60 protein-coding genes, 1 tRNA gene and 1 pseudogene (2 of these 62 cut by a window edge) are annotated in these 54,067 nt (G+C 63.2%); 13 read left to right on the forward strand and 49 right to left on the reverse strand.

From position 1 onward, the window contains the following. From V5F78_RS10500 to V5F78_RS10520, 5 genes are all read right to left on the reverse strand, one after another. Nucleotides 1-224 carry the 5' end (the start) of an SDR family oxidoreductase gene (locus tag V5F78_RS10500; RefSeq protein WP_394068299.1) on the reverse strand. It extends 526 nt beyond the left edge of the window, so the window shows 224 of its 750 coding nt (coding positions 1-224); its start codon is at nt 222-224; its stop codon lies beyond the left edge, outside the window. 157 nt (nt 225-381) lie between these two features. Continuing rightward, complete coding sequence (locus tag V5F78_RS10505) at nt 382-1,305, reverse strand: helix-turn-helix domain-containing protein (protein ID WP_394068298.1); 924 nt, start codon at nt 1,303-1,305, stop codon at nt 382-384. Nucleotides 1,306-1,840: 535 nt separating this feature from the next. Beyond that, nucleotides 1,841-3,049, reverse strand: coding sequence for an MFS transporter (locus V5F78_RS10510; protein WP_394068296.1), 1,209 nt, complete (start codon nt 3,047-3,049; stop codon nt 1,841-1,843). Between the two features lie 309 nt (nt 3,050-3,358). Continuing rightward, nucleotides 3,359-4,084, reverse strand: coding sequence for a siderophore-interacting protein (locus V5F78_RS10515; RefSeq protein WP_394068294.1), 726 nt, complete (start codon nt 4,082-4,084; stop codon nt 3,359-3,361). 3 nt (nt 4,085-4,087) lie between these two features. Next, complete coding sequence (locus V5F78_RS10520; protein ID WP_394068292.1) at nt 4,088-4,744, reverse strand: O-methyltransferase; 657 nt, start codon at nt 4,742-4,744, stop codon at nt 4,088-4,090. Nucleotides 4,745-4,835: 91 nt separating this feature from the next. On the opposite strand from V5F78_RS10520, the gene V5F78_RS10525 reads away from it, so the two are divergent. After that, on the forward strand, nt 4,836-5,495 hold the full coding sequence (locus V5F78_RS10525; RefSeq protein ID WP_394068290.1) for a TetR/AcrR family transcriptional regulator: 660 nt from the start codon (nt 4,836-4,838) through the stop codon (nt 5,493-5,495). Nucleotides 5,496-6,070: 575 nt separating this feature from the next. Continuing rightward, a complete protein-coding gene (locus tag V5F78_RS10530) occupies nt 6,071-6,904 on the forward strand; it encodes an EamA family transporter (protein ID WP_394068288.1) in 834 nt (277 codons plus the stop codon). Between the two features lie 343 nt (nt 6,905-7,247). Here V5F78_RS10530 and V5F78_RS10535 read toward each other — a convergent pair whose 3' ends face one another. Continuing rightward, nucleotides 7,248-7,859, reverse strand: coding sequence for a GNAT family N-acetyltransferase (locus V5F78_RS10535; protein ID WP_394068286.1), 612 nt, complete (start codon nt 7,857-7,859; stop codon nt 7,248-7,250). 23 nt (nt 7,860-7,882) lie between these two features. Continuing rightward, nucleotides 7,883-9,352, reverse strand: a complete 1,470-nt coding sequence (locus V5F78_RS10540) for an MFS transporter (protein ID WP_394068284.1) — start codon at nt 9,350-9,352, stop codon at nt 7,883-7,885. A gap of 151 nt (nt 9,353-9,503) precedes the next feature. Here V5F78_RS10540 and V5F78_RS10545 point away from each other — a divergent pair, with 151 nt between their 5' ends. Further along, a complete protein-coding gene (locus V5F78_RS10545) occupies nt 9,504-10,031 on the forward strand; it encodes a TetR/AcrR family transcriptional regulator (protein WP_394068283.1) in 528 nt (175 codons plus the stop codon). Nucleotides 10,032-10,460: 429 nt separating this feature from the next. Then, on the forward strand, nt 10,461-10,916 hold the full coding sequence (locus V5F78_RS10550; RefSeq protein ID WP_394068281.1) for a DUF3788 domain-containing protein: 456 nt from the start codon (nt 10,461-10,463) through the stop codon (nt 10,914-10,916). 164 nt (nt 10,917-11,080) lie between these two features. On the opposite strand, the gene V5F78_RS10555 is transcribed toward V5F78_RS10550, so the two are convergent. After that, entirely contained in the window at nt 11,081-11,689 is a 609-nt protein-coding gene (locus tag V5F78_RS10555) for an NIPSNAP family protein (RefSeq protein ID WP_394068279.1), read from the reverse strand. A gap of 3 nt (nt 11,690-11,692) precedes the next feature. Continuing rightward, a complete protein-coding gene (locus tag V5F78_RS10560) occupies nt 11,693-12,028 on the reverse strand; it encodes a YciI family protein (protein ID WP_394068277.1) in 336 nt (111 codons plus the stop codon). A 108-nt stretch (nt 12,029-12,136) separates the two neighbouring features. Here V5F78_RS10560 and V5F78_RS10565 point away from each other — a divergent pair, with 108 nt between their 5' ends. After that, nucleotides 12,137-13,048, forward strand: coding sequence for a LysR family transcriptional regulator (locus V5F78_RS10565; protein WP_394068276.1), 912 nt, complete (start codon nt 12,137-12,139; stop codon nt 13,046-13,048). Nucleotides 13,049-13,248: 200 nt separating this feature from the next. Here V5F78_RS10565 and V5F78_RS10570 read toward each other — a convergent pair whose 3' ends face one another. The 3 genes from V5F78_RS10570 to V5F78_RS10580 form a co-directional block, all read right to left on the reverse strand. Then, nucleotides 13,249-14,367 (reverse strand): FAD-dependent monooxygenase, encoded by a 1,119-nt coding sequence (locus V5F78_RS10570; protein ID WP_394068275.1) that lies wholly within the window; start codon nt 14,365-14,367, stop codon nt 13,249-13,251. A 425-nt stretch (nt 14,368-14,792) separates the two neighbouring features. Continuing rightward, nucleotides 14,793-15,728 carry an alpha/beta fold hydrolase gene (locus tag V5F78_RS10575; protein ID WP_394068273.1) on the reverse strand — a complete coding sequence of 312 codons (936 nt, stop codon included), beginning with the start codon at nt 15,726-15,728 and terminating at the stop codon, nt 14,793-14,795. 47 nt (nt 15,729-15,775) lie between these two features. Further along, complete coding sequence (locus V5F78_RS10580) at nt 15,776-16,414, reverse strand: TetR/AcrR family transcriptional regulator (RefSeq protein ID WP_394068520.1); 639 nt, start codon at nt 16,412-16,414, stop codon at nt 15,776-15,778. A gap of 153 nt (nt 16,415-16,567) precedes the next feature. Here V5F78_RS10580 and V5F78_RS10585 point away from each other — a divergent pair, with 153 nt between their 5' ends. Together V5F78_RS10585 and V5F78_RS10590 are read left to right on the forward strand one after the other, a co-directional pair. Further along, nucleotides 16,568-17,479 carry a formylglycine-generating enzyme family protein gene (locus tag V5F78_RS10585; protein ID WP_394068271.1) on the forward strand — a complete coding sequence of 304 codons (912 nt, stop codon included), beginning with the start codon at nt 16,568-16,570 and terminating at the stop codon, nt 17,477-17,479. A 26-nt stretch (nt 17,480-17,505) separates the two neighbouring features. Beyond that, a complete protein-coding gene (locus V5F78_RS10590) occupies nt 17,506-18,423 on the forward strand; it encodes a LysR family transcriptional regulator (RefSeq protein WP_394068269.1) in 918 nt (305 codons plus the stop codon). Here V5F78_RS10590 and V5F78_RS10595 read toward each other — a convergent pair. The 26 genes from V5F78_RS10595 to V5F78_RS10720 form a co-directional block, all read right to left on the reverse strand. Continuing rightward, nucleotides 18,387-18,641, reverse strand: a complete 255-nt coding sequence (locus V5F78_RS10595; protein WP_394068267.1) for a DUF2274 domain-containing protein — start codon at nt 18,639-18,641, stop codon at nt 18,387-18,389. The genes V5F78_RS10590 and V5F78_RS10595 overlap by 37 nt on opposite strands. After that, nucleotides 18,638-19,840, reverse strand: coding sequence for a TraB/TrbI/VirB10 family type IV secretion system protein (locus V5F78_RS10600; RefSeq protein WP_394068265.1), 1,203 nt, complete (start codon nt 19,838-19,840; stop codon nt 18,638-18,640). Before V5F78_RS10600 ends, V5F78_RS10595 begins: the two co-directional genes overlap by 4 nt. Further along, nucleotides 19,837-20,910, reverse strand: a complete 1,074-nt coding sequence (gene trbG / locus V5F78_RS10605; protein WP_394068263.1) for a P-type conjugative transfer protein TrbG — start codon at nt 20,908-20,910, stop codon at nt 19,837-19,839. The genes V5F78_RS10600 and trbG overlap by 4 nt, the downstream gene beginning before the upstream one ends. Continuing rightward, nucleotides 20,907-21,596 (reverse strand): conjugal transfer protein TrbF, encoded by a 690-nt coding sequence (gene trbF, locus V5F78_RS10610; RefSeq protein ID WP_394068261.1) that lies wholly within the window; start codon nt 21,594-21,596, stop codon nt 20,907-20,909. Before trbF ends, trbG begins: the two co-directional genes overlap by 4 nt. A 3-nt stretch (nt 21,597-21,599) precedes the next feature. Then, nucleotides 21,600-22,961, reverse strand: a complete 1,362-nt coding sequence (trbL, locus tag V5F78_RS10615) for a P-type conjugative transfer protein TrbL (protein WP_394068259.1) — start codon at nt 22,959-22,961, stop codon at nt 21,600-21,602. Next, complete coding sequence (gene trbK-alt, locus V5F78_RS10620) at nt 22,958-23,287, reverse strand: putative entry exclusion protein TrbK-alt (protein ID WP_394068257.1); 330 nt, start codon at nt 23,285-23,287, stop codon at nt 22,958-22,960. The genes trbL and trbK-alt overlap by 4 nt, the downstream gene beginning before the upstream one ends. 9 nt (nt 23,288-23,296) lie before the next feature. Further along, nucleotides 23,297-24,034 carry a P-type conjugative transfer protein TrbJ gene (gene trbJ, locus V5F78_RS10625; RefSeq protein WP_394068255.1) on the reverse strand — a complete coding sequence of 246 codons (738 nt, stop codon included), beginning with the start codon at nt 24,032-24,034 and terminating at the stop codon, nt 23,297-23,299. Continuing rightward, entirely contained in the window at nt 24,031-26,469 is a 2,439-nt protein-coding gene (trbE, locus tag V5F78_RS10630; RefSeq protein WP_394068254.1) for a conjugal transfer protein TrbE, read from the reverse strand. The genes trbJ and trbE overlap by 4 nt, the downstream gene beginning before the upstream one ends. A 7-nt stretch (nt 26,470-26,476) precedes the next feature. Beyond that, nucleotides 26,477-26,752, reverse strand: coding sequence for a VirB3 family type IV secretion system protein (locus V5F78_RS10635; RefSeq protein ID WP_067732665.1), 276 nt, complete (start codon nt 26,750-26,752; stop codon nt 26,477-26,479). Beyond that, nucleotides 26,752-27,093 carry a TrbC/VirB2 family type IV secretion system protein gene (locus V5F78_RS10640; RefSeq protein WP_085772625.1) on the reverse strand — a complete coding sequence of 114 codons (342 nt, stop codon included), beginning with the start codon at nt 27,091-27,093 and terminating at the stop codon, nt 26,752-26,754. Before V5F78_RS10640 ends, V5F78_RS10635 begins: the two co-directional genes overlap by 1 nt. Then, nucleotides 27,090-28,103: a P-type conjugative transfer ATPase TrbB gene (trbB, locus tag V5F78_RS10645; protein ID WP_445322280.1), complete on the reverse strand. Its 1,014-nt coding sequence runs from the start codon at nt 28,101-28,103 to the stop codon at nt 27,090-27,092. Before trbB ends, V5F78_RS10640 begins: the two co-directional genes overlap by 4 nt. Before the next feature lie 188 nt (nt 28,104-28,291). Next, nucleotides 28,292-28,738 (reverse strand): CopG family transcriptional regulator, encoded by a 447-nt coding sequence (locus V5F78_RS10650; RefSeq protein ID WP_394068251.1) that lies wholly within the window; start codon nt 28,736-28,738, stop codon nt 28,292-28,294. 7 nt (nt 28,739-28,745) lie between these two features. Next, on the reverse strand, nt 28,746-30,734 hold the full coding sequence (locus V5F78_RS10655; protein ID WP_394068249.1) for a conjugal transfer protein TraG: 1,989 nt from the start codon (nt 30,732-30,734) through the stop codon (nt 28,746-28,748). 41 nt (nt 30,735-30,775) lie between these two features. Further along, a complete protein-coding gene (locus tag V5F78_RS10660; protein ID WP_394068247.1) occupies nt 30,776-32,515 on the reverse strand; it encodes a relaxase/mobilization nuclease domain-containing protein in 1,740 nt (579 codons plus the stop codon). After that, nucleotides 32,505-32,873, reverse strand: a complete 369-nt coding sequence (locus tag V5F78_RS10665; protein ID WP_394068245.1) for a hypothetical protein — start codon at nt 32,871-32,873, stop codon at nt 32,505-32,507. Before V5F78_RS10665 ends, V5F78_RS10660 begins: the two co-directional genes overlap by 11 nt. Beyond that, nucleotides 32,870-33,802: a transglycosylase SLT domain-containing protein gene (locus V5F78_RS10670; protein WP_509276781.1), complete on the reverse strand. Its 933-nt coding sequence runs from the start codon at nt 33,800-33,802 to the stop codon at nt 32,870-32,872. The genes V5F78_RS10665 and V5F78_RS10670 overlap by 4 nt, the downstream gene beginning before the upstream one ends. Before the next feature lie 4 nt (nt 33,803-33,806). After that, nucleotides 33,807-34,142 carry a DUF736 domain-containing protein gene (locus V5F78_RS10675; RefSeq protein WP_394068241.1) on the reverse strand — a complete coding sequence of 112 codons (336 nt, stop codon included), beginning with the start codon at nt 34,140-34,142 and terminating at the stop codon, nt 33,807-33,809. Nucleotides 34,143-34,211: 69 nt separating this feature from the next. Then, on the reverse strand, nt 34,212-34,757 hold the full coding sequence (locus tag V5F78_RS10680; RefSeq protein WP_394068240.1) for a S26 family signal peptidase: 546 nt from the start codon (nt 34,755-34,757) through the stop codon (nt 34,212-34,214). Beyond that, on the reverse strand, nt 34,754-35,275 hold the full coding sequence (locus V5F78_RS10685; RefSeq protein WP_394068239.1) for a DUF2840 domain-containing protein: 522 nt from the start codon (nt 35,273-35,275) through the stop codon (nt 34,754-34,756). Before V5F78_RS10685 ends, V5F78_RS10680 begins: the two co-directional genes overlap by 4 nt. Then, nucleotides 35,272-35,514, reverse strand: a complete 243-nt coding sequence (locus V5F78_RS10690) for a hypothetical protein (RefSeq protein WP_394068237.1) — start codon at nt 35,512-35,514, stop codon at nt 35,272-35,274. Before V5F78_RS10690 ends, V5F78_RS10685 begins: the two co-directional genes overlap by 4 nt. Beyond that, entirely contained in the window at nt 35,511-36,149 is a 639-nt protein-coding gene (gene parA / locus V5F78_RS10695; RefSeq protein WP_394068235.1) for a ParA family partition ATPase, read from the reverse strand. The genes V5F78_RS10690 and parA overlap by 4 nt, the downstream gene beginning before the upstream one ends. Continuing rightward, nucleotides 36,146-37,270, reverse strand: a complete 1,125-nt coding sequence (locus tag V5F78_RS10700) for a replication initiator protein A (protein WP_394068233.1) — start codon at nt 37,268-37,270, stop codon at nt 36,146-36,148. Before V5F78_RS10700 ends, parA begins: the two co-directional genes overlap by 4 nt. A gap of 14 nt (nt 37,271-37,284) precedes the next feature. After that, nucleotides 37,285-37,566, reverse strand: a complete 282-nt coding sequence (locus V5F78_RS10705; protein WP_394068231.1) for a helix-turn-helix transcriptional regulator — start codon at nt 37,564-37,566, stop codon at nt 37,285-37,287. Between the two features lie 212 nt (nt 37,567-37,778). Beyond that, nucleotides 37,779-38,294 (reverse strand): DNA -binding domain-containing protein, encoded by a 516-nt coding sequence (locus V5F78_RS10710; RefSeq protein ID WP_509276810.1) that lies wholly within the window; start codon nt 38,292-38,294, stop codon nt 37,779-37,781. A gap of 55 nt (nt 38,295-38,349) precedes the next feature. Then, entirely contained in the window at nt 38,350-38,565 is a 216-nt protein-coding gene (locus tag V5F78_RS10715) for a transcriptional regulator domain-containing protein (protein ID WP_394068229.1), read from the reverse strand. 157 nt (nt 38,566-38,722) lie between these two features. Beyond that, on the reverse strand, nt 38,723-38,986 hold the full coding sequence (locus tag V5F78_RS10720; RefSeq protein WP_394068227.1) for a DUF2285 domain-containing protein: 264 nt from the start codon (nt 38,984-38,986) through the stop codon (nt 38,723-38,725). 215 nt (nt 38,987-39,201) lie between these two features. Here V5F78_RS10720 and V5F78_RS10725 point away from each other — a divergent pair, with 215 nt between their 5' ends. Beyond that, nucleotides 39,202-39,438 carry a helix-turn-helix domain-containing protein gene (locus tag V5F78_RS10725; RefSeq protein WP_394068225.1) on the forward strand — a complete coding sequence of 79 codons (237 nt, stop codon included), beginning with the start codon at nt 39,202-39,204 and terminating at the stop codon, nt 39,436-39,438. Nucleotides 39,439-39,613: 175 nt separating this feature from the next. On the opposite strand, the gene V5F78_RS10730 is transcribed toward V5F78_RS10725, so the two are convergent. Together V5F78_RS10730 and V5F78_RS10735 are read right to left on the reverse strand one after the other, a co-directional pair. After that, entirely contained in the window at nt 39,614-40,804 is a 1,191-nt protein-coding gene (locus tag V5F78_RS10730) for a DUF932 domain-containing protein (protein WP_394068223.1), read from the reverse strand. Between the two features lie 377 nt (nt 40,805-41,181). Further along, nucleotides 41,182-41,502: a DUF736 domain-containing protein gene (locus tag V5F78_RS10735; protein WP_394068221.1), complete on the reverse strand. Its 321-nt coding sequence runs from the start codon at nt 41,500-41,502 to the stop codon at nt 41,182-41,184. 816 nt (nt 41,503-42,318) lie between these two features. Here V5F78_RS10735 and V5F78_RS10740 point away from each other — a divergent pair. The 4 genes from V5F78_RS10740 to V5F78_RS10755 are packed head-to-tail and all read left to right on the forward strand — an operon-like array spanning nt 42,319 to nt 44,343. Then, the gene (locus V5F78_RS10740; protein ID WP_394068516.1) at nt 42,319-42,627 is read left to right on the forward strand and encodes a type II toxin-antitoxin system TacA family antitoxin; all 309 of its coding nucleotides are present in this window, start codon (nt 42,319-42,321) and stop codon (nt 42,625-42,627) included. Beyond that, nucleotides 42,615-43,145 carry a GNAT family N-acetyltransferase gene (locus V5F78_RS10745; protein ID WP_394068219.1) on the forward strand — a complete coding sequence of 177 codons (531 nt, stop codon included), beginning with the start codon at nt 42,615-42,617 and terminating at the stop codon, nt 43,143-43,145. Before V5F78_RS10740 ends, V5F78_RS10745 begins: the two co-directional genes overlap by 13 nt. A gap of 17 nt (nt 43,146-43,162) precedes the next feature. Next, nucleotides 43,163-44,122, forward strand: a complete 960-nt coding sequence (locus V5F78_RS10750; protein ID WP_394068217.1) for a hypothetical protein — start codon at nt 43,163-43,165, stop codon at nt 44,120-44,122. After that, a complete protein-coding gene (locus V5F78_RS10755; RefSeq protein WP_394068216.1) occupies nt 44,119-44,343 on the forward strand; it encodes a hypothetical protein in 225 nt (74 codons plus the stop codon). The genes V5F78_RS10750 and V5F78_RS10755 overlap by 4 nt, the downstream gene beginning before the upstream one ends. 19 nt (nt 44,344-44,362) lie before the next feature. On the opposite strand, the gene V5F78_RS10760 is transcribed toward V5F78_RS10755, so the two are convergent. The 6 genes from V5F78_RS10760 to V5F78_RS10785 all read right to left on the reverse strand — a co-directional run bounded on the left by V5F78_RS10760 (nt 44,363) and on the right by V5F78_RS10785 (nt 51,480). Continuing rightward, nucleotides 44,363-44,779, reverse strand: coding sequence for a hypothetical protein (locus V5F78_RS10760; RefSeq protein ID WP_394068215.1), 417 nt, complete (start codon nt 44,777-44,779; stop codon nt 44,363-44,365). 145 nt (nt 44,780-44,924) lie between these two features. Further along, entirely contained in the window at nt 44,925-46,964 is a 2,040-nt protein-coding gene (locus V5F78_RS10765; protein ID WP_394068213.1) for a ParB/RepB/Spo0J family partition protein, read from the reverse strand. Between the two features lie 353 nt (nt 46,965-47,317). Further along, the gene (locus V5F78_RS10770) at nt 47,318-49,348 is read right to left on the reverse strand and encodes an ATP-binding protein (protein WP_394068211.1); all 2,031 of its coding nucleotides are present in this window, start codon (nt 49,346-49,348) and stop codon (nt 47,318-47,320) included. A 1-nt stretch (nt 49,349) separates the two neighbouring features. Continuing rightward, nucleotides 49,350-50,741, reverse strand: coding sequence for an SIR2 family protein (locus V5F78_RS10775; protein ID WP_394068209.1), 1,392 nt, complete (start codon nt 50,739-50,741; stop codon nt 49,350-49,352). Continuing rightward, nucleotides 50,738-51,181, reverse strand: coding sequence for a type II toxin-antitoxin system VapC family toxin (locus V5F78_RS10780; protein ID WP_394068207.1), 444 nt, complete (start codon nt 51,179-51,181; stop codon nt 50,738-50,740). The genes V5F78_RS10775 and V5F78_RS10780 overlap by 4 nt, the downstream gene beginning before the upstream one ends. After that, nucleotides 51,178-51,480, reverse strand: coding sequence for a hypothetical protein (locus tag V5F78_RS10785; RefSeq protein WP_184805674.1), 303 nt, complete (start codon nt 51,478-51,480; stop codon nt 51,178-51,180). The genes V5F78_RS10780 and V5F78_RS10785 overlap by 4 nt, the downstream gene beginning before the upstream one ends. Before the next feature lie 556 nt (nt 51,481-52,036). Here V5F78_RS10785 and V5F78_RS10790 point away from each other — a divergent pair. Beyond that, nucleotides 52,037-53,062: pseudogene (locus V5F78_RS10790) on the forward strand (recombinase family protein); the annotation flags it as partial. 42 nt (nt 53,063-53,104) lie between these two features. Here V5F78_RS10790 and V5F78_RS10795 read toward each other — a convergent pair. The 3 genes from V5F78_RS10795 to V5F78_RS10805 form a co-directional block, all read right to left on the reverse strand. Further along, nucleotides 53,105-53,395: a hypothetical protein gene (locus tag V5F78_RS10795; RefSeq protein ID WP_394068205.1), complete on the reverse strand. Its 291-nt coding sequence runs from the start codon at nt 53,393-53,395 to the stop codon at nt 53,105-53,107. A gap of 256 nt (nt 53,396-53,651) precedes the next feature. After that, nucleotides 53,652-53,728: transfer RNA gene (locus tag V5F78_RS10800), tRNA-Met, on the reverse strand. A 100-nt stretch (nt 53,729-53,828) separates the two neighbouring features. Next, nucleotides 53,829-54,067 carry the 3' portion of an RNA methyltransferase gene (locus tag V5F78_RS10805; RefSeq protein ID WP_394068204.1) on the reverse strand. Its footprint extends 646 nt past the window's final position, so 239 of the gene's 885 nt are visible here — the last part of the coding sequence; its start codon lies off the right edge, out of view; its stop codon occupies nt 53,829-53,831.

Genomic DNA, 54,067 nt, shown 5'->3' on the forward strand with positions numbered 1-54,067 from the left:
TTGGCTCCCGCTTCGACACTGGCCGGATCGACCACGTCCATTTCGATCACGAGAGCGTCGCCGCCCGCTTTTATGATCTCGGCCTTCAGTGCGTCGAGGCGATCAATACGCCGGGCCGCGATGCCGACCTTGACGCCTCTGGCAGCCAGCTTGAGAGCCGTCGCTGCGCCGATACCGCTCGATGCGCCGGTAATCAGCGCGGCTTTTCCATTGATATTCGTCACGGCTCGTCTCCTTGTTGCTTGCGAACCCGTCCAAGAGTGGAAAGGCGTTCGCGTTCGACAGGGAGAACTCTATGAAACCCCGGCTTTTTTATCTCTCGGCGCATTGCCGAGGCTGTCGGGATATTGCTCAATTCGCAATCGGCAAGCTCGATTTACCTCAGCCTCGGCGATAGTCGGTGGGCGAGAGACCCGCCTCACGGCGGAAGACCTGCGCAAAATGGCTGGGGCTGGAGTAGCCGACGGTCATTCCGATTTCGATGATGCTGGTGTCGGTTTCCTGCAGCAATTGCTGCGCTTTAGCGACGCGCTGCCGAATGAAATACCGCGAGGGTGCCATCCCGGTCGATTTCTTGAAGAGCCGACTGAAATGGAACGGGCTCATTCCCACCTCATGCGCCAGGCTGTTGAGATCAAAGGGCTGATCAAGCCGGGCAACCATGAAGGCAATAGCCCGCCGCAGTTTCGAGCCGGGTAAGGCATTTGGGGCACGCGCTTCCGTATCTTTAATTGCATAGTGGCGCACGAGATGCACGGCCAAGCTCTGTGCCAGTCCTTCGACGAACAGCACGCTGCCGCCATTTTCGGCGGCCAGTTCCCCATAGAGAAGGCTCAGGATATGCGAGAGCGCCGTGTCGCGAGCACCGGAGACATCCTTCAAGGTGACATTGCCGCCGACCTTGCCCAGCAGTTCTCGTACTATCTTTTCGAACAGCGGGATGGAGACATAGAGGTGCATCACCTGAAATGGCCGATCACCGTCGGCCTGCCAGCGCATTTCATAGGGAGCAGGCGACCGCGTCAGGAAGAAATCGCCGACACAGACGCGGTTCGCTGTCCATTCACCACCAAGTTCCCGCTCTTCGACGGTGGCACTGCCCGACGTGATCCAGACGATGAGCGGCTCAGCGACAGCGGGAACCAGGAAAGGCTGTTGAACGCGATTGCGGGAGAAGACCTGCACGAAGACGTCTTTCCACGCCGGTCCGTCGCTACTGATCAACGTGGTCCCGCTGATGTACTGCTCTAGCCCAACCGGAGATGTTCGCTCCGGTTTCGCCCCAGGAGACTGCGGCCCGCTCATATACAATTTCTACACCGTCCTTCTAGAATTTGGCTCGTGCAGCTTTGGCCACTTTCGCACAAAGCGAAAAATATCTCTTCCATTGCCACTCGATGCCTGACAACAGCTACGCGTATCGTCGGCCAGATGGTAGCCATCTGCGCCGGCAGTTCGAACACGGGTCAGTTGCGTGGATCGACGCTTCGGACAGGTTCGTAGCCAAGGGCGACTATCACTCAATTGTCGTGCTTCGGAGGCCTATGGCGCAGACGTAGTTCTCATCCGGTTCCGGCGCGGCCCGCCATTCACCGCCGATTGCCGCATTAAATGAGCGTCTATTTCTTTTATTATCAATAAAGTAGATCGCTTCCCGGCGATTGGCATGCAGAGAGCGTTCTAACACACCAAACCAAGCGGGACAGCGGATGCAGTACAATTGATGGTTGAGGCGACCTGATCTTCGACCACAACCCGTTGGCGTTTGCGGCGGATTTTCGAGATCGTAGCCAGGCGCGCAGCTCTGATGCCCGGCATCCGAGCTGCGCGTGAGATCATGTCAATCAGGCAACTGCTCTTCGTGAGCGGTCACGCGTGCCGACGCGGGTGCGCCTGACGACATCGCCATCCAGATGCCGAGCGTCGCGGCGACACCGCCGATCAGAAACACCGGCGCATATCCCGAGCGGTCGGCCAGGAGGCCGACCACGGGGCCGGTCAGTCCATAGGCCAAGTCCTGGAAGGCAGCGAAGCCGCCGGTCGCCGTGCCGCGTAGGTGCGGCGGCACGCGCTTGACCACTTCGGCTCCCATGGACGGGAACACCATCGAGCAGCCAAGGCCGGTCAGCAGCGCACCGCCGAACGCCACATAAGGCCCAGGCGCGAGCCAGATCAGATATTGCCCACAGGCCTCAACGATTAGCGACAGAACGGCGACGCGCGTACCGCCGATCAGGTCGGGCAGATGGCCGCAGGCAAGCCGCATCAGGACGAATCCGACACCGAAGAAGGTGAGACCCAAGCCCGCATGGGGCCATCCGTGGCTGAGGAAATAGAGCGAGAAGAAAGCGCCCAGCGCGGCGAAGCCAACGCCCTGCAAGCCGACGGCGGCGCCTGGACGCCAGATACGCCCGATGATCCGCCAGAAGGATTCCCGCGGCCCGGCATGAGGGGCCGCCGCCGGAAGCCGCATAATCATCGCCAGCCCGACTAGCGGCAGCGCGGTGCAGACGATCATCAGGCCGGCAAATCCCAGACGGTTCAGCAGCGCCAGGCCAAGCGGTCCGCCGACTGCGAAGGCACCGTACATCCCCATGCCGACCAACGAGAGGACACGGCCGGACCGGGTCTGGCCCATCAGGCCGATGGCCCAGCCCATCATGCCGACCATGGCGACACTCTCGCCGAGGCCAAGCACGAGTCGGCCAAGGATCAGCACTGTATAGCTCCAGACTACCGGCAGTCCGGGCCAGGCCGCCCCCAGGCAGATCAGCCCCGCCGCAGCATAGATCAGAAGACCGCGCTGCATGGTCAGCTTGCCACCTATCCGGTCGGTCCACGTGCCGGCGCGGCCGCGCGTCAGGATCGTCGATAGGAAGGCAATGCCCACCGCCAGGCCGCCCCAGGCGTTGTCGAGGCCGAGCCCCTGCACAACATGCACCGGCACGGCGGGCAGAGACATGGCGACGGTGAGATAGGAGAGGAACAGGGCCACCGTCAGGGCAACGACGCGGCGATAGGCCAGATCGGGTTGTTTGATGTCGGTCATAGGAACGCACTCTTCGCGAAGGGGTGATGGGTGCGTTGACTGACGTAAACGCGTACGGCCCCGGCATGCGCCATGCCCAGGCATTTGCGGGCTCGACACCTTAACGGGCGTGGTAGCCATGCTGGTGGAGGTCGGCGAAAAGCGTCGGCCCGGCAGGCCGCCTATCAAGGGCTTCGCGGCTCCGGGCGCTCGACGCGGACATCTCGCCCACAACGGCCGAGCCGACCCGGCCGGTAGCTCCGGTTACGAATACATGCATGGTTTCTCTCCTCGAGAACTCGGTTTTGGTGCCGGGCCGCGCCCTCAGGGTCAGGACGAGCCGTCCTCGTCCCGGTGATTGGCTTCGCCGCGCTTCCAGTAGCCGGCAGCATGGAGGCGCGAGCGGTCGACGCCCCATTCGGACAGGGCCAGTCTGCGAAGTGCCGCTACCGTGGACGATTCCGCCGCGATCCAGATGATGGTGTCGGCGGGCGGCCGACCGAGCGCCTGCGCAGCTGCCTCCAGACTGGCGCCGTTCGTGGCGTCCCCGCGATGCAGCCAAGTCAGGGAAACCCCGGCGGAGCTCTCGATCGCCTGTTCCTCGCTGGCATCGGCGACTTCGACGAAGGCCTCTGCGCGTGCGTGGGCCGGGAGCGTTTCGAGGATGCTTCCAACTGCGGGGAGCGCGGTTTCGTCGCCGAACAGCAGGATGCGTGACGCTGCGGGGGCTGCGGCAACGCCGCTGCGCGGGTGCGTGCCGCTGATCCTGAAGGCCTCGCCCGGCTGCACACGCGCCGCCCAGGCCGAGACCGGACCATTGTCGCCATGCAGCACGAAGTCGAGCTCGATTCTCTTCGACACCCGATTGAAGCGGCGGACCGTATAGGCGCGTCCCGTGGCAGCGCCTGGCACGAAGACCTTCAACCATTGGGCAGGCAGGCCCGGCCGGAAGGACGGCAGGGAACTGCCGTCGACGGTGATTCGCTTCATATGTGGCGTCACCAGTTCGACCCGTTCGGCCGTGACATCGAAAAGACTGTGGCGAGGGTGGGCCATGGTTCAGCCCACCCGCATCGACAGTTCGACATCCTGGGCGAACGGCACCGACATGTAGCCGCCGCCCGGGGCACGCACGCGCTGCAGGTATTCCGGGCAGAAATCGGCATTGTCGGCGACAACAAGCGCACCTGGCCTTAGGCGGCTTTCCACCAGCCCCAGGATGTCGGGATAAAGCGCCTTCGCCCCGTCGAGCAGCAGAAGGTCGACGCTGTCGGGCAAGCCGGTGCTCAGCGTCTTGAGGGCGTCGCCCTCCCGGATCTCCACCAGGTCGATCAGGCCGCCTTCCGTCAGGTGCTGGCGGGCGCGCACCACCTTCGAGGGCTCGAACTCGCTGGTGATCAGGTGCCCGCCGCCATTGTCGCGCAGCGCCGCTGCCAGATGCAGCGTCGATATGCCGAAGGAGGCGCCGTATTCGATGATGTTGTGGGCACCTATGCTGTGGGCCAGCATGTAGAGCAGCGTTCCGGTTTCGCGCGAGACCGGCAGCCACAGATCCTTCATTATCCCATAGAAGTGAAGGTATTCGGTCTTGCTGTGCATCAACCGGTCCCGCTCTTCACGCGAGAGGGCAGCCATGGCCGGGCTTGTCGCCGCATCGGCTTGTGCGAACAGCCGATCCAGGAGGAGCGCGACCGGCGCGGTGTCTAGGGTGGTCATTGAGCGTCCTGTCTAAAAAGCGTTGTTCCGTCTTGGAAATCAAAATACGATTGTTTCGTCGCATTTTCTAATCGCATTCCAGGCGCACCCCATGGCAAATTGCACAACCCAAAGAATTTCCTCGCGAAAACAGCCCAAGCAGGCTCGCTCGACCGAGCTGGTCTCGGCGATTCTAGAGGCCGCTGTTCAGGTTCTGGCGACAGAGGGAGCGCAGCGTTTCACCACCGCGCGGGTCGCCGAGAAGGCTGGTGTCAGCGTCGGGTCGCTCTACCAATACTTCCCGAACAAGGCGGCGATCCTGTTCCGGCTGCAGGCCGACGAATGGCGACAGACGACTGAGCAGTGGGGTACGATCCTTGGTGATCCCGCAATGCCGCCGCTCTCCCGGCTGCGAACTCTGGTCCATTCCTTCGTCCGGTCCGAGGTGGAGGAAGCGGCGCTTCGCGTCGCCCTGGACGATGCCGCACCGCTCTATCGGGATGCTCCCGAGGCAGAGGAGATCCATTCCGAAGGTGACCGTATCGTTGAAATGTTCATGCGAGAAATGCTTCCGGGCGCTTCGGATGCGACCCGGCGACTGGCCGGCGACCTAGTCATCACAACGATGACCGCGGTCGCAAAGGAATTTTCCGAAACGTCCAGAACGGATGCCGAGATCAGCACATTTGCCAATGCCATGGCCGACATGCTCTGTGCCTATATGAATAAGCTGGAGGTTGTCGGTGCGACAGCCGGGTGTCTATTAGATTGACAATCGGCTCTGTTGCTCACTTGGCCGCGGCGGGTCAACAGCCGACATCTGTTTCGCGGCCGATCTCGGCAAAGGATCCAGGCAGTGCCTGTTTAGTTGGGCTATAATGGGCTACGGAGTAGACGCGGTGCTTATCAGGGTCCCGCCAAACACCCCCGGTCACACGCCACAGGTTCATTCGCCTTGATCAGCGTCGGACATAGACATAGCGGAATCGGGAGCGAAGCTTTCCTGCCGTTCCTACAGCGAACGACGCGACCCTTAAGGGACATTCGTATGTCCGAATTCAGCACGCGGATCGATCCGTGCTCTAACTTTGGGCTGATGGCGTCCAGCGCCAGGCGGCTTTGGCCGCCGAGGGGAACGGATGTGCGCCGCGTCGCCGGCGAGGAGCACCGCATCCAAACACCTGCGCGAAAATTCAATGGTCTGAGGTCGTTCCATTTTCGGGAAACTAGGTTTGCTGCCGGTGACGGCAGCCACCAAAGCGATCGAGTCTAGAGAAAAGCCCGTGCATCCCAACTGGCGGGATTTCTCCACAGACAGGCGCGGCGCAGACCTTTATCGATAGCTGAATGAGCATGACCGTCTTTGCTATCGTGTTGCTAGCCGCAGCCCTCCACGCCTCATGGAATGCGATCGTGAAGCGGGGCGGCGACACTCTTCTTACCACGATACTCGTAACGGCATCTGCAGCCCTGATCGCAGTGGCAGGGCTGCCATTTCTTCCACGCCCGTTGCCGGCAAGCTGGCCGTTCATAGCGGTATCGACGATCTTGCAGGTTGCCTATTTCGTGCTCGTGGCACGAACCTACCGTGTGGCCGACATGAGCCTCGCCTATCCGCTGATGCGCGGAACGGCACCGCTGTTGGTTGCCTTGGCTAGCCTCGCCCTGATGGGCGAGCCGTTATCGCGATCCGCTTGGCTCGGCGTCGGCACCATTTGCATAGGTATCCTCAGCATGGCGAGTGCTGCGCGACAGGCGAGCAAAGCCGGGGTTGCCCTCTCACTTGGCAACGCCATCGTCATCGCCGGGTATACGCTGATCGACGGGATCGGCGTACGGCGCTCAGGAGCGCCATCCTCGTATACCTTGTGGATATTTCTGCTAACCGGACTCGTGTTGGGCGGATGGACGCTCGCGACGCGACACCGGGCATTCCTCCACTACGGCCGACAGAATTGGCAACTTGGATTAGTGGGCGGAGCCGGCACAATCGGTTCCTATGGCTTGGCGCTCTGGGCGATGACCGTGGCGCCGGTGGCCGTAGTAGCGGCGTTGCGCGAAACTTCGATCCTGTTCGGTGTCGCCATTGCCGCCTTGTTCCTCCGCGAGAGAGTCGGCACGGCCAAAGTGGTAGGCGTCTTCATCATCGCGATTGGAGCGGCGGCCCTGCGGCTGTCATAAAGGTTCGCCGCGCGTACGGCGGCTCTAATCCAGAGCGGTCATCGGGGGGCATTCGGGAAGGGCCGACTCTGGTTGAAAACGGCATCACCATAGGCAACCTAATGGTCGCTTCGGCATATTGGCTCTCCGGCAGTCGACCGACCACTTTCCTCAAGGCCTAACCGTTTAGAAAATAGCCCATCACCGGAATACGCAACGTTTGTTTTTAGAGGGCTATTGAGTAGGCATGGTGCTCATCTTCATCGGGCATGGCCCGCCAAACCTCGTCGATTGTCCTCTGTAGTGCGATATAGCTGCCGACCGCCGTCGCCTAATCTATACCCACCCCGTCAAACACCGCCGTTTATGTGCCACTGCTCGACGTCTCGGCGCCTGCGACGCCGGTCATGCCAAGCGGTTGACCAATTGCTGTAGCACCAGACGTCCACTCGCGGCGCAGGATGGCGTATTGCATGGTGTTTTCGTAGATCGGATTGCCTGCATCGTCATTGGTGAATGATACGAACTCGATGAACACGCCTTCCCGGCGCATACCAAGCTTTTCGCAGAGGCGCTGCGAGGGCTTGTTGTGATCTTCGACATAGGCATAAATTCGGCGAAAGCCCTTTGCCCGGAAAAGATCGTCGAGCAGGGCCCTTGCGGCTTCGAACGCATATCCCTGACCACCGAATTGCGGATTGAGGTTCCAGCCGACCGAGGCCGTCTCGTCCTCCTCACCCTCTCCACCCCCGCCGAACAGATCACCGATGACCTGACCGGTCTGCTTCAGGCATATCGCCACGCAGCCCTCGTCGAGCGCGCGTTTCCTGACCTTCGCCTCAGCCTCGGCCAGATCTGCCAGCGTGAGTGAGAGGAAGCAGCGGGCCGTGGGCGCGCGCAGATAAGCGAAGAGATCCGCTGCGTCGCCCTCCCGGAAGGGCCTGAGGATCAGGCGCTCGGTTTCAATGATCTGCATGTCCGATACTCTGGGAAAGCCTGTCAATGATGTGCAGTGGACACTGTGCGATACCCGGCGAGGGTGAAGAATATCACGACCGCCAGCGCCGCGATCACCACGCCAGCCGTCGTCAGGAGGACCGTGTGCGTTTGGGTGAAGGCAGCCTTGCCGGCCTCGATCAAGAGCGCGCCCTGCTCACCCGGGAGCGCGCTGGCGACGATATAGGCATCACCGATCGTGCGGGAGGCCTGGTCGGCCAAGGCCTGTGACAGGTTGGCGGGTAAGTCGATGGCGCGACTATATGCCCTCGACATGAAGACGCCGAAGAGGGTGATCCCGAGACCGGTGCCCAGCTCATAACCCGTCGCCTCCAGCGAGCCCGCAGCGCCGCCCTTGCTGGCATCAATGGAACCCATGATGGCGATCGACGAGGCCGTCAGTGCGATGCTGAGCGTGAGCCCGAGAGCGGCAAGCGCGAACGGAACAAGGAAACCCGGATCGTGGAAGTCGCTTTGCGCGAGAAACGCCAGCGCACCTGCCGAGATCGCAAGCGAAAGCGTGGCGACCAGCCGCAATCCGAACCGGTTGGACAGATAGCCCGCGACTGGGCCGCCTATGGCTGCCGCCGCCATGATCGGGATCATGAAAATGCCGGCCTGCAGCGGTGTCTTGACCAGCACATATTGCAATTCCTGCGCCAGCGTCAGCTCGACGCCGGCCAGCGCGCCCGATGCGACGAGGGCCATGATCAGGCCGGCGACGATCGCGGGATGAGACAAGAGCGACAGGTCCAGCATCGGCTTGGACGAGCGAAGTTGCTTGCGCACGAACAGCGCCAGAGCCGCAAGGCCGAAGACAAGGACGAGGATTATGATCGGCAGAGGCTGCTTGCCGCCGAACCCGGCCTTGATGCCATAGACGAGTGATATCATGCCGGCGATCAGCAGCAGCGCCTGGCCGATCGCCCACTTGCCGGGCGTCGTCTGTTCGATGCGCGGGAGCAGGAGATAACAGGCCGGGGCGACCACCAGCATGACCGGCACATTGACCAGGAAGACCGAGCCCCACCAGAAGTGCTCCAGAAGCGCGCCGCCGACGAGCGGCCCGACCGCGGCGCCGGCGGCTCCGACCATGCCCCAAAGGCCGAGGGCCATGGCGCGCTCGCCCTCATCTTCGAAGGTCTTGCGGATAAGGCCCAGCACGCATGGCATGATCATCGAGCCGCCCAGAGCCAGAAGCACGCGCGCGGCAATCAGCATGGCGGGGCTTTGCGCAAAGGCGGCGAATGCCGAGGCAACCGCGAAGGTGACAAGGCCGATGAGCAGGATTTTGCGATTGCCCACCCGGTCTGCGAGCGTGCCCATCGGGACCAGAAGCCCTGCCATGAGCAGCGGGTAGATGTCGATGATCCACAGCACTTCGGTGCCGGAAGCATTCAGCGATTGCGTCAGCGTCGGGACGGCGACATGCAGGATTGTCATGTCGAGGACGACCGGGAGGAAGGCCAGCATGACAGCAACGAGGACAAACCAGCGGTTGGCTGGGAGAGAAGCGGACGGCATCATTCACCTGAACAAGGATTGCGCTCGCTAATATAAATACATACGTATGGATTTCAATAACTGTCGGTGATGGAGGAGCGAGGCGTTGGGCAGAAAACCGATGATCACGCGTGAGGGATTGCTCGAAATCGCGGAAGGGATCGTTCGCAGCGAAGGCGCAGCCGGCCTGACCATCGATGCCTTGGCCAGGGCAGCCGGCATCTCGAAAGGCGGCGTCCAGTACTCGTTCTCATCGAAAGACGACCTGGTCCGCGCGCTGATCGAAAGATGGACGCACGGGTTCGATGAACTTCTGGGTGAAATCGACGACGTTCCGCCGGCCGATCTGGTCCGAAAGTACATCAAGGTCATGCGCAGTTCGCAGGCGGCCATGAACGCCAAGATGGCCGGGCTGATGATCGCCTACATCCAGAACCCGCAAAACATCATGGAAACCCGCCAGTGGTACCGCTCCATGTTCGAGCGCCTGGGCGGTGGAACGAGCGATGCCCAGGCAGCCCGGGTCGCCCTGCTGGCAGTCGAGGGACTCTTCCTGCTGCGCATTGTCGGCATAGATGAAGACGGGGAATGGAGTGCTTTTCTCGACGACGTGGAGAGCGTCTTTGAGCGCCTAATAGAGACAAGCTAAAGCGCCATCAGACACGGGTTTGGAACGAAAACGCCGAGGACCGGTACGGCGAAATGATAGGCCTTTCTGCAACGATGAAGGAGATCGTCTTTGAATGTTGTTGTAGCCGTCTGACTGCACCGCTTTTGCGCCATTGCCTATCGCATTAGTTTTGGAGGCTATAGCGTAGATGTTGTTCTCCGCTTCTTCGTCTCCGGTCCGCCATTTGCCGCCGATTGCCCTCTATGGCGCGATATTGCCGCCGATCACCGCCTCGCCACCAAACAACGCGGAGAACCGCCGTCTTGCAGCCCGATGTGTAAAAGGCCGCGGGCGGCAGGATGCTACTCCTTTGCTGACCATTCCCGGTGCGACGCCCACCGAGAGTTCATAACCCTTTCCCATCCTTGTTGAATTTGCGATGCTCTCACGGCGACGAGGGATTGCTGCATGGAATATTCGCCCCAGGCCGGAAGCCGGATCACCGACAAATCAGCGCCGCCAGACGATACGACTATCCGCGACTGGATGGGGCCGGACGCGTTCAAGCAGTGGGTCACGTTGCGGGATTGGATCAAGGTAACATATCCCGGCGTTTTCACTCCCGATTGGATTTATGGCGGCAAGAAGCACGGCTGGTCCCTGCGCTACAAGAAATCCAAGGCGTTCTGTACGTTCCTGCCCGAATACCGGGCCTTCTCTGCCGTAGTCGTGTTGGGAGGGGCAGAGCGGGAGAAGGTTGAGGCGCGGCGCGATAGCCTGAGTCCCCGCCTCATGGCGCTTTATGATGAGGCGGAGACATATCGAGATGGCAAGTGGCTGAAGATCGGCATCTCGTCGGCAGAAGAACTGAAGGATGTCACCGAGCTTCTGACGCTCAAACGCCCTCGCAAGGCCGGCGCCTGATCAAGACCAAGGTCCGCTTCGCTCGCATCCTGCGTGTTCTGATCCGCGGGGCGAATGGCTGCTCAGGGCAAAGCGGATATTCCGACCCGTACTCACTACCACGGCTTCGCCGTAAGCTATCGGTTTGCGTGCATTCGGCGCCCCGTCCGAAAGCAGTGGTTAGCTCACTCGCCCTCGGGCAGTGCAATGACCGAAATCGCCTCGAGGATGTTTTCCGGCCCCCCCTTCGGCGGCCAGATTCCCGCGGAGTAGGCGGCGGTTCGCAACGCTGCACGCTGTGCGAGGCTATCGAACCCCCAGACGTGGGTAATCCGGGGCGGCCCGTCGAGTGCATACATGTTGATCATCAGGTGCGCCGTGTAGTCCCGAGCCGGCGCGATCGCGGCTTCCCAGCCGGCGAGCGTCGGCGGAAGGCCTCCAGGTTTTAGCTTGTAGGTACGGAATTCGTAGACCGCGTCATGGGCGGCGGCTCGCGCCGGCGGCAGGAAGGGAAAGGGGCTGTAGCTGTCCATCTCCAGCGCCGTTATCACGCCGCCAGCGTTGAACGGATTGGCACTCGATAGCGCGCGGTGCCGCTCCCGTTGCAGGGCGTCTGCGTCATCGAAGCGGCGCAAGATCAGCATGCGTCCGAGTGGGCCAATCTCCGTGCGCCAGCAACCCAACAGGGTGCCGGCGGCATCGGGCATCGAGACCCAGACCCGCGCAGCCTTCGCAACCTCCGACGCAGAAAGAAGTGGAAACGCCAGTGTCGTGAGTTCGTAGAATTCGCGCATCGTTCAGACCTCCAACGGCAAAGGGGCTTGGAGCCCGGGGAGATGCCCGGAAGACTCCGCCGCGAAAGCACCGAAGAGCGGGTCCCATTCGGTAATCGTCACGTTCTCGATGAGACCCGCGACGGCGAACGGATCCGCTGCCACGAGCGCCTCGACTTTAGCGCGATCAGGAACGGTGAAAATCAGAAAGCCGGATCGGTGCGGCGTGCCAATCAGGGGGCCGGATGCCCGTAAGCGGCCCGCCGCGACGAGGTCCTTGAGGTAGGCCACATGGGCAGCGAGGTGACAGTTCCATCCATCTCCGTCTGGATGTGCCATGATTGCGATAAAGAAAGGCATTCTCGTCTCCTGGTCGGTATGATCGTCTGCGACTGAGAAACAGATAGGTTGACGCACCAGAGTTATTAGGAGACGAAATCTTTCATGATTTGAAACCGGCAGTTTGGAATGATGGATCGTCTCACCAGCATGGCTGTCTTTGTGAAAGCAGCGGATCTCGGTTCCTTCACCGCGGCGGGGACCGCACTCGGTATCTCATCCCAGATGGTCGGCAAGCATGTGAGCTTCCTTGAAGAACGGCTTGGTGCGCAGCTCCTCCAACGATCGACCCGGCGCCAGAGCCTGACCGCAATCGGACAGACTTTCTATGAGAGCTGCCGCGTGGTGCTTGACGAGGTCGAGGCGGCGGAAGCCACCGCCCGCGAGTCCAGCACCACCCCGCGCGGACGGTTGCGCGTCAGCGCGCCGGTGACCTTCGGCAGCATCGCCCTCGCGCCCCTCATATCGGGCTTTCTGCGGATCTACCCGCAGGTCGAGATCGCACTCGACCTGACCGACCGCTACGTCGATGTGGTGGGAGAAGGGTATGACGCCGTCATCCGCCTCGGGCCGCTCAAGGATTCCGAACTTACCTCCCGCGCGCTCGTTCCCTACCAATTAATCGCATGCGCCTCACCCAGCTATCTTGCCACCCGGGGCACGCCACGAACGCCTGCGGACCTGGTTGGGCATGACTGCCTCGGCTTCGTCTTCGCCTCCGGGCAGTCATTCTCCGAATGGCGCTTCGACAAGGAGGGGCAGGTTCACAAGGTCCGGGTGCGCAGCAGGTTTCAGGTGAACGACGCGCGTGTGCTGCAGGCAGCCGCGCTGGACGGGCAAGGCATCATTCTGCAGGCCAACCTGATCCTGGCGGACGACCTCGCGGCAGGTCGGTTGGTGCAGGTCTTGCCCGATTATGAAACGCCCACGCGCGCCCTGCATATTCTGTTCGCTGCGACACGCCCGCCGACGCAAACGCTGCGCAGTTTCATCGATCACGTTGCGAGCCGCTTCGGAAAACATCCGGGCTCAACGCACTAATCAGCGCGACAGACGTCTCCGCCCGTGCCCCTGCACCTCGTTCGTCAGAACCAGGTGGGGATCTGCGGCTAGGCCACCTTAGCGTATCCGCGACGGACGCAGAGGGGACGACCGCTATCGTCTCCCGCGTACTTCCGGCGGCGCTAGATGTAGAAGCTATTTGTTCATCCGAGGAGCAACTGAGAAGCTAGGGCTGATGGTTAAGAGGATGTCGCGCGCCCGCTTCGCTTGCGGATGGCTTCCACGGTTCTTGGAACGAGAAACGCGATACCGAAGCTCACCGCGTCCGCTTGCGCTTGCTCAATGAAGGGCCGAAAGCTTTCGTTGTATTCTTGGAACGCCAATTCATGATCACCGCCGCATTTCTCGAATGCGGCGGCCAAGGCCGCCGCTCCATCTATGGCGAGTGATCCCCCCATCCCTGCGGCCGGGGACGCGCAATAGGCAGCATCGCCCACCAATGCCACCCTGCCTTTTGTCCAGGACGGCATTTTTATCTGGGACAGCACATCGAAGTAAAAATTATCCGTTTGCTTTACCCCGCGGAGAATTTCCTGGGTGCGCCAGCCCACACCGGAGAACTGTTCGAAAATAATGCGTCTCTTCTGTTCTTCGTCACGATAATCGTAGGCAATTTCGCTCTCGGAGAAAAACATCAGAATGATATCGGTTTTGTTGTTGTAAGCGCTCAACATAACCGCCTTGCCAGGTTCGTTATAGACTTGTGACGTGTTCTCTCGAATCAACAACTTGTCTACAATCGAAACCGAACCATAGGCTTCGAGAAAATGAGAAAACTCCTTCTCAGCGCCGAACCAATGCATCCTGGTGGTGGAGTGGATACCGTCGCATCCGAAAACCAGATTAAATGATCGCGGCGCCATTTTTGTGAAAGAGACGTCGATACCGTCTTTATGCTCTTTCAGAGATGAGATGCTGTCACCGAAGACAAATTCAACATCGTCTTTAACGGCATCGAACATCAAATTGAGCAATACATCTCGTTCGATTTCATACTCTTCGTCTGCCGGCTGGTCGGTATCCTCATTCTCGAGACCCGACCGTTCGGCAACGCCATCCGCATTCACCAACTCGGTCGGTTCCATATGCAGCCTGTTCGATGCGATCTGCTCGAACAGGCCCATACGCTTCACGATGTCGATGGTATTGCCGCGGATATTGACGGGCGTGCCCCCTCTCTTGAGACCTTCGGCGATCTCAACGACGGTCACGTCGTAGCCCTGCCTTTTCATCCAGAAGGCGGTTGCAAGCCCGGCGAAGCTCGCTCCGGAGACGAGTATATTTCTGCGGTTGTTCATGCGCGTCGGCTCCGGTTTCGGGCCTTAGGTGCAAGCCCACAATGATATATCTAGTACTTTATGGTACTTAGTACATAATAAATCTTGGGTTGGAGGTCAACGCCTATCGAGCGCCGGTCCGGTCCCGTTCGCACGCCGGTTCGGGTCGGCGTCCAGATACTGCGCAGGCGCATGAAAGGAGTTGGTGGGTCTGTCGTGCGGGTTGCACGAAGCTGATGTTTCGCCACCTGGAAATTCTGCGGATGGGATCGGCCTGTTGGCCGATCTTGGCGTGCAATTCCTTTAGGTCAGGCCCCGCCGCCGGCGCCTGAGCCGCGTCAGCGCCGAACGCGCCTGCCGGAAGTTGCTCTTTCCAGGCCGTGATCTGGTTGAGATGCACGTCATACTGCGTCCCCAGCTCACGCTCAGCTATCCGACTGCGCGTCTCACGTCAGGCCGCCGAGAAAGCCGAGGAGCGCAGCATTCACGATTTCAGGCGCTTCCCGCTGCGGCCAATGGCCAATGTCCGGCAATTTTGTGAAGCCGCGCAGGCCGGGCAGGAACTGGCGCAATCCTGCTTCGGTGCTTGGGCGAATGCTATTAAGTCCGTCCAGTTCGCCGACCAGGAAGAAGGATGGCTGGCGTATCAAGGCACCTTTAAATGGGGCCGTCAGGTCGAATCCACTCTGGATAGACCGATAATAATTAAGGCCTCCACGAAAGCCCGTACGCTGAAACTCGGCGACCGCATATGCGACATCCTCCGGGTCTGCCCATGGGGGTATGTCGACGGGCGCCTTGCGGGTCATTGCGCGTTCGGTATCGAAGGGATTCCATCGATCCTCGGGCGGTGGGCTTCCTGACGTCCAGTAAAGCACCGACGGGTAAGTTATGGCGGCGTTGGCCCAGCTATTGTCGGACTCCGGCCGCATCTGGGAAAACATATAGAAGCTGTCACGACCGGCTTTTCGGAGCGTCTCTATAAAGCTCAGGTCACCTCTCGGCAGATAGGGTACGCTCATACCGAAAACGGCGGCAAATCGATCGGGGCGCATCAATGCTGCGTTCCATGCGACGTTTGCGCCGAAATCGTGGCCAACGATTGTGACCTCGGGGAGGCCAAGAGCATCGATCAATCCCACAAGATCGCCTACCGTATGGAGCGGTGTATATTGCAGGGGATCTTCCGGCGCAGAACTGCGCCCATAGCCGCGCATATCCAGTGCGATGGCACGGTAACCCGCCGCGGCGATCGCTTCCATCTGCAAGCGCCACCCGCGCCAAAGGTCGGGAAAGCCGTGACAGAACAGCACGGGCTTGCCAGAGCCCAGCTCAACAACGTGCAGATCAATTGCGCCAACCCGGATTTGCGAATGCTCCATAATTTCTCCGGAATTTGCAATTGAGAGAGCAGGCAGAAGGTGACCGCTCAGGCGTAAGGCGTGCCTGCCATTGCGGCTTTCAAGCCGATGGTTGCCTTATCAACGATAGCGAGGAAGGTGACCTTCGCTTCAGCTTCATCTCGGTTTTGTCGAAAGACCTCGTGACCCTGAATGAACGCCACGGTCCACGTAGCGAGGAGCAGGCCAGCCGCCAAATGGGCGTCAGGATCGGTAGGCTTCCTGCCCGCGCATTCGGATAGCGCCACCGCCACGACTTGTGCGAACTCGTCGCGTACCGCCCTGGCCCGAGCCTTGAGGGTCTCGCTGCGCTCGATCGTCTCTTTGAAGCTCTGAGTCGTCGCAGAGAATTCAACAAAGCGGCTCTGTTCGGAAACCAACCGATGAGCCAGCAGACGCAGCGCCTCGATCGGAGCGACGCGATGATCCCGCTCCCGCAAGGCTTCGCGCAGCAGCTCCATACCCTCCTCATTGCGATCGAAGAACATGTCCTCTTTGCGGGGGAAATGATTGAACACGGTCATCCGTCCGACGTCTGCGGCGTCCGCGATCTCGTCCACCGTTACACGGTCGAAGCCGTGCTCGTGAAAGAGGCGCGTGGCGGCGTCGGAGATGGCTTGTCGAGTGGCAAGGCGCTTACGGGATCGCCGGTCGGGAGTTGCTGACATGACGCCATAGATAGCACGAAAGCGGTACTCGGTATAGATTGGTATTGACTTAACCGGTTCGATCATGTGCACTGAGTACATAATGGTATCCGATCCGCCTATGGAAGCTAGAGCGCGGCGACGGAAAGCCAAGAGAGATCGGAGGAAGACGTCATGCCGAGTAGGGAACCGTTGAAGCTGCCCGAGGGGCTCCGCCTCGCGGGCCAGGACGTGCCGGCGGCAGACGGGAAGCAGGTGCAACTCTACCTGTTCCGGTTACCGGAAGGCTCCGACATGGAGATGGTCGCGGTGCCGGCGGGCGACTTCGTCATGGGAACGGACGATTCGGATGCGCCCGACTGGGAGAAGCCGAAGCACATCCACCCCGTCGAGCATTCCTATTGGATTGGCCGCAATGCCGTGACGCGTGGGCAATTCAGCGCGTTTTGTACCGCGACAGGCAGAGCCGAGCCCGAGAAGTCCTACTTCGACGACGAGTTGGTCGGGGACAGGGATCTCCACCCGGTGATCATGGTCTCGTGGGATGACGCGAAGGCCTACTGCACATGGGCCGGGCTCGTGTTGCCGAGCGAAGCCGAATGGGAGAAGGCGGCACGAGGCGACGATGGCCGGAAGTATCCGTGGGGGATCGACTGGGACCCCACCAAGGCGAACTACCTGGACGCGTCGTGTCCAGGGGACAACATCATGATGGGCAACGGAAAGACACTAGACGAGCACATGGCGGCCTTTGGTGGTCGTGATTTGGATCATAACGACGGATTCCCTTACACCTCACCCGTGGGGAGCTTTCCGACGGGGGCGTCGCCCTACGGCGCGCTCGACATGGCGGGGAACGTCTTCAATTGGTGCGAGGACTGGTGGGACGAGGCGGGCTTCCCGCGTACCACCCAGAGAGACTTCTCGCCTCCCAAGAGCGGCTCGTGGCGGGTCGATCGTGGCAGCAGCTGGGGCAACCCCGGGCGCCTGGCCTGTCGGACCACCATGCGGTACGGGTACCCGCCGTCCGACCGCAACGAGCACCTCGGCTTTCGTGTTCTCCTGGGATCCGTTCCTGGCGACTAGAGGGGTAACTGAAGCGAGAGTCCCCCGTGGCCGTCGAGCTTCGAATGATGCGATGGGCGATTACCGCCGCCCAGTATCGTAGCCTGCGTCAAGCCGCCGAGACGCTTAACATTCGCCAGTCAACGCTTAGTCGCGGATTGAGGCAGCTAGAACACGAATTGGGCGCGGTTTTGTTCGAACGCACGAATGGTGGAACGCGGCCCACGCCTGAGGGCCAAGAGTTTCTTGAGGCTGCGCGGCACATCGTCGATGAGACCGAAGGTCTCGCGGCGCGACTAAAGACAAGGTCGCGTGGAGAAAGCGGTCGCTTGGCAATCGGCGTTCACGCCTCACTATCGGCCGGGAATCTCCGCGCGACATTGGTCGAACATCATCGCCGCTTCCCGGAGGTCCGCACCACTCTGGTCGATGGATCGAGCGACCATCTCATGTCCGATCTCGCGAATTCTGCGATCGACGTTGCCTTTGTCGCCGATCACGATCGTCGATGGAATGGAAAATCCCTTTCCGTGTGGAGCGAGCGTGTCGTGGTCGCCCTTCCAGAAGCACATGCGCTGTCTAGCGGCGATGCCGTCCACTGGCACGATCTGAAAAGCGAATTAGTGTTGCTGCCTCAACGCGGACCGGGTCCCGAATTCCGGAAGCTCCTCGCAGGGAAGCTCCGCCATTCCGACGCTTTCAAACTTCAGGAACACGATGTGTCTTTGGATCGGCTCTTAACGCTCGTCGGCGCTGGATTGGGTATTATGCTGGCGCTCGAGGGCGCTACGGGCGCCGGCTATCCGGGAGTTCTCTTCAGGGAGATCCATGACGATGATGCACCGACACGGCTGGGGTTTCACGCCCTCTGGCGTGGGGAAAACAGCAATTCGTCGCTTCGTCCGTTTCTCGACACGCTGCGCGAGCGCTATCCGGACCTTTCGGCGGAACCTCCGGGCGTCTGATCAGGACTTCGACGAGCCTTCGCGAACGCCCGGTCGGTTGCCATGAATCGCTGAATCATGGGTACGATCAATTTCGCCGGGACAGGCGCAGTTTGGTGGCTGGTCTGTCCGAGCAACTCGGCATAGGCGACAAGATCGCGATACACAGCAGCGGGCAATTCTATGCTAACTCTCACCGGCTTGTCGTCGCCCAGCGGTCCGAGCTTGAGCTTCGTCATGGCTTTACTCCCTGCGCATAAGGCGCCAGTACGAGGTCGCGCGTAACGATGACGCGCACCGGGAATCCCGGTCGAATGGTCAAGGTCGGCTGGATGTTGAGCTGACGCTGGACGATCTGCGAACCGGTCTGACTGATGCTGTTCGACGCGCCGCTGCGGATCGCCTGCACCAGGTTGTTCTCGTCTTGGCTCGTGCCGGCTTCGGCGCCGACGCTGAGCAGAGTAGACAACACGGCGGCCTTGAACAGCATGCCCCAATGGTTGTCGACTTCATCCTCAAGCCCGGCATAGCCTTCGGTGTCGGCACCGGGCTGACGCTCGAGCACGATCGACGTGCCGTCCGGCATGATGACGCGCGTCCAGACGAGGAGGATGCGGCTTTGACCGAAGGCGACCGAGCTGTCGTACTGGCCGATCAGCTTCGCACCCTGCGGGATCAGGAGATACTGGCCGGTCGGGCTGTCGTAGACGGCCTCGGTCACCTGGGCGGTGATCTGGCCGGGAAGGTCAGAGCGGATTCCGGTGATGAGCGCTGCCGGGATCACCGTTCCGGCCTGCACGACATAGGGCGAGGCCTTAGCTTCGAGACGGTCAGGGCTGACGGTACGCTTGTCCGGCGTGGCGTTGAGGAAGGCGGTCTTGCGATCCTGCATGTTCTGCGCCGATCCGGCGTCGACAGGCGGCGTGGGGGTCGGACCGCTTTGCGTCCCCGTCGCGGGCGGAGCGGCGAGACTCACCGGCTGCGGCTGTTGGTTGGTCTGGGCAAACAAGCGGCTAATGCGTGCGGCCTCGGTCTCCTGGGCAAGGCGCTGAGCCGCGGGATCCGGCGCGGAGCTGGGCACAGCCGTGTTCGGCGCGGCGCCGGTGTTCAGGATAGGCTTGCCGAGATCGCCGGGCAGCGGCGGCCCGAGTGGCGGCGCCTGCCGCGGCAGACCGGCGTAGTCCTTGGGCAGTCCGGCCAAGCCCTCGGCCGAGGGCCGGTTCTGAGTGCTCAGCAATTCCTGGCCCGACTGTCCCTTGTTGTGGGTTTGGAGGGCGTAGCCGAGCGCGCCTGCGACAGCGAGAGCCGACACGGCGCCGAGCGTTATCAGCACCTTGCGAGAGAGACGCGTGACACGCGGTCGTTCGCCTCGCAACCGCAGGTCGGGCGGCACGACCGGCGTCGGCGCCGGCTGTTGCTCTTCCGGTTCGTCTGTCATGACTGCGGCCTTCCGTCGGTGCGGACGATGCGGACGCGTCGCTCGCTGTCCTTGTCGCCGAGCCGCAACTCGGCTGCGGCAAACAGGCGATCGACGATGTAGTAGTTGCCGCGAACGCGGTAGTTTACCAGTTCGGACCCGCCGGCCGGACCAATGACGAAGAGCGGCGGCATCTCGCCCTGCCGAATGCCGGACGGAAACTCGATGAAGACCTTCTGGCCGTCGTCGAAGGCGCGCAACGGCCGCCAGGCAGGGTTGTCGCCCTCGATCGCATAGCGGAAGTTGATCGAAGCGAGATCGACGCCCGACGCGATCGGCGCCGCCGCTTCGGCAGAGGCGTTCTGCTGGCGCAGAGCGATGAGCTGGTCTTCCGGATACTGCCAGGAGACCGAGGCCATGTAGGTCTTCTCGGTCGAGCGCAGCTCGAGCAGGTAGGTCCGGCGATCGGTATTGATGACGAGATTCGTCACCAGATCCGGCCGGGTCGGCTTGACCAAGATGTGGACCTTCTTGGTCGGGCCCGCGCCGCTCTCCGTATCGCCGATGATCCAGCGCACGGTGTCGCCGGCGGCGACCGGCCCCGTGCCGACGAGTTGCTCGCCTTCCTGAAGGGCGATGTCGGTGATCTCGCCCGGCGCTGTGTAGGCCTGATAGAGCGCACCGGCTGAATAGGGATAAACCTGCACGGCATTGATGAAGCCGTTCCGCACCGGTTGGATGCGCGCGGCCGCATTGGCCTGGTTGACGCGCACGGCGGGATCGGGAGCTTCCGGCACGGCCTTGCCTGTGTTGAGCGGTTTCAACTGACCCGGCAGCGGCAGTGGCTTCGGCAGCTCGACGATCTTGACGGGCGCCGGTGGATCGACAGCGAGCTTTGCCGGCACGGCGCTGTCATAGTTGATATCGGGCGGAATGAATTTGTGGGCACAGCCTCCGAGCACAGAGACGGAGAGCAGCAAAGCCGTAAGGCCGGCTTTACGGAAAGACGTAGTCCCTCCTTTCCGGCTCTGCTGAATGGTGAAGAGACGCGAAGCCGGACCGCCGGCTTCCATGGAAATCGGCGGGGTCATTGTCCCAGCTCCTTCGACCAGTTGATTGCGGTGACGTAAATGCCGAGCGGATTCTTGCGGAGCACGTCGGCGGAGGTCGGCGTCTGAATCGCGATGGTGAGGATCGCGGTCCAACGGGTGTTGTCGGCAAGCGCGCCGTCCTGATAGCGATGCTCGACCCACTCGACCCGGAAGCTGGAGGGCGAGGCGCGGATCACGCTCGAGACGTCGATCGCGATCTGCTGCTTGCCGAGCTTGGCGAAGGGGTCGTTGGCGCGGGCGTAGTCGTTGAGCGCCTGCGAGCCCGAGGTGGTGGTGAAGTCGTAGGCCTGCAGCCAGTTCTGCCGCACGATGATCGGATCGGCCGGCAGCGCGCGGACCATCTGGATAAAGTGGGCGAGATACCAGGCGACTTGCGAATCGCTTGGCGTGTAGTCGGCGGCGGCGGGGGCGACAGCCTGCGCCTGGCCGAGCTTGTCGACCTGCACGACCCAGGGGACGATGCTGCCGTGGGTCGATTGCCAGACGAGACCGCCGGCGAGGCCCATGGACAGCGCCAGCGAGCCGAAGGCCATCAGCCGCCAGTTCTTCGCCTGCACCCGGGCCGAACCGATGCGGTCGTCCCACACCTGGGCGGCGCGCTGATAGGGGGTTTCAGGTTCGGGCGTCCGGCCATAGCGAACCGTGGGGCGGCGAAACAGCGCCATGTCTTATTCTCCTCCTGAAAGATCGACGGAATGGCCGCCGCCATGGCTGTCGCCGGACCTGAGGACCTGTGCTGCGGTCTGCGCCCCGTGGACCATCGACTGGTTGCGCTTCATGCGCTGGGCCCAGGCCGGTGGGCCGGAACCTTCCGGTCCGCCCGTGGACGCCGCGGGCGTGCTTGGTGAATTGCCGTCGACCGTCCCTCCGGTCGACGAGCCACCGGTTGCGGCGAAACTGGACCGGGCGCCGGCGGCAAAGCTTTCCCGCATGGAACTGCCGGCTTGGGCGGCGGCGCGGCGCACAGGCGCCGCGGCGGCTGAAGCGGCCGCTCGCCCCACCCCGCCGAGTCCGGCCGCGACGCCCGACGCCCCGGACCGGCCGGCCGAAGCAAGGCTGTAGGCGGAGGATGCGCCACCGGCCATTGCCGCCCCACCGCGCGCGGCGGCGGCAGTGCCGGACGCGGCCGCCGTCGCCCCCCTTCCGGCTAGACCGAGCGCGCCAGCGCCAGCCATCGCCGTACCCGCGACGGCGAGGCCAGTCCCAACAGCGGTGCCCGCGCCGAGCTGGGGCGCGCCGGAGACCAGGCCCGTTGCAATGCCGGGGCCGAAGATTCCGAGGCCCAGCATTGCGAGCGCCGCGAGCACGACGGAGAGGGCCTGTTCGACGGTCGGCTGGCCGCCGGCGTAGGTCTGCGTGAACTGCGAGAAGAGCCCGGTGCCGATGCCGACGATGACGGCCAGCACCATCACCTTGATGCCGGACGCGACGATGTTGCCGAGCACCTTCTCAGCGAGGAAGGCGGTCTTGTTGAAGAGCGCGAAGGGAATGAGGATGAAGCCGGCCAGTGTGGTCAGCTTGAATTCGATCAGCGTGACGAAGAGCTGAACCGCCAGAATGAAGAAGGCGATCAGCACCAGGACCCACGAGACCATCAGCACCGCGATCTGCACGAAGTTCGCGAAGAAGCTGGTGAAGCCCATCATCTGGTTGGCCGCATCGAGCAGCGGCTGGCCGGCATCAAGCCCAACCTGGGCGAGCCGGCCGGGTCGCAAGAAATCAGCCGTCGAGATCGAGGAGCCACCGGCTTTCAGACCGAGGCCGGCGAAGCTGTTGAAGACGATGGCCGATAGATTGTTGAAGTTGTTGATGATGAAGGCGAAGAAGCCGATGTAGAGGGTCTTCTTCACCAGGCGCTGGAGGATGTCCTCGTCGGCGCCCCAGGCCCAGAACAGGCCTGCCAGGATGATGTCGATGACGATCAGCGTGGACGAGAGATAGCCGACTTCGCCCTTGATCAGGCCGAAGCCGGAATCGATGTAGGTGGTGAAGGTGTTGAGGAAGGTGTCGATGACGCCGACATTGTTCATCGCGCATCTCCCTTAGAAGGCGTGGCCGGCGCGGCAGCGCCTGGGGGCGTTTGTGGCGGCAGAGGCCGCGCCGACCTGCCGAAGAATCGCTGGCGGTTCTCCTCCCAGACCGCGACGCAATGCGGATCTTCGGCATCCTGGGGACCGAGCGCGCTGCAACGGCGCAGCTCGGCCGAGAGGTCGTCGGATGCTGGTGTGACGATGGTCGGAGGGGTCTCGGCAATGGGGGCCGAGTGGCGCCGGTTGGTCACCACAAGAGCCGTGATGGCGACCGCGATCAGGGCGACGATCGCGGCGGCGCGGAAGATTTCCGACCGTCCCAGCATCGCCGCGCCTCAGTTGCCGCTGAACATGGTGACGTTTCCGGGCTGATAGCCGGTGCGCGTCGAGAAGGTCTTGTAGTTCTGCTGGCCTTGCGCCTCGGCCGAGGCGGTACGCGCCTGCTCCAGGGCATCGGCCCGACTCTTTGCCGACAGCACCGCCACCAGGTCTGAGAGCTGCTGGGACTGCAACGCCAAGAGTTGGTTGCCGGCCTGTGCGGCTTGAAGCGCGCCGGTTGCACTCTGGCTTGCCGACACCAGCGAGGTCATTGCGCCGGAATTGGTCGGGATGTTGCCGACAACGCCGGCCTGGATCTTCAGACTGTCCTCAAACGCGGCGACGGAGTTCTGCCAGCGGGTCTGCGCGTTGGCGACCATGGCAGTCGTCGAGCCCGTGCCTGCGGCCGCGCCATAGCTGGTCGAGAAAGCCTGCTCGATGCGCTGGACGTTGAAGGCGATGTTCTGCGCCTGACCTAGCAGTGACTGGGTCTGGGCGATCGACGACTGAAGCTGGGTCAACGTCGACATCGGCAGGTTGGCGAGATTGCGCGCCTGGTTGACCAGGCTGGTCGCCTGGTTGGTCAACATCGTGATCTGGTTGTTGATCTGCTGCAGTTCGCGCGCGGCGGTGAGCACGTTCTGGCTGAAGTTGGTCGGATCGTAGACGATCCACTGCGCCGACGCGGGCGGCGCCCCGACGGCCAGGGTGAGCACGACGGCGCTTGCCGCCGCCAGATGGCGCAGCTTGATCATGATGACGTCTCCAGGTTGATCAGGTCAGGGATGAGATCGGCGGCCCACTGGAGTTCGTGGTCCGCAAGCCAAGCGGGCGTGAAAGCATCGCGGCCGTGCTCGGCGATGACGCGCTCGATTGCGGCATGGTCGGCCTTGGAGGAAGCGGCACAGAAGGCGAGCGCGACCGGGCCGAGGCCCAGCTCGAACAGGCGATTGCCGCGGCGGGACTGGCAGTAGTAGTCGCGCTTCGGCGTTGCGCGGGCGAGGATTTCGATCTGGCGATCGTTCAAGCCGAAGCGGCGATAGATCGCGGTGATCTGCGGCTCGATTGCGCGCTCATTCGGCAGAAAGATGCGCGTCGGGCAGCTCTCGACAATGGCCGGCGCTATGTTGCTGCCGTCGATGTCCGACAGCGATTGTGTGGCGAAGACGACGGAGGCGTTCTTCTTGCGCAGCGTCTTCAGCCACTCGCGAAGCTGCTGCGCGAAGGCCGGATCGTCGAGCACCAGCCAGCCTTCGTCGATGATGAGGAGCGTCGGCCGGCCATCGAGGCGGCCCTCGATGCGATGGAAGAGATAGGTCAGCACGGCGGGCGCCGCGCCGGCCCCGATCAAGCCCTCGGTCTCGAAGGCCTGGACAGGTGCGGAGCCGAGCTGCTCAGCCTCGGCATCGAGCAGGCGGCCCGAGGCTCCACCGACGCAATAGGGCTGCAACGCCTGCTTCAGCGCCGTCGACTGCAACAGGACCGCCAGGCCGGTGATGGTGCGCTCGCCCACGGGCGACGACGCCAGCGAGCTCAGCGCCGACCAGACATGCTCCTTGGCGGTCGGATCGATGGTGACGCCCTCCTTCGCGAGGATGGCCGCCACCCACTCCGCCGCCCAGGCGCGCTCCGACTGATCGTCGATGCGGGCAAGCGGCTGCAGCGACACCGAATGCTCCGAGCCAGCCGACAGGCTGCCGCCGAGATCGTGCCAGTCGCCGCCCATGGCGATCGCCGCGGTGCGGATCGACCCGCCGAAATCGAAAGCGAAGATCTGGTTGTTGCGGTAACGGCGGAACTGCATCACCATCAGCGCGAGCAGCACCGACTTGCCCGCGCCGGTCGGGCCGACGATCAACGTGTGGCCGACGTCGCCGACATGCAGGCTGAGTCGGAATGGCGTCGAGCCTTCTGTCTTGCCGTAGAGCAGCGGCGGCGCCTGGAAATGCTCATCCCTTGCCGGCCCAGCCCAAACAGCCGAGAGCGGGATCATGTGTGCCAGGTTCAGCGTCGAGACCGGCGGCTGACGGACGTTGGCGTAGGCATGGCCGGGGATAGAGCCGAGCCAGGCCTCGAGCGCATTCACTCCTTCCGGCATGCAGGTGAAGTCGCGGCCCTGAATCACCTTCTCCACCAGCCGGAGCTTTTCAGCGGCGAGACCCGGGTCCTCGTCCCAGACAGTGACTGTCGCAGTGACATAGGCTTGGCCAACATCGTCCGAGCCCAATTCCTGCAGGGCCATGTCCGCGTCGGCCGCCTTGTTGGCCGCGTCGGAGTCGACCAGCATCGACGCCTCGTTGGTCATCACCTCCTTGACGATGGCGGCGATGGACTTGCGCTTGGCGAACCACTGCCGGCGGATCTTGGTCAGCAGCTTCACCGCTTCGGTCTTGTCGAGCAGGATGGCGCGGGTGGACCAGCGGTATGGGAAGGCGAGCCGGTTCAGCTCGTCGAGGATGCCGGGATGGGTCGTTGTCGGGAATCCAACCACGGTGAGCGTGCGAAGATGATGGGCGCCGAGGCGCGGCTCGAGGCCGCCGGCGAGCGGTTCATCGGCGAGCAGCGCGTCGAGGTGCATCGGCGTCTCGGGCACGCGGATGCGCTGCGCCCTCGTCGAGATGGTCGAGTGCAGATAGGTCAGCGTGTCGCCGTCGTCGAGCCAGGCCACCTCGGGCATGAAGCCCTCGACCAGTTGGATGACGCGGTTGGTCCGATCAACGAAGCCGCGCAGCAGCTCCCAGGGATCGACGCCGGTCTGCGCGCGGCCCTCATAGAGCCAGCCCTCGACGCGCGAGGCGTCCTCGGCGGGCGGCAGCCAGACGAAGGTGAGGTAGTAGCGGCTCTCGAAATGCGCGCCGGCTTCCTCGAAGGCGTCCTGCCGCTCGAGATCCACCAGCGCTGACGCCGGATCGGAAAAGCGGCTGTGCGGATAGGTCTGCGCGGCGATCCGCTGTGCCTCGACGAAGATCGCCCAGCCGGAGCCGAGACGGCGTAGCGCGTTGTTGAGTCGGGCGGTGACGCCCACCAGCTCGGCGGGCGTGGCGCTATCGAGGTCCGGGCCGCGAAAGCGCGCCGTGCGCTGGAACGAACCGTCCTTGTTGAGGACGACGCCCTCTTCGACCAGCGCCGCCCAGGGCAGGAAGTCTGCGAGGGTCGCGGGGCGGCTGCGGTATTCAGCGAGGTTTAGCATGGGAACCTCAGACGCCGAGATGGGCCGGATAACGAAGGTGTCGGCGCACCACGTCGACGAACTGCGGATCGCGCTTCGCCGCCCAGACGGCGGCGGTGTGACCTACCGCCCAGATCAGCGCGCCGGGGATCCAGAGCCGGAGGCCGAGGGCGATCGCCGCGGCGAGTGTGCCGTTGGCAATCGCGACGGTCCGCGGCGCGCCACCCATCAGAATTGGGTCGGTAAGCGCGCGATGAACCGGCGCGAAGAAGCCGGGCACGTCGGGATCGACGATCGCCGCCATCAGACCAGCGCCCCGCCGGAGAACGAGAAGAAGGACAGGAAAAAGCTCGACGCGGCGAAGGCGATCGACAGGCCGAAGACGATCTGGATGAGCCGGCGAAAGCCGCCCGAGGTGTCGCCGAAGGCGAGCGTCAGGCCTGTCACCGTGATGATGATCACCGAGATGATCTTCGCTACCGGCCCTTGCACCGACTCCAGGATGGAGTTGAGCGGGGTCTCCCACGGCATGGAGGAGCCGGAGGCGTAAGCCGCCGGGGCGAAGGCGAGCGTCAGGGTCGCGAGCGTTACGAGCTCGGCCACGCGGCGACGCGAAGAATGAGCGACAGCGAGAACACGGATCATGATGGGTCTCCGGGGGGCAAGAGGTCGCCGCCCGCCCCGGCGGACTGGACGCGGTAATCGCCGGTGGCGGGATCGAGACCGGCGATGAGTGCGAGTTCGGAAAGGCGGCGTTCGCTGCCGCGCCCGCGCAGCACCGCGACGAGATCGATAGTCTCAGCGATCAGCGCCCTGGGGACGGTGACGACGGCTTCCTGGATGAGCTGCTCGAGGCGGCGCATCGCGCCGAGCGCTGTGCCCGCGTGGATCGTGCCGATGCCGCCGGGGTGGCCGGTGCCCCAGGCCTTCAAGAGGTCCAGCGCCTCCGCGCCGCGCACCTCGCCGATCGGGATGCGATCGGGGCGCAGGCGCAGCGAGGAGCGGACCAGATCGGAGAGCGAGGCGACGCCGTCCTTGGTGCGGAGCGCCACAAGGTTGGGCGCGCGGCATTGCAGCTCGCGGGTATCCTCGATCAACACCACGCGGTCGGTGGTGCCGGCGATCTCAGCCAGGAGGGCGTTGGTGAGCGTGGTCTTGCCGGTCGAGGTGCCGCCGGCGACCAGGATGTTCTTGCGATCAGCCACGGCGGCGCGGAGCACCGCGGCCTGGCCGGCCAGCATGATGCCGGCGGAGACATAGTCGTCGAGGGTGAAGACGGCGACGGCGGGCTTGCGGATCGCAAAAGCCGGCGCGGCCACCACCGGCGGCAACAGGCCCTCGAACCGCTCTCCCGTCTCGGGCAGCTCGGCCGAGACGCGCGGCCGCTCCGCATGGACCTCGGCGCCGACGTGGTGCGCCACTAGGCGCACGATCCGCTCGCCGTCAGCGGCGGAGAGGGTGCGACCAGTATCTTCGAGGCCGCCCGACAGCCGGTCGATCCAGAGCCGGCCGTCGGGGTTGAGCATCACCTCGACGATCGAGGGGTCTTCGAGGAACGTCGCGATCGCCGGGCCCAGCGCGGTGCGCAGCATGCGCGCGCCGCGTGAGAAGGCCTCGGAATGAAGTGGTGTGACCGCCACGATCGTCCCCGTCATTGGCCAATCGCGAGACGCGACTAGCAACGGGGACGATTAGAAGAGGTAAGAAATGGGGCGCTTCAACAAGTATTCAGTCGTCGTAGGAGCCCAGCGTAGAGCAGAGAAAAAATACTTGCCGGGTGCGGAATGGCTTGCGCGAAGCTATTGGGCTGGCTTGTGCTTTTCCGAGTGTCGTGGCCGGTAATTTAAACTTCGTTCTGATCGCGAGTCGCCGAAGCCGGAACGTCATCGGGAATTTCCTGGCGCAGCTTCGACCCCTGATTGAGCCGCCGTCCAAGCGCGGCGACGAAGTTGTCGTAGCGTGCACCGGCCTGCGCTCTCGCCGCCTGAGCGGCAGGCTCGGGCAATGGTGGCGTTGTGGTCAGCCAGAAGCGAACGAACAGCGCCAAAGTCTCGACACCGATGCCGACATCCCGTTCGAGGCGGGCCAGACGCCGGTCCTGCTGGTCGAGACGTTTGGCGATGGCCGCCTCGCGCCGTTCGTCAGCGTCGGGCGACAGGAAGGATGCGATGGCGGCCTCGGCGATCAACGACAGCGGCTGCTCGCGCCGCGCCGCATAGGCCGAGAGCGTCTTCATGACGTCCGGGTCGAGATAGACGGAGACCTGGGCCTTTTTCTTCGGTGTGGGCATGGGCACGTCACAGACCCATATCATCGCCGGGATCGAGCGAGACCTGCCGGGCAACGCCCTGCATCACCCGGTTCATCCGGCTCGCACGGATGGCATCGTCCTCCATGTCGTCACCTGGATCGAGCGCGAACTCGTTGTCGATCGGCCCCTTCTTCTCGACCGTCTCCGCCCGGTTCAATTCGGGCTGATGGCGGCGCTCGGATGCGGTCGGATCATCATCATCCGCCTCCTTGCCGCTCGTCGGCGGTTCGGCGATCTCGGGCCGCGGTGGCAGCGGGCGCGTGCTCCAGTCGTCCGATTGGGCGCTCGTGGGCTTGGTGAGTGTGGGAGGCGCCAGCACCCGCTCCTGAAATCGCTCATCCTCGTAATAGCGGGCCTTCTTCGCCCGGATCGGCGCGGTCCCCGCCACCATAACAATCTCGTCCGTGGGCGGGAGTTGCATCACCTCGCCAGGGGTGAGCAGCGGTCGCGCTGTATCCGAGCGCGAGACCATCAAATGACCAAGCCAGGGTGACAGCCGGCTGCCGGCATAGTTCTTCATCGCCCGCACCTCGGTCGCCGTGCCCAAGGCGTCCGACACGCGTTTGGCGGTTCGCTCGTCGTTGGTGGCGAAGCTCACCCGCACATGGCAGTTGTCGAGGATCGAGTTGTTCTGGCCGTAGGCCTTCTCGATCTGGTTCAGCGACTGGGCAATCAGGAAACTCTTGATCCCGTAGCCCGCCATGAAGGCGAGCGCCGACTCGAAGAAGTCCAGTCGCCCGAGCGCCGGAAATTCGTCCAGCATCAGCAGCAATCGCCGCCGCCCGTTCTTGGCCTGCAGATCCTCGGTGAGCCTGCGGCCGACCTGGTTAAGGATCAGACGGATCAGCGGTTTGGTGCGGTTGATGTCTGACGGTGGGACCACAAGGTACAGCGTGGTCGGGCGATCTCCGCCGACGATATCGGAGATCCGCCAATCACAGCGTCGCGTTACCTCGGCGACGACGGGATCACGATAGAGACCGAGGAACGACATGGCGGTGGAGAGCACGCCGGACCGCTCATTGTCGGACTTGTTGAGCAGCTCGCGCGCGGCCGAGGCCACGACGGGGTGGACGCCGGCTTCGCCGAGATGCACGGTCTTCATCATGGCGGCCAGCGTCGACTCGATCGGCCGTTTCGGATCGGAGAGGAAGGCGGCGACACCGGCGAGCGTCTTGTCCGTTTCGGCATAGAGGACGTGCAGGATCGCTCCGACCAGGAGCGCGTGGCTCGTCTTCTCCCAATGGTTCCGCTTATCAAGTGACCCCTCGGGATCGACGAGGATGTCGGCGATGTTCTGGACATCGCGCACCTCCCACTCGCCGCGGCGGACCTCCAGCAGCGGATTGTAGGCGGCGGACTTCATGTCGGTCGGATCGAACAGCAGCACCCGGCCATGCCGGGCGCGGAAGCCGGCGGTGAGCTGCCAGTTCTCGCCCTTGATGTCATGGACGATCGCCGATCCGGGCCAGGTCAGCAGCGACGGCACCACAAGGCCGACGCCCTTGCCGGATCGCGTCGGCGCAAAGCACAGCACATGCTCGGGGCCATCGTGGCGGAGATAGGCGCGGTCGAGTCGGCCCAGCACAACGCCGTCCGGACCGAGCAGCCCGGCACCGGCCACTTCCTCCGGTCGCGCCCATCGAGCCGAACCATAGGTCTCGACATTCTTGGCTTCACGCGCGCGCCAGACCGACATGCCGATCGCCACGGCCGCCGCGATGATGCCGCCCGACGCGGCGATATAGGCACCCTCCACGAAGATCGACGGCGCGTAGGCGTCGTAGGCAAACCACCACCATAGGAAGGCCGGCGGCATGTAGAAGGGGAAGTGAAGCAGTTCGAACCAGGGGCGACCAAGCTCCGGCTGGAAGCCCAGGCGCCAGGCCGTCCATTCGGTTGCGGTCCACATCGTCACCAGCACGATCAGGAAGACGGTGATGACCTGGCCCCAGAGGATTTTCGTCGCGGACATTCACGGGGTCCTTTCATAAAGTCGTTGAAGGATAGGAAGGGTCACAGGCCGAGCCCCCGCTTGCGGCCGAAACTCCAGTCGATGCCGCCATCGCCACGGGCGACGCCGGAGACATGATGGCCGATCTGCTTTTCCAGCGACGGCGACCAGGGCACGAGCTGGAAGCCGAGGCCGTCATCGATCATGGCGAAGCGGCCAGAGGCGAGCGCGAGACGCCGCTGGTAATTGCCGGCGACATATTCGCCGGGTGCGGATGGATTGAACGAACGCCCGGTCTCGGCGGCGAGCTTCTCGCCCAGCGCCTGCACCTCACGCCTGCGCAGCGTATCGATCAGGTTGCGGCTGAAGGTGATGCCGCGAGCCTGTCGTTCGGCGAGACCCTGACGAACGAGCTCCTCGGCGCGGGCGCTCATCGCCTCGCGCACTTCGGCACCGAAGCCACCACCACCCAGCGCCACCGGCTCGCGGGCGATCGCCTGTCGGTCGAGCCAGGTCGCGCCCGTTGCTGTCACCTGTCGGTCGATGGCCAGATCAGAGCGGACGGCGAGCGCCACGCGCCGCCGACCCTGCGCGTCATCGAACTTCCTGAGTTCGACGATGGAGCCTGACGCGCTGTCGCCCGCGGCGTCGAGATCGGGGAGCTTGATGTGATGGGTGCGGCCATCGACGCCGTCGACGACGGCATAGGCCGTGCCCTTCAGCTCGTCATCGAGGCCGCGATCGACCAAGCGGCCGACGACGGGGACTTCGAGGCTCTCGCCTGCGAGCACATAGTTCGCAGCACCGCGCTCGATGCCGCGTTCGGTCAGGCCGCGATGGATGCGCTTGATGATGTCACCGCGCTCGCCCAGATCGCGCAGCGTCGCCTCGGCATTTTCCGCCAGGGCCCATTGGCCGGGGCCGACCTGGTTGGCGAGGCCGAGTGATTCCAGCTTGCGTAGTCGCCCGACCTTCAGCGCATGGAACTCGTCGGGCTGGCGATCGGCGTGCGGCGCCATCTCAATGACGCCAGTACGGTAGGCGTCGCGGGAAAGCTGCCGGTCGAGATTGGTCCAGCGCTCGCTATCAATCTGCCGCTCCAGTGTGCGCCGGATCTCCTGATCGGTGCGTGGCCCCAGTTCCTGCGTGATCAGATCCTGGGCGCGGTCGCGCATGCCCTGCTTGATGTAGTCCCGGTCGATGACCAGGTCCTGGCCGTCATCCGTGCGGCCGCGAATGATAACGTGGACATGCGGATGCTCGGTGTTCCAGTGGTCGACGGCGACCCAATCGAGCTTGGTGCCGAGGTCCTTCTCGACCTGGCTCATGAGATCGCGTGTGAAGCCCTTGAGGTCCGCCATCTCCACTGCGTCGTCGGGCGAGACGATAAAGCGGAAATGGTGCCGGTCATCCTCGCCGCGCTCAGCGAAGGCCTTGGGATCAGCGTCGTCGGTCTCGGGGCCGAACAGCCTCGCCTTCTCCCCGTCGCGGGTGACGCCCTCGCGGCGGAGATATCCCAAATGGGCGGCGAGCTTGCCCCGCTGCGTGGCGTGACGCAGGAAGCGCCCTTTGACCACAGCGCCACGCGAACGGCCGGTGAGGAGCCGGTTGGCCTGGACGGCGGCGACACGGCCCCGGCCGAAGCGGGAGCCGCGACGGCCTCCGATCGAACCGTCGCGGGCGATCCGCCCGCCCGCCTTCTGGGCCGCGGCGAGCGCCTGGGCGATGAACGGTTTTGCCCGCTGGGCGCGTGAAGAGCGGATGCGGCCCGGGCGGATTTGGAAATCATCGTCACGCGCCATCGCCAGCCTCGGCAATGTGCAAAAAGGATAGAGTCAGCAATGACTTGATATCGGCGCGCACATTGCGCGGATCGGGCGCACGTTGCCGGAACGGCGAGAAAGCCCAAGGAAAACAAAACCCCAACCGCGCCGCACATTGCCGGCTTTTATCCTGCCCTCCTTCGGTCGGTGCCTGCTCCTCTCCCCTGTCCGCTATCTCTTGTTCGCTAATCCACGCTGAAATACGCCTGCGCACGAATCCGCGCCGGAACGCATCGGCGAGCCGCCATTGCGCGACGACGGTCCATATTTCGGCAGGATCGATGCCGACAGCAGCACAGCGATCAGCCACTCGATAGCACCGCAGATGCCCCGTCATTGCGATCGTCCCGCGGTCGAGAGCGCGACGAACAGGCCGTCCGATTGCGGCGCGATGGCAGAGAGATCGCGCACTGGAACGGCAGCCGGCGTGTCACGCACCGGTCGAGTGGATGTCGCAGGCGTAGTGGTTGGCGGACTGTCAGCGCGCATGACGAAGAGCGGCGACTGGGTCCAGGAAGATGGATCGGAGGATGCCAAGAGGAGTGATCCGGTCGTCCTCTCGGCATCGACAAAAGGGACGATGGCCGCGACATAGGCGATGGTCTCCGCCGGCAGCGGACGATGCCGGTCGCGGTAATCCTCGTAGCGGCCGGGACCCGCATTGTAGGCCGCGAGAAAGCCCGGCGAACCGTAGCGGTCGTGCAGTTGGCGCAGGAAAGCGGCGCCCGCCATGATGTTGTCATGTGGGTCGAAGGGATCGCGGCCGAGGCCATAGCGGGTGCGCATATTCGCCCAGGTCTCGGGCATGAGTTGCATCAGGCCGAGTGCGCCCTTGGGTGAAACCGCGCGCCGATCGCCGCGGCTTTCGATCCGCATGACGGCGCGAATCCATGTCGCCGGAATGCCGAACCGCCGCGCGGCTTCGGCAATGTGAGCGGCATAAAAATCGCTCACTGGCTGACGTTGCGCCGACACCGCCTGTGCAGACATCGCTAGCGACGGCGTGCCGATCGCGAGCAGGCCGGCAAGCAGAAGAGGGACGAAACGGAAGCCCGCCAAGTCTCCGCCATGACGCGAGCGAGCCATCGTGCTCGCGCCCGTCAAGGGTGCGCGCGGTGCGCCGGCCTGCGGCCGCCCTTGACCGCCGCTGTGCGCGACGGCCGACTGACGCCCGAGCGGGACGAAGGGATGAGACAGCTTTCCCGCGAACAAAGGGATGGAGCTTTTGTTCGCCTTATCGCCGGCACGCGTGACGGGACCCCGCATCGCGTCAGTCCCGCTCGCCGCGCTTGGGCGGCCGGTTCCAGTTCAACACCCAGGTGGATTTATCGTCGCCCGACTGGAACAGGTTGGCGCGGATCGGCTGCGTCAGCGCCGGATCGTCAAGCTGAAGCGAGACGTACTCGCCGGCCTTCTCGCCGGTGCGTTTCCAGGCAGCTCCGATCTCCGGTCCGTCACCGTCACTGAGATGGATGCGATAGTCCGGCGCGTTCTCGGCGTCGCTGTGCTCGGCGGGGACGAGCACCAATTCGGCGTCGAACGAGAGCGTCTGGATGCGGCCGGAATAGCCGGACTTGCCGCGCGTGAACTGACCGATCTGGGCCATGACGAAAACTCCTCATGTGATGCGATGGATGGAGATGACGTGCGCTCGGCACGCCGCAGGTCGCGCCCGTCATCGCGTTCGGGCGCGCCAGGTGAAGCGTCCGTCGCCGTCCTCATCGGTGAGCAGCGGGATAGCGCGGGCGACGATCGAGCTGGTGGGAAGCGTGCCGAAATAGCGGCCATCGAGGCTGTCCGGCACGCTCGGATTCATCAGGAAGATTTCGGTTGGTCGGAGCATGTGACAGCCGCTCCAGCTCGGCAGCGGACGGCCGAGATGGTCGCGGTCGCGTGCGTCGCCGACAGCGATGCCATCGACGGTGACAGCGTCGCCGGTCCGGCAGACGGTTTGCCCGGGCAGCGCCATGACATGTTTCAACAGCGGCACGTCCTTGGGCAGGAATCCGCCATCCGCCAGGAAGCTTGCGACCGGCTCCGGAGGCTTGACGGCGACCAGCTCCATCGCATGGAGTTGTCCGACCGGACGCAGCGCATAGAGCCCGGTTGGCGTGCTGGCCGTGGCGTTCCAGATCAACCGGGGTGCTGGATGGACGAAGGCCAGGCCGCCGATGCCAAGCAGGACGAAATAGGTCGTCATGACATAACCGAAGCGGGTCATAGCGCGACCCTCCGGCGCTTTAGCCAGGCGTCATGCTGTTCGCGCGTATAGGCACGCGGTTCATGGCCGGCTGCCAGACGGTTGTGGAGGTGACGCCAATATTCCGGCGCGGCGTCGGCGGGATCGATGTCGAGGGCCTCGACCGCGTCGATGAACTGCAGGACCCGCTCGACCTTGGGCCATCCATCGACCCGCAGCAGGATTTCGCCACCGGGCCGTACGAAGGGCAGCGTCTGATAGCGCTCGCCCGCTGCGACGGCACGCACGATGTCCATGCGCGAAATCACCGTGCCGAAGTCGTTCGACGCCCAGCGCACGAAGGCGAAGATGCTGTTCGGCGCGAAGCTGGAAATGCTGCGTCGGCGATCGAGAATCTTCTCGTCGGCGCGGTGGCCGAAGCGCAGCCAGAACTCGATCTTCTTCTCGATCCACGTCAGCTCGACATGGGTGAGGTCCACTGTGCGTCGATGCGTCGGCGGCACGACGCGCAGCGTGGCGTGCGGCTCATTGTCGTTCATGACGGGTCTCCAAGATCGGCGGGGAATTCGCGGGCGAAGAGATCGCGCAGCATGTCGGCGACGGTGACGCCGCGCCGGAAGGCCACGATCTTGATGCGCCCGCGCAGTTCGGGCGTGATGTCGATGGTCAACCGGGCGCTGAAGGCCGCTGCATCGGTTGCGAGCCCGGACAGTTTGTCCGGCGCCTTGATCCAGCTTTCAGGGCCAGTGGGACGCGAGGCGAAACCGCGTTTGCTCATGGCGCGATCCTCCCGACCTCGGCGCACAGCGCGGCGATCTCACGGGCGGCGGGGCTGTCCTCGTCGAGTTCGGAAACCAGGCGGCCCGTTTGCGCAGCGTCGGCGAAGGCGACGCGCTGGCCGATGGTGGCGCTGAGCACCGGCGGATCGTGATCGGCCAGCGTCTTGGCCGTTTCGCGGGCGATGACGGTGCGCGCGGCACAGCGATTCAACACGAAGCGGGCGACAAGCTGCGGGCGGTAGATGCGGGCTTCGCCGAGCAGCGACAGCATCTCGGCTGAAGCCCAACCGTCGAACGGCGACGGCTGGGCCGGGATCAACACGAGGTCCGCGGCCAGCAGCGCCGAGCGCATCAGGCCGGCGACGCGCGGCGGGCCGTCGATCACGACATGATCGAGATCGCGGGCCAACTCCGGGGCCTCGCGGTGCAGCGTGTCTCGCGCCAGGCCGATGACGCCGAAGCGCCTTGGCAGCCCTTCCCGTGCGCGCTGCTGCGACCAATCGAGCGCAGAGCCTTGCGGGTCGGCGTCGATCAGGGAGACGCGGTAACCTTGCCGAGCCCATTCACCGGCGAGATGCAGCGCCAGCGTCGTCTTGCCGACGCCGCCCTTCTGGTTGAGGAGCGCGACGATCATCTCGCCTCTCCCGGCTTTCGGCCAAAGGGCAGATGCGACGCGTTGGAAGTATTGTTGTCGGATGCGGCGTTGGGCTTGTCCTGACGCCTGCGGGAGATGTTTTCCACACCGCCCAACAACAAAGAAGAGTTAGATTCTCTGTTAGACTCTAAGTTAAGGTCCGGAATCACCGTTTCAGGCCAGAGAGTTAATTGCGATCCGTGCGTGCGAAGTCCCGATAGGGCTGCGTGCGAAATCCCGATATCGGTTGCGTGCGAAGTCCCGAGCGCTTCCACAACGCTATCCACAGGCCCTGTGGATAACCGGGCGGGCAGGATGCGCAGCAGCTCGCGCCGGCCGTCGCGCTCGATGCGCAAGCGATAACCAGGCAGCGGCTGATGGGCGACGATGCGCCTGATCTGGAGCGCGAAATCTGAGACGCGGACCAGGCTGCCGGACTTCTCGTGCAGATGCGGGATGTCGAAGACCCAGCCCTGCTTCTGACGGCCAGCGTGCTTACGGGCCACGCGGTAGAGCCAGCGCTCGATCCCGCCCGTCAGCCGGAAATAAGCCGGGTCTATGGTCAGAACCAGCGAGCGGTCGATGACGCCGCGGTAGAACCAGTCGGGCAGCACGAACTCCATGCCCTCGACGCGGCCGTCGAGTGTCGTGCATTCCTCCCATTCGTTGATCCAGGAGAACTGGTGGCGACGCCAATGCTCGCCGTGCCGAATGGTGGTGCGGATGACGGTCGATTGCAGGCGCGTGAGAGCGCCCTTCAAGAGCTTGTAGTCGCGCGCACCGGTTTGTCGGCCGACCGCCATCAGGAGCTGGTACGGCGTGAAGCGCAGGAAGCGGGATGTCTTCAGCCCGAGGTTTTCGGCTTCGACGATCTGGCTTGCGGCCCAGATCAGCACGTCGGCGTCCCAGATGGTTGCCATGCCGTGTTCGGGCACGGCGAAAACCTCGACGCGCGCGCCGCCGGCCTCGTAGAAGATCGGCGTGGTGCGCTTAGCCTTGGCGAGGGAGAAGAAGGGCCGTTCCATGAGATCGCGTTGATCGCGTGGCGACGCGTCACCGGTCGCGATGACGAACGGGTCGAGCTTGCTCCGCTCGCTGGGAGTGATGGGACGGCGCGACATGAGCGAGCGCCGCCTCAACGATGCGTGTGGACGGCGGCGACACGGCCGGTGTTGCCTCGCCCGGCGGCGCGCGCCTCGTCGTAGCGCGGATCGGAGGTCGAGCGGCACGCCGCCTGGTCAGCCCAGGCCTCAAGATCGTCGATGGCATAGACGACGCGTCCGCCCAGCTTGCGGAACATCGGGCCGCTACCGTGACACCGATATTTTTCAAGCGTTCGCGGCGAGATGCCGAGAAGACGCGCCGCCTCATGGGTTCTGAGATAGCGAGCCGCGATCTCCGCCAATCTGTCGCGCATGGTAGCCTCCGTGTCCGTCGAGGGCGCCGCTGGGGAAAGCGCGGCGTGTCGGGATCACGGTGGCGAAGAAGACAGGCGCAGGGGGTGGACGAAGATTTTCGCGGGTGCGTGTCCACCCCTTGGCGTGGGCTGGCGTGGCCGGGCGTATGTTGGAAGAGAATGGCGTGGCGAAAAGCAGTAAAGGGGCGCGTCGTGTGGAAATGAAGGGAGCGTCAACCGCCGCGCAGGAGCTTCAAATATCCGCGGTTCACCAGTGCGAGCGACTGCTTGATCAGACGGGCGGCCTGTTTGCGGGCGGCCGAGTCCTTGAACTCTATGGCTGGCAGCTCGGCCTGCCGCGACCTGAGTATTTGGGCGGCAACGTCGCGAGGCTCACCGCCTTCCTCGTAGAGATCGGCGGCTTGCAGGAGTTGGATGTAGCGATGTCTCTGAAGGTCGGTGAGCCGCAGCTTTGGCGGCAACAGTCCGATCCGCTGGCCGAGAAGGCGGCGCAGAAATCGCGAGGCGAGATCAAGGCGAAGCGTCGAGGCGCCATCGCGCGGTAGAACCACGGACGGATGACGGGCCGCGCCTTCATCCAGCAGCCAGATATGCACGTCCCCAGAGGTGTCGTGGATGACCAGTTCGCGGCCGTTGGCGTCCTCGCGTTCGGCCAGTACCGTGCCGAAGGCCTCGGGATCGAAGGCCACGCCGAGATCGAAGCCGGGCGGGGCCGACGTGAGGATCAGCGTGCCTGGGGAATGCTCGGGAAGCCAAAAGACCGGTTCGTGGGCGGCGGGGACATCAGGATCGTAGACAAAACCGCAACCCCCATCTGCGGGCGAGGTTCGACCGGGCTTCGTCCGGATCGATGCCGCCACGATCGATCATGCGCAGCGTATGGGCATGGTCGCGGCGATAGGCGGCATTGCGGCGAAGCAGTTCGGCGGCGAAGCCAGGACGGTCGAGACGGTTCAATTGTTCGATCGTCTCTTGTGACCGCCAGTCGGATATAGGCATGGGTGCCTCCCTGAGCTGGTCCCCTCGTCTGGCAGGGGAAAGCACCCACGATCTGGAAATCCTCGGTTGTGCCTAGACCTTAAGGTTGCATCGCGCGCGACGGCGACCCGTGCGATAGGTTGGATCGATTTGATACGCCCGACGCGCGCCGGAACCGTTAGTGCATCCGCGGTTCGAACAGATGGCGGTAGCCTGTCTCGGTCATCCAGCGAGCGCGGGCCAGGTGGCTATCATGGACGGCTTTGGCACGGTCGGGCTCGCGTGTCGGGTCGAGCCCGAAGAGGACCAAGACCACTTCGCGCCAATCCGCGCCCTCCTCCTCGGCCATCAGCAGCCGAACATAGGTCGCCAGATGCCGCTCGTCATAAGCGTTGACGCGCTCGGTCAGCGGCGGGCAATCCTGGAAGGTGAGCATAGTCATCATTGGCCCCCGCCAAATCTAACGAATGCGTTTAACTCAGATTTACCGCAATATTCCGACCGATTCCATACGATCCCCTGATGCGCCGGACGCATCGCGTGTGCCGCTGGCAGGCATAAGGCGGACGTCTGCGACGGCTATCTCTATCATGGACTTGTACGAATCGGAACTATCGTTCCTGGAACGATAATTCCGATACTGGCTCCTCTATCGCCATGGATCTCAAGGAGGTCATGGCGATCAATCTGCGTCGGATACGTCATGCGAAAAAAATAACGCAGGAAGAGTTGGCCGAAAGCGCCGGATTGAGCGCCCGCTATGTCGGCGCGATCGAACGTGCCGACGTGTCGGCCAGCGTGTCGGTGCTGGGACGAATCGCAGAAGCGCTCGATGTCGATGCGGCTAACCTGATCCAGCGTTCGGCACCGAAGGCGCCAGCCGAGTCGTCATAGGTTCAAGTGTGAGAGACATGGATTCGCGAGCCGGGCGCAGCTCGGCGAGCGGCGGCCGCACCCTAAGGGGCGGCCGCCGCCGTCGATCCGGTTCTGCGGATCGGCGGAAAATTTGCCGAGGTGGAAGGTCGGAAAGTCGTGCAGCCGGTTTCACGGCTGCACGGCTCTACGGAAATCAGGCGGCACGTTCCATCAGCTTCTTGGCCTTGGCTTCAAGATCGAGCCGAGTGTCCTGATGGGTCTTTGAGCGAGCCAGCGCGGTGATGCCTTGGACGAAGTCGAAGATGCTTTCCGGCTTGCGGCCTTCCTCATCCAGCACCGTTTCGATGATCTTCGCCGTCTCAGGCTTGGAAAAACCCCGCTTGCGCAGGAAGCTTTCCCGATCTTCGTCGGTGCGGGCGACGATCCGCTCCCGCGCCGCCCTGATTCCGGCGACGAACGGCGCGGGCGAAGAATTGGCGAAGCTGGTCAGGGCGGGCGCGGCCTCATGGGCGAAACGCTGCGCGGCAAACTTGCTATGCCGGATGCTGATTTCCTCGAAGCCCTCGACGCCCCACAAATTGCGGTTCTGGCAAACCGCGCGGAGATAGAAAGAGGCGATGCCCAAGGTCTTCGATCCGACTTCGCTATTCCACGCATAGAAGCCCCGGAAATACAGGTCCGGCTCTCCATTCGGCAGGCGGCCCGCCTCGATCGGATGGGTGTCATCCACCAAGAATAGGAACACGTCGCGGTCGCTGGCGTAGAGCGTCGTCGTGTCCTTCGTGACGTCCACGAACGGATTGTGTGTCATGGTCGCCCAATCCAGCACGCCCGGCACCTTCCAGCGGGTATCGCCCGTGCCGTTACCCGCAATCTTCATCACGGCGGCGACAAGCTCATGATCCCAGATGCGGCCATAGTCCGGGCCGGTCACGGCGCGTAGCTCTATCCGCCCATCGTCTGCCTCAAGCGTCTTCACCAATTCGGCGCGATGCGACAGCAAACCATGTTGCAGGTTGATTCCGGCCAGCGGCGCGGGAAGCTGGCGCATATAGGACGCGGGCGCGCTGACAAGGCTGCACAACTGCCCGAAGCTCCAATGCGTCGGGGAAATGTGTTCGTCCCGGCCCGGCACGATCAATGACAGGCGTTCCGCGTCATCCCGGCTCGCCTCCACGCGCACGGCGCGGCTCTCCACGGTTCTGGCATGGGCGCGCTCGGCGCGGCGGCGCACGGTGTCGTAAAGCTCGGTGAGGTTCAAATAACGTTCGTCATCGGGCCGGGAAAACCATTCCGAGGAAACGCGGCCGATCCGCTCGCCGCGTGAGACATCCACGCCGAAGCCGGAAGAAACAGGCTGCTGGTTCATGGTCAGGGTGTTCATGGTCTTTGCTCCTATTGGGCTTGGGTTGAAGCGCAGCGCTGCGCTGCAACCTTGCCCGTCGGCGAGACCGGGGTAGCAAGGCGCAAGGGCGACCGGGACGGAGGGGGATCACCCGGCCTGCACAAGGCGAAGCCGCGGAAGGCTGGGGAGACCGTCCCGGACGAGCGTCAGCGATCCCTTGCGCCGCGCGGGGGCAGCGCCCCTAGCAACCTGCCCGGCAAGAGCGTCAACGGAAGCCGGGACAATGATCTGATCGGGATGTGCAAAGCCGTAACACCTGACATCCGCACATCCTGATTGCCGTATTCCCTGAAAGGCGGTGGCGGCCATAAGCATGACGAGGCCCCACCCGAAGGTGGGGCCTCGCTGTCCCGGCATCAGTCGCCGCTGCGGCGGGACCAGATGAGAGCGTGCTCGCCGCCGTCCTCGGCCTCGACCAGGCTGGCGTAGATCGGTGCGGGGAAGCTCGGGTCGTCCAGCTTGACGGAGAGATATTCGCGCTGCGTCTCGCGAGCGGTTTTCTTCCAGGCCGCACCGAACTCCGTGGCGCCTGCGAGGATGCGGAAGTCAGGGCCGCGCTCGCTGTCGCCCTCGGTGGGGACGAACTTCACGGTCTTGACGTTGAGGGTCAGGGTCTTGACCGCGCCGGTGTAGCCCGAGCCGTTTTCGTTCTTGGTGAAGCTGCCGATGGTCGCCATGGTCGTGTTCCTCTTGTCCTTCGGGCCGCGCCCATCGCGGCCTCGATGGGGGTCGTGCGACCGGGGACGATCGGCCCGCACCCGCAGGGCTGAAACGCAGTGGAAGGCGGCCGGCGACCGCTTTTTTGTTTCGCGATGCAAAGCCGCAGGCGGCGGAAAAAAGTTGTCGACAGACGTTGCGGGAAGACGATTGAGGCGAAGCCGGTCTTCGGTCAGACCCAATCCATTCGAGGACGCCGTGGGTGTGGCAGGCAGGAAAACCGAGAGGATCACGGCGATGACGATCGGCTCCCGTCGCCAGGTGCGAACATGACGGTAATGCTCCAGCCGGCCCCTTCGCCTGACCTTCCCCGGCCAGACTGGCACGTCGCTACCACGGGTGACCAATCGGCTCCTGAAATTCCTATCCTGTTCGCGGTGTCATGATCGGTAGGGCCGAAGGCAGGCCTCGCGTGACGCTCAGCCGTTTTCGGCGCCAAACTGGACGATCTGAGGTCCGCCGGATTACGCGACCTGTCATGCTCAAGGAAAGCAGCGATGGTCGGCCCATGGTCCTGCGGTTGGCGCGCAAGGCGGACCGGGGCTCCTTTTGGGGTGGGGCTTCACGCGCGCAGCCAGCGCCGCCGCTTTGCGTTAGTGATCAATGCCGAATGGCGGAAACGGGCCATAGCCGGTTCCGGCGCAGCCGAGAGCGCGGCCCGGAGGCAACGCCATAGCGCCTACAGCCTCGCTCCCACTCACCGGCGTATTGACATTGTGGATACATTCCGCCATATTCCGTCCATGACAAAGGCTCGCGCATCCTCTCCGGAACATATGCGTCCTGCGACCATAGCGGTTGTGGAGCGTCCTGTGCCGTCCGAGACCAAAGGCAGCATCAATCTGCGCATCGAGACACATACGCGCCAGCTCATCGACGACGCGGCGGCGATCCTGGGCAAGACACGCACAGAGTTCATGATCGATAGCGCCCGCTCTCTGGCGATCGACGTGCTGCTGGATCAGCGCCTGTTCGTGCTGGATTCGGATCGATACGACGCCTTCGTCCATGCGCTCGACAATCCCCCGGCGCCCGGACCCAAACTTCGCGCGCTGTTGCGTCGAGCTCCGGCATGGGAAGCGTAACCCCTGATCCTGAGCGTCCGCAAACGAAGCTCTCGGCCCCGGTTCCCCTAACGGCAAACCATGATCTGGCAGAGTTCGATTGCGGTGAGCCGGTTCTGAACGACTGGCTGAAGCATCGCGCGCTGAAGAACGAAAGCCGGTTCTCCCGCACCTATGTCGTCTGTGATGGGAACGCGGTGGTCGCCTATTTCTGTATCGCCGCCGGATCGGTGGAACGGACGGCCGCGCCGGGCAAGGTCCGGCGCAATGCGCCTGACGTTATTCCTGTTTCGGTGATCGGGCGTCTGGCCGTCAGCCGCGCCTATGCCGGTCACGGCCTTGGCGCAGACATCCTGTCCGACGCATTGCGCCGCATCGCGGTCGCGTCTCAGAGCATCGGGATCGGGGCGGTGCTGGTGCAGGCCAAGGATGACAACGCAAAGCGCTTTTACATGGCCTGCGCAGAATTCACTGAGTACCCGGCGGACAGTCGCACCCTGTTTTTGCCAATCGAAACAGTGATCGCTGCGTTCAGCTAGTTTGGGAGAAGGCCGCGATGGGCGAAGCCAAGCGAAAGAGACAGCAACAATCGGCGTGGCCGCGCTCGGACAGTTTTCGAGGCGCGATCGACCTGCACGGTCTTCCGCCGGTCGCCGCGATCAATGGTGCACGCATCCGCGCTTTGACGGGCGACGAGACGATTCCCGATGACGCACAGGTCATTCTTCGGGCCTTCCAGGCCGTGGTCGGTGAGCGCAGCTTCCATGTCGGCTTCTGTCTCGGCGATGGCGAGGGTTTCAGTGCGATCGGGATCGCGGTCATTGACCGGTTGATGATGGAAGTGCCCGGCGCGGCGCTGCATGTCGTGCCCGTCGTTCATGAAGATATCGCGTGGGACATCGTGCTGCGGCATCTACGGAGTTTCACCGGACAGGTTCTGCTCTTCGCCTTTCCGGACTCGGATGTTTACGACGCCGGCACCGCCGAAGTTTCCTATTCGCAGGACATCCGGCAGTTCGATGCGGACGGCGCGCCGTTGGAGCGGCTGACGGCGGCGCAACGCCGCAGGATACGCGAGCAAAAGGCGGCGATTCTCAACCGTCCGCCGCCGCCCGTCTTCTATGCGGCGACCGGGGTCGCCCGGGAAGAATCGCCATGGATCTTCCGGCTGGCCACGCCCGCCGGGAAAGTGATCCGCACGGCGGTGTGGAACGGGCGGCGTGACTACGCGCATGAATTTCCGGCAGAGATTACGCACTGGGTCGGTGGCGACAAGATCGCCATCGTTCAGGTCGATAGCCCGGTCGGAGTCAACCGCCGCTCCTCACTCGACCTGACGCACCGGCTCGCCATGGATTTCGATGGGGTCATCCATTGGGCGCGCGATACGGAAACCTTCCAGTCGATCCTCAAATCCTTCGTCCGGCTCGATCTTGAATCGGTCAGCCCGCCAGAACTCCCCGGAAACTGGGAGCCGGAAATCACGATACTGGCGGCGAATGGCGGTGATCGATGAAGAAGGGCGAGTGCGAAACCGCGATCCGGCACCTGTGCCATCAATGGCGCAAGGCAAGCGGACTGGCAGACCTGCCGCCCGATCAACTCAGCTTCTCGACCTTTCTGTCATGGGTCCGACAGAACTATTCGTCCTATCTCGATTTTCGGACCACCACGTCCGTCTCCTATGACGTCGAGATGTGGTTCGATGACGAGTTCAAACAGAGCTGGCGTCGATAGCTGTCGTCATACGTTTCGCTTATTCGGCGCGTGTCAGCGCGCCGCCTGCCAACCGCAACAGCGCTGAAACACCGACGAACGCACCGCCGATGATACAGAAGATTTGCCGCCAGACGTCGGACGGCACGGCTTCGCGCGTGACGCCGTGGACAAGGGCGTAGCCTGCCACGGCGGCGGGCGCGGCGAAGATGAGCGCCACGATCAGGCGCAGGACCGGCGAGCGTAACGACGCGAAGGCGAACACCAGTAGGCCATAGGCCGCGGCCCCGGCGACGAGGCCGACAAGGGCCGCGCCGATCAGGCCGGAGCCGGTGCTGTAGGCGAAGCGCGCCGCTTCGACCCCGAGCATGAAGAGGAGCGCATAAACGGCGAGCGTATAGGCCAGGACGCAAAGTCCCGCGATTGAGGCCACGCTCATCAACATCACGGCGATCATGACGGTTCTCCATAGCGCCGATGACGATTTCCGTTATCGGACAGTCGAGGTGAGCCGGTCGCGTGGTGAACACCGCGCGGCCGGAATTTTTCGGGTGCAGGACGAAAGGAAGGCCGGGACCGCTGATGCGATCCCGGCCCGATCCTCACTCGGCGGCGATCTGGAAGGCATCACCTTCTTGTGGTTCGTCCAGCCGCACGGTGCGCATGACGGCGGGAAGCCATCCGGTCCCGGCCAGAAGCTGTTCGGCAGCATCCGCCATTTCCGTCTTCTTCAAGGCCCCGATCCGTTCCGCCACCTCGTCGCTGACGGCTTCGCGCACGGCGGCGAGGATATGTGCCTTGGTGACGCGGCCCAGATAGCCCCGCACGGTCGGCGTCCAGTGCGCCGTCATGTCGAGGGCCACCGCCGTCGCCAGCTTGTCGGCCGTGGCATGGGCGTGGGGCTTGCGCTCCCAAGGCTGCTTGACCGCATTGACGGTGAGCGAAGCGCAGTGGGCGAACAGCGACATCACGCTGGCATGGCCCAGACCGGCGACGAAGCCCCACAGGTCCGCCACATCACGCGGCATATCTGCCGCCCATCCGGCATGACGATCCGCCAGCGTCTTACCCGCCGCCGTGTCCTCAATGCCGTCCGCGTGAGAAGCGAGATAGCTGCTGGTCGGGCGGATTTCGAGGCAGGCGGCGTCCACCCCGCGATAGAAGGTCTGCGCCGCCAGCGCATGGGTGACGGCGACCAGCGCCATGTCCGGCTGTTCGCCCAAGGCAAGGCGAAGGCCCAGCGTCCGGTGCGAAGTCAGGTCACGGATGAGAAGGTCCGACAGCGGCTTGCCCGCATCACCTGCGTCCTCGTCCTCCGTCTCGAGCGCGGAAGCCGGGTTGCCGTCCTCGTCCCGCTCGCCATCCTCGATGATCTCGCCGTCGCTGTTGACGCGAACTCCGCCGATCATGCTGCCGCCTTCACCGTCCGCATCTTCCACGGTTTCAGGCCTTTCGTCCTCGGCCCGGATGAAGCCGCGCTCGATGCGGGCTTCCCCATCATGGGAGAGGATGACGAACACGCCGCCGCGCGTAATCTCGTCGGCATCATAGGCGTGACGCAAACCGTCGATGCGCTCGATCTCTGCTTCAAGCTCCCCGAACCGCTGATCCACGTCGTCGGGCAGTTCGTCGGCGGTGTCATGCTGCTCGGTCATCGCATCATATTCTCCTTGCGCGGCGGCATAAGCTGCCTCGTCTTCCTCCGGCAATTCCACCGGATGCGGATAGGTGCGGCGCAGGCCATTGCCGTGTGGATAGTCGATATGAACGCCCGCCCACTTCCAGCCTTCCCCGGCCTTCACGCTCTCCGCGATCCCGTCCAGCTTGTTGATGACAAGCCGGTCCAGCAACGCGGCATCTTCATAGAAACCGCCGCGATCCTCGGTGAACAGGTCGCGCAGGATGACGCCGCCCGCTTCGGTATAGGATTCCGCGCCGACGAAGATCGCCCGCCGATCCGTCGCCGCGATGTGCATACGGGTCAGGTCGCGTCGAATGGTCGAAGGGTCTTTGTTCCACGACAGGTTCTCGAACACCTGCTCCTGCCGGGCCGGATCGTCCACGATGGCGAAGGCCATCAACTGCTCCAAGGTCAGTCCGCCGTCGCGATAGACTTGCATCAGCTTGGGGCTGACAGCGCCAAGACGCATCCGCTGGCGCACAACATGGGCGCTCACGCCGAACCGGGCCGCGATTTCCTCCGCACCCCATCCGCGCGTTTCGGCAAGCTCGCGAAAGCGCTCGAACTGATCAGCGGGCGAGAGGTCTTCCCGCGTGACGTTCTCGTCCAGACTGATTTCGCTCGCGTCGTTCACGGTGTCGATGACGCAGCGGATCGGCTCGGTCTTCTTGATCTGCTTGCGCTTCACGCGCAGCAACTGCGCCAGCCTGCGGCCTTCACCGATGCTGACGAGATAGAAGCCGGTCGCGGCTCCCTCGGCGTCAAGCTCCGGCTCCACCACGAGGTTCTGCAGGATGCCCTTGGCGTGGATGCTCGCCGCCTTCGCTTCGATGGACGCCTCGCTGTGTGGGGTTTTCCGGGCGTTGTCGGGATGCTTCTTGAGCTTGTTGAGCGGGATGAAAACCTCCGTGCCGGCCCCTGCGGTGGGGATGGCGGTCGTCTCGATTGCAATGGTCGTCATGGTCTTTGCTCCTAATGGGCTTGGGTTGAAGCGCAGCGCTGCGCTGCAACCCTGCCCGTCGGCGAGACCGGGGTAGCAAGGGCAAGGGCGGCCGGGGCGGAGGGGGATCACCCGACCTGCACAAGCGGATTTCCGTAGTGACGGAATTGCTGAAAGTCGTATCTGCGCGGAAGGTCGGGGAAACCGCCCCGGACGGCGCGGCTTGCCGCGCTTTACCCTTGCCCGCGCGGGGGCGGAGCCCCTAGCGAAACTGGCCTGGCGGGAGCGAAGCGGAAGCCGGGCGCAAGAACCGGATCAGGATGTGCGGAGCTGGAGGGCCTGAGACCTGGATATCCTGATCCTCGAATCCGAAATCAGAAATCCTCGTCCGTCGAATCTTCTTCGACCTTTTCCACGCCCCACGCAGTGATGACTTGCTGCAGAGGGAAGGGTTTCGTCTCCTTCGACCACTCGTGGAATGGCGCGGCGGTCTGGCTATAGGGACCGGGATCGGGGCGATCGAACTGTACGCGCGCGGGAATATGGAACGCGCTGCCGAACACGATGGCTTCGCCGGACGCCAATATAGTCACCTGGTCGAGCAAACGCCGTGCTTGCATCGGAATGATGCGACGGAAGTGGTCGATGTCATCGGGATTCTGCAGCCGATGGCTGATGAAGTTGGCGCATTGGCTGATAATCGTTTGGCTGATTTCGCTGGGTCGTTGGCTGGCAATGATCAGCGATAGACCAAATTTTCGACCCTCTTTGGCGATTCGCTCGTATGTCAGGCGGGCTTGGCGATGGCCGCGGTCTTCGTCCGAACGACCTGGCCGGGCGTAGTTGTGCGCCTCTTCCAGAACGAGCACCCAAGGATGCTTGTATCGGGACGCTGCTGGTAGGCGCTCCCGAGCCTCCAGTAGGATGCGACCGATGACGGCGCAGGCGTAGGGGAGAACTTCGTTGCTCAACATGGACAGGTCGAGCACCGACACCTTGGGACCTGTCGCCTTGCCGAGACCGAAGCGCGCAAACCACGATGAGAGGTCGGCGATCGCCACGGCCGCTTCCTCGTAGTTGAGAAACGCGCGCCAGCGTTTGTCGTCCAATCTGGTCTTGAGCCGGAGCTTTAGTGTCGTGAGATGCGCGTCGACTCTGAACGTATCTTCCTTGGAGACCGCCCGGTTGATGAGTGATGGATCGGTCAATGTTGCCCGTGCGATCGGAAGTGGCGAATCCGCAGTGCGGACGCCAGCTTCGGCAGCACCACTGCCTGCGATGATTTGCTTGCGAATCTCGTCTTTCAGCTTTTCCGCTTCCGTCGCCACTGCGGCCTGGTTGTTCATGACCTCGGTGTTGTAGTCGTTGGCCGTTCGGTGGTGCGCGAACAGGGCTTCGAATGCCGTGGTATCGATTCCGGTGTCAGCGAGGTGGCCGATCGCGGCATCGCAGTAGGAGCCGGCCGCCTTCTTCTTGATGCGGGTGAGTTCGCTCAAAAGCTGATCCAAAGCGCTCATGGCATTCTGAAGGGAATTCAGGTTGGCGGCATCATCTGCACTGCCGCCCTTCGCGATGGCCCACCAGTCCTTGAGCACGGGCTCTTGGGTCTGCTCCGATGCGCTCAGCCAGGCACAGATTTCCTCGGCGTTGAGGAACCATAACGGAACGCCAAATTCCTCGCCGTTTAGGTAGACCCGATCAGGCTGGCGCGCCGTCGTTCTCCCCGACGGAAAGGCTCTTTCATACTCGCCGTTGATGTCGAGTATGAAGATGTGCGGCTCCTGAGCAGCGCCGTCGAGTGCCTTCATCGCCTTCTGTATGAGGCTCGACACAGAATAGGACTTGCCGGAGCCAGTGTTGCCGACGATGGCCAACGGCCGAGAGAATAGGTCGTTGTACGAAGCGCGGACGACATTGCTCGATTGACCCGTCGGGTGACCGATCTTCAGCTCGCAATCGAAGTCCTTTGCGTCGTAATCCTCCGGCCGGTTTCGGCGCGGTGGTATCTCGAAGACGGCGCGAAGGATTTCGGGCGACCCGATCTCAGCGGGCGTGTCCAATGTAGGCAGCACTGAAATGCCTGGACTGAACGAGGGCTCGTTGTCGATGCGCTCGATGGTCCCCAGCAATTGCACGCTCGCGACTCTTCTAGGCTTCATCAATTCGAGGCTGAGATCATCGCCGCTTGTGGGATCGAAGCTCTCGCGCGCTTCGAGGTCAGTGATGATGCCGATGACGGTTTCACCCGCGCCCAGCGAGAATGTCAGATAGGCATTGATAGCGATCGCTACTTGAACGCCGTCAAGCGTCGCCCGGAGCGCCGATCGGGTCTCGGGCAGAAGCTCGACTTTTATACGGAAGCCCTGAACTGCAACGATGTGGCCGACGAGGCGCGGGTTGTCCATGTCAGACTCCCGGGTCCGGATCTGGCGCAGGCGTCGAAGAAGACGCGATCTGCTTCTCGAAGCGCCTCAGTCGGAGGAAGTCGTCGAGCCACTGGACGTCGGGCATCACCGACCTGGCGAAGTCGTCGAATGTCGCATGCTTGAACGCCGCGGCGGTGAAAGCGGCGTCCGTCGGGCAAAGGACGAAGGCCCGCTTACCCAAATCCTTGTAGCGCCGGATGCGGTCGATAACCGGGCTCTTCGGATTGGGCTCAACGACGAGCATAACCAGCGACGGATTCATGAGGGCGTTTTCGATGATGCGACTGACATGGTCGTCGCCAAATCCATAGCCGAGGACGAGAAGGAAGGTTTGCGGAATGCCGAGACGCACCTGAAACGACCTGAAGAGATGCGCGTAGGGCATTGTCAGGGTCTGGGCGAACTTGTTGGCGGTGGGGAGGATGCCGACCGAAGGCGTGTCCGTCGCCAGCTTCGACAGAGCCGTGGCTTTGTCGGCCGGGCTGAGGCTCCCGTAAGCGCGAAACGGCGCCAGGCTCGGATGCCGAGCGCGCATCTCGCTGTCCTGCTCAAACCAATGGATTGAGCCGTGAAGCTTGTAGAAGTGCAGGAACTTATCGAACCGGCGAACGCGACCCTCGGCAACCTCGCCCGGGTAGTAGACGTCGAGACCATAGACCGACGGATCGAAGCGTGCCTCGGCACGGCCGGTGAAGCCGTCGAAATACTGGATGCCGAGGATCTCAAGCGCCTGTTCGAAGAGGGTGTCGTAGTTCAGCGTGAAGAGGTGGGTCCGACCGAGATTGCTGTCGCGGGCGACAAGCTTAGAGAGAAACGCGAGCTGTGGTGCGATTTCACCTGCTGTTTTGGCAGCTCCAGTGTCCGGTAGGGATAGGGCGCATTCAGCAAAGATCGCCATGCGAAGCCGATCGACGAACCATCGAAGCTCGGCGACGGTGGGGCCTGGGGCGGTCGGCCAAATAACACCTTTGAACGGAGCATCGGTCGACTCGGTGACGACGAGTGCATTGGCGATGAAGGATAGCCAGCCTTCGAAGCCAATGACCGGTTCGTCCATCATATTCGCGTAATCGACATCGGCCTTGCGGGCGGTGATGATCGGCGTAATGGAAGCGGGCAGATCGACAAGCGCTTCGATCGTCGCAAAGACTGCAGTTTCGAGATTGGCCATCGTCTTGCCACCGGAACTGACCGATGTCCCGGAGCCAGTCAGGACAACTAGGTTCTCCATGCGCAGCCATTCTGCGATCAGGGCCTGCAGGCGGACGCGGCCTTGCTTCTGATCGAGCGCCGAAAGGATATCCCCGACATCGCCGCTCTCGGTTAGACCGATAAGCTGGTATTCTAACGGCGCTGCGGCTGGTCCTGTCATTTCCGTCCCCCGTCGCCGTCCCTGATCGGGTTGACGATCTCGATATCGAAGAAGTCTTTTTCGTTGTCGGTCACGACGATACAGTCGTTGGCTTCGGCAACGGCAGCGATAATCGTGTCAAGTGCGCTTCTAGGTCGCCCTTTGGTTCTTCCGGCGGCCATGAGCCGCGCCCATATCAGGCCAGCTTTCTCGTCGAATGAGAGAACCCGACCCGCGAACAGCGCCTGCGGGCCTTCGGGGCCGACGAACCAAGTATCGAGCGCCTCACGCTTTCGACCTTTTGGCTTTTCGAGAATGCCGCGACGGATTTCGGCGACGGTAAGCGAAGCAATGAAAAGGTCGTCGTCTTTCTGAGCGCCCATCCAAGCCAGCAGCGAGCCCGACGGCTCCGGCTTTATGACGTTGCTGATGATATTTGTATCAAGGAGGTAGCGTGTCACAGATCGACCTTACGTCCTTCTTCTCGCGGCCGGCTGAGGTCGAGATCCGCGCCAACCAGCGGTGAGCGACGTAACGCCGCGAGAATGCCGCCTGCTTTCGGAGGCTCACCCGCCACTGCCTGCTGTATGGTCCGGCGAAGCTGCCCGGCTTCCGGACCTTCCTCCGTCAATTTCCGGGCAAGAGATCGGAGCAGATCGCGATCGGCGTCGAGCGCCTGGATCTCGAACCGCGCGATGCCACGCTCAGTCAGACGGGACCGATAATTCTCAAGGGCTCTCTTCTGTGCGCTGTTGCTCATCGCTCGCCTCCGTGCTATATCCAGATATATAGCCGTGTTTTCTTTGGAGTGCAAGGCTGGTGGAGTTGTTATCGGTCCCCGCAAATGAAGACGGCCCCTGCCAGGCATTTGGGTTGCCGGCGGTTGCCATCGTGACGAGACGCCCCTCTTCCAATGAGGGCGATCACAAATATATTATTGGTACGATGGCCATCGACCCGCGCACCGCCACTACGCTGCCGTCCGCCAGCATCCTCCCTGGCGCGATGCAACTCATTGATTTACAATACGTTTCTCTCTTGCCAACGCACTATGACTTGGCATCATTGTCTCGAAGCGGAGTTTTCCGCGCGAGGACAAGGACGCGATCGTGGCGCGACCAAGACGTACAACATCCGACAAGCTTCGTGTGGTCGCCGACGCGACCCGCGAACCGGCTGTGCCTGCGTCGTCCAAGCCCGATCCACGCCTCGTCAACCTGGTCCGGCTGCTGGCGCGACAAGCTGCACGGGACTTCGTTCAAGCCGAAACAGACAACCGGACGCGAGACCGCCTCCCGGAGTAAGGAGGTCGCCTCATGAAGGTCGCGCTCTACGCTCGCTATTCTTCGGACAATCAGCGAGACGCCTCGATCGAGGATCAGTTGCGGGTCTGTCGCCTACATGCAGAAAAGCAGGGCTGGACGGTCGTCGACAGCTATACCGATCGGGCGATCTCCGGCGCGTCGTTGCTGCGCCCCGGCATTCAAGAGCTGATCAGCGATGCGATGCGCGGTAAATTCGTCATCGTGCTCGCAGAGGCGATGGATCGGCTGAGCCGCGACCAGGAGGATATCGCTGGATTGTTCAAGCGCATGGCCTTCGGCGGCGTGCGTATCGTCACGCTGTCGGAAGGCGACGTGACGCATCTGCATGTCGGCCTCAAGGGGACGATGAACGCCCTCTTCCTGAAAGACCTGGCCGACAAGACCCGCCGCGGGCTGCGTGGCCGCGTTGAGGACGGCAAGTCCGGTGGCGGGCTGTGCTTCGGCTATGACGTGGTGAAGCAGTTCGCATCGAATGGTGAACCGATCCGCGGCGACCGAACGATCAACGAGGCCGAGGCCTCCACCGTCCGCCGTATCTTCGCGGACTACATTGCCGGCAAGTCGTCGCGCGCCATCGCCTTTGAGCTGAACAAGAAAGGCGTGCCTGGGCCGCAGGGCGCCGAGTGGGGACCGTCGACGATCCATGGGAACCCGAAGCGCGGCGTCGGCATCCTCAACAACGAACTTTACGTCGGACGCCTAGTCTGGAACCGCCTCCGCTATCTGAAAGACCCGGACACGGGCAAGCGGGTGTCACGCCTCAATCCCGAATCCGAGTGGGTGATTCAGGAAGTGCCGGAGATGCGCATCATTGACCAGGAAGTCTGGGATGCGGTGAAGGCACGTCAGCAATCCCTTGCCTATGAGACCTCCGAGCCCGGCGAGAATGCACTGAACGAACGGCGGCGTCCAAAGCACCTGTTTGCCGGCCTTGTGAAGTGCGGTTGCTGTGGCGGCGGCTACACGATGATCTCGAAGGATCTGCTCGGCTGCGCGACCTCACGGAATAAGGGCACCTGCGATAATCGGCTGAATATCAGGCGAGATGCCCTTGAAGCCTCAGTGCTCAGCGGCCTCCGGACGCATCTGATGGAGCCCGAGCTGTTCAAGGAATTCTGTGACGAGTTCACCCGCGAGGTGAACCGGCTGAGGATTGAGCGTAGCGCAGACATCATCGGTCAGCGCAAAGAGTTGGAACGCGTCCAGCGGGACTTGGATCGAGCGATTCAAGCCATTCTGGATGGTGTGCCCGGCGTTCAGCTCAAGGACAAGATTGGGGGTCTTGAAGCCCGTAAGGCAGAACTGACCGAACTGCTGGCGAACGCTGAAGAGCCGCCGCCCCTCCTGCATCCGAACATGGCGGAAATCTACCGCCAGCGAATCGCGGTGCTCTATGAGAGCCTGCAGAACGAGGATGGGAAGGCCGAGGCAGCAGAAGTCTTCCGGACGCTGATCGATCAGGTAACGCTCGTGCCCGACGAGGCCGAGCTGGCGATCGTGCTGCGTGGCGACCTAGCCGCGATCCTGCGGTTTGCCGCGAACAAGAAAAACCCCGCCGTCCTTTCGGAGGCGGGGGTTTTGGGTTCCTTGCTTTCGCAAGAATCGTTGGTTGCGGGGACAGGATTTGAACCTGTGACCTTCAGGTTATGAGCCTGACGAGCTACCGGGCTGCTCCACCCCGCGTCAGAGCTGACGATTTGCCGGCGAACCGGCGTCAGTGAGGTGTATGTAACAACGCCGACCGGGGAAGGAAACCCCTCGCTTCAAAAAAAGCGGCAGGATTTCATTTGCCTGTGGACGGTTTGCGCTCACGGCTCCCCGTCGGTGGGCGAAGATCCATGGCCAGGCCGCGCGCCCGCTTCTCAACCGCTTTCGCATTGCGCTCGCTCTTGCGCGTCTCGCGGCCGATCCGGCCCTCCACCAACGAGGTGATCATGCCATGCAGGGTGGCGAGGTCCTGTTTGGAAAGGGCGATGCGGTGAAAGATGTTGCGGATGTTCCGCGTGGTCGAAGGCTGCTTGT

The sequence above is a fragment of the Roseixanthobacter glucoisosaccharinicivorans genome (assembly GCF_043195095.2).
GTDB lineage: Bacteria > Pseudomonadota > Alphaproteobacteria > Rhizobiales > Xanthobacteraceae > NCEH01.

What these genes read in the sequence shown, in the direction of transcription:
- V5F78_RS10680 (WP_394068240.1), bottom strand. Translation starts at nt 34,757, where the DNA reads ATGACCCGCTTCGGTTATGTCATGACGACCTATTTCGTCCTGCTTGGC.
- V5F78_RS10685 (WP_394068239.1), bottom strand. Translation starts at nt 35,275, where the DNA reads ATGAACGACAATGAGCCGCACGCCACGCTGCGCGTCGTGCCGCCGACG.
- V5F78_RS10580 (WP_394068520.1), bottom strand. Translation starts at nt 16,414, where the DNA reads ATGTCAGCAACTCCCGACCGGCGATCCCGTAAGCGCCTTGCCACTCGA.
- V5F78_RS10700 (WP_394068233.1), bottom strand. Translation starts at nt 37,270, where the DNA reads ATGTCGCGCCGTCCCATCACTCCCAGCGAGCGGAGCAAGCTCGACCCG.
- V5F78_RS10515 (WP_394068294.1), bottom strand. Translation starts at nt 4,084, where the DNA reads ATGGCCCACCCTCGCCACAGTCTTTTCGATGTCACGGCCGAACGGGTC.
- V5F78_RS10670 (WP_509276781.1), bottom strand. Translation starts at nt 33,802, where the DNA reads ATGCGGGGTCCCGTCACGCGTGCCGGCGATAAGGCGAACAAAAGCTCC.
- V5F78_RS10570 (WP_394068275.1), bottom strand. Translation starts at nt 14,367, where the DNA reads ATGAACAACCGCAGAAATATACTCGTCTCCGGAGCGAGCTTCGCCGGG.
- V5F78_RS10715 (WP_394068229.1), bottom strand. Translation starts at nt 38,565, where the DNA reads ATGCCTATATCCGACTGGCGGTCACAAGAGACGATCGAACAATTGAAC.
- V5F78_RS10655 (WP_394068249.1), bottom strand. Translation starts at nt 30,734, where the DNA reads ATGTCCGCGACGAAAATCCTCTGGGGCCAGGTCATCACCGTCTTCCTG.
- V5F78_RS10505 (WP_394068298.1), bottom strand. Translation starts at nt 1,305, where the DNA reads ATGAGCGGGCCGCAGTCTCCTGGGGCGAAACCGGAGCGAACATCTCCG.
- V5F78_RS10520 (WP_394068292.1), bottom strand. Translation starts at nt 4,744, where the DNA reads ATGACCACCCTAGACACCGCGCCGGTCGCGCTCCTCCTGGATCGGCTG.
- V5F78_RS10565 (WP_394068276.1), top strand. Translation starts at nt 12,137, where the DNA reads ATGATGGATCGTCTCACCAGCATGGCTGTCTTTGTGAAAGCAGCGGAT.
- V5F78_RS10510 (WP_394068296.1), bottom strand. Translation starts at nt 3,049, where the DNA reads ATGACCGACATCAAACAACCCGATCTGGCCTATCGCCGCGTCGTTGCC.
- trbB (WP_445322280.1), bottom strand. Translation starts at nt 28,103, where the DNA reads ATGACGGGGACGATCGTGGCGGTCACACCACTTCATTCCGAGGCCTTC.
- V5F78_RS10760 (WP_394068215.1), bottom strand. Translation starts at nt 44,779, where the DNA reads ATGATCGCCGTGATGTTGATGAGCGTGGCCTCAATCGCGGGACTTTGC.
- V5F78_RS10585 (WP_394068271.1), top strand. Translation starts at nt 16,568, where the DNA reads ATGCCGAGTAGGGAACCGTTGAAGCTGCCCGAGGGGCTCCGCCTCGCG.
- V5F78_RS10560 (WP_394068277.1), bottom strand. Translation starts at nt 12,028, where the DNA reads ATGCCTTTCTTTATCGCAATCATGGCACATCCAGACGGAGATGGATGG.
- V5F78_RS10675 (WP_394068241.1), bottom strand. Translation starts at nt 34,142, where the DNA reads ATGGCCCAGATCGGTCAGTTCACGCGCGGCAAGTCCGGCTATTCCGGC.
- trbE (WP_394068254.1), bottom strand. Translation starts at nt 26,469, where the DNA reads ATGCTAAACCTCGCTGAATACCGCAGCCGCCCCGCGACCCTCGCAGAC.
- parA (WP_394068235.1), bottom strand. Translation starts at nt 36,149, where the DNA reads ATGATCGTCGCGCTCCTCAACCAGAAGGGCGGCGTCGGCAAGACGACG.
- V5F78_RS10650 (WP_394068251.1), bottom strand. Translation starts at nt 28,738, where the DNA reads ATGCCCACACCGAAGAAAAAGGCCCAGGTCTCCGTCTATCTCGACCCG.
- V5F78_RS10525 (WP_394068290.1), top strand. Translation starts at nt 4,836, where the DNA reads ATGGCAAATTGCACAACCCAAAGAATTTCCTCGCGAAAACAGCCCAAG.
- V5F78_RS10705 (WP_394068231.1), bottom strand. Translation starts at nt 37,566, where the DNA reads ATGCGCGACAGATTGGCGGAGATCGCGGCTCGCTATCTCAGAACCCAT.
- V5F78_RS10765 (WP_394068213.1), bottom strand. Translation starts at nt 46,964, where the DNA reads ATGACGACCATTGCAATCGAGACGACCGCCATCCCCACCGCAGGGGCC.
- trbL (WP_394068259.1), bottom strand. Translation starts at nt 22,961, where the DNA reads ATGAACAATGTCGGCGTCATCGACACCTTCCTCAACACCTTCACCACC.
- V5F78_RS10690 (WP_394068237.1), bottom strand. Translation starts at nt 35,514, where the DNA reads ATGAGCAAACGCGGTTTCGCCTCGCGTCCCACTGGCCCTGAAAGCTGG.
- V5F78_RS10720 (WP_394068227.1), bottom strand. Translation starts at nt 38,986, where the DNA reads ATGACTATGCTCACCTTCCAGGATTGCCCGCCGCTGACCGAGCGCGTC.
- V5F78_RS10530 (WP_394068288.1), top strand. Translation starts at nt 6,071, where the DNA reads ATGAGCATGACCGTCTTTGCTATCGTGTTGCTAGCCGCAGCCCTCCAC.
- V5F78_RS10550 (WP_394068281.1), top strand. Translation starts at nt 10,461, where the DNA reads ATGGAATATTCGCCCCAGGCCGGAAGCCGGATCACCGACAAATCAGCG.
- V5F78_RS10555 (WP_394068279.1), bottom strand. Translation starts at nt 11,689, where the DNA reads ATGCGCGAATTCTACGAACTCACGACACTGGCGTTTCCACTTCTTTCT.
- V5F78_RS10770 (WP_394068211.1), bottom strand. Translation starts at nt 49,348, where the DNA reads ATGGACAACCCGCGCCTCGTCGGCCACATCGTTGCAGTTCAGGGCTTC.
- V5F78_RS10545 (WP_394068283.1), top strand. Translation starts at nt 9,504, where the DNA reads ATGATCACGCGTGAGGGATTGCTCGAAATCGCGGAAGGGATCGTTCGC.
- V5F78_RS10540 (WP_394068284.1), bottom strand. Translation starts at nt 9,352, where the DNA reads ATGCTGGCCTTCCTCCCGGTCGTCCTCGACATGACAATCCTGCATGTC.
- V5F78_RS10660 (WP_394068247.1), bottom strand. Translation starts at nt 32,515, where the DNA reads ATGGCGCGTGACGATGATTTCCAAATCCGCCCGGGCCGCATCCGCTCT.
- V5F78_RS10785 (WP_184805674.1), bottom strand. Translation starts at nt 51,480, where the DNA reads ATGAGCAACAGCGCACAGAAGAGAGCCCTTGAGAATTATCGGTCCCGT.
- V5F78_RS10730 (WP_394068223.1), bottom strand. Translation starts at nt 40,804, where the DNA reads ATGAACACCCTGACCATGAACCAGCAGCCTGTTTCTTCCGGCTTCGGC.
- V5F78_RS10795 (WP_394068205.1), bottom strand. Translation starts at nt 53,395, where the DNA reads ATGCAGGAGGGGCGGCGGCTCTTCAGCGTTCGCCAGCAGTTCGGTCAG.
- trbF (WP_394068261.1), bottom strand. Translation starts at nt 21,596, where the DNA reads ATGGCGCTGTTTCGCCGCCCCACGGTTCGCTATGGCCGGACGCCCGAA.
- V5F78_RS10665 (WP_394068245.1), bottom strand. Translation starts at nt 32,873, where the DNA reads ATGACGGGGCATCTGCGGTGCTATCGAGTGGCTGATCGCTGTGCTGCT.
- V5F78_RS10740 (WP_394068516.1), top strand. Translation starts at nt 42,319, where the DNA reads ATGCGTCCTGCGACCATAGCGGTTGTGGAGCGTCCTGTGCCGTCCGAG.
- V5F78_RS10600 (WP_394068265.1), bottom strand. Translation starts at nt 19,840, where the DNA reads ATGACAGACGAACCGGAAGAGCAACAGCCGGCGCCGACGCCGGTCGTG.
- V5F78_RS10745 (WP_394068219.1), top strand. Translation starts at nt 42,615, where the DNA reads ATGGGAAGCGTAACCCCTGATCCTGAGCGTCCGCAAACGAAGCTCTCG.
- V5F78_RS10750 (WP_394068217.1), top strand. Translation starts at nt 43,163, where the DNA reads ATGGGCGAAGCCAAGCGAAAGAGACAGCAACAATCGGCGTGGCCGCGC.
- V5F78_RS10635 (WP_067732665.1), bottom strand. Translation starts at nt 26,752, where the DNA reads ATGGCGGCGATCGTCGATCCCGACGTGCCCGGCTTCTTCGCGCCGGTT.
- V5F78_RS10755 (WP_394068216.1), top strand. Translation starts at nt 44,119, where the DNA reads ATGAAGAAGGGCGAGTGCGAAACCGCGATCCGGCACCTGTGCCATCAA.
- V5F78_RS10725 (WP_394068225.1), top strand. Translation starts at nt 39,202, where the DNA reads ATGGATCTCAAGGAGGTCATGGCGATCAATCTGCGTCGGATACGTCAT.
- V5F78_RS10640 (WP_085772625.1), bottom strand. Translation starts at nt 27,093, where the DNA reads ATGATCCGTGTTCTCGCTGTCGCTCATTCTTCGCGTCGCCGCGTGGCC.
- trbJ (WP_394068255.1), bottom strand. Translation starts at nt 24,034, where the DNA reads ATGATCAAGCTGCGCCATCTGGCGGCGGCAAGCGCCGTCGTGCTCACC.
- V5F78_RS10735 (WP_394068221.1), bottom strand. Translation starts at nt 41,502, where the DNA reads ATGGCGACCATCGGCAGCTTCACCAAGAACGAAAACGGCTCGGGCTAC.
- V5F78_RS10535 (WP_394068286.1), bottom strand. Translation starts at nt 7,859, where the DNA reads ATGCAGATCATTGAAACCGAGCGCCTGATCCTCAGGCCCTTCCGGGAG.
- V5F78_RS10595 (WP_394068267.1), bottom strand. Translation starts at nt 18,641, where the DNA reads ATGACGAAGCTCAAGCTCGGACCGCTGGGCGACGACAAGCCGGTGAGA.
- trbG (WP_394068263.1), bottom strand. Translation starts at nt 20,910, where the DNA reads ATGACCCCGCCGATTTCCATGGAAGCCGGCGGTCCGGCTTCGCGTCTC.
- V5F78_RS10575 (WP_394068273.1), bottom strand. Translation starts at nt 15,728, where the DNA reads ATGGAGCATTCGCAAATCCGGGTTGGCGCAATTGATCTGCACGTTGTT.
- V5F78_RS10775 (WP_394068209.1), bottom strand. Translation starts at nt 50,741, where the DNA reads ATGACAGGACCAGCCGCAGCGCCGTTAGAATACCAGCTTATCGGTCTA.
- trbK-alt (WP_394068257.1), bottom strand. Translation starts at nt 23,287, where the DNA reads ATGCTGGGACGGTCGGAAATCTTCCGCGCCGCCGCGATCGTCGCCCTG.